The organism is Marinobacter daepoensis DSM 16072 (genome assembly GCF_000421165.1).
Classification (GTDB): domain Bacteria; phylum Pseudomonadota; class Gammaproteobacteria; order Pseudomonadales; family Oleiphilaceae; genus Marinobacter; species Marinobacter daepoensis.
This window is the reverse complement of the sequence record NZ_ATWI01000009.1, coordinates 804,882-861,299: the sequence shown is the minus strand read 5'-3', so window position 1 is coordinate 861,299 and position 56,418 is coordinate 804,882. Positions and strand designations below refer to the sequence as shown.

Annotated in this window: 56 protein-coding genes (2 of these 56 running past the window's edge); 44 read left to right on the top strand and 12 right to left on the bottom strand. The window is 57.6% G+C overall.

Annotation, left to right across the window (positions count from 1 at the left end; genetic code table 11):
• The 11 genes from K325_RS0109515 to flhB form a co-directional block, all read left to right on the top strand.
• On the top strand, positions 1–281 hold the 3' end of the coding sequence (locus K325_RS0109515) for an ATP-binding SpoIIE family protein phosphatase (RefSeq protein WP_029654035.1). Its footprint begins 1,471 nt before the window's first position; only the last 281 of its 1,752 coding nucleotides appear in the window; its start codon lies off the left edge, out of view; its stop codon occupies positions 279–281.
• Positions 278–628, top strand: coding sequence for an Hpt domain-containing protein (locus K325_RS0109510; protein WP_029654034.1), 351 nt, complete (start codon positions 278–280; stop codon positions 626–628). Before K325_RS0109515 ends, K325_RS0109510 begins: the two co-directional genes overlap by 4 nt.
• A gap of 98 nt (positions 629–726) precedes the next feature.
• The gene (locus tag K325_RS0109505; protein ID WP_029654033.1) at positions 727–1,863 is read left to right on the top strand and encodes a flagellar hook-length control protein FliK; all 1,137 of its coding nucleotides are present in this window, start codon (positions 727–729) and stop codon (positions 1,861–1,863) included.
• A gap of 181 nt (positions 1,864–2,044) precedes the next feature.
• Positions 2,045–2,545, top strand: a complete 501-nt coding sequence (locus tag K325_RS0109500; RefSeq protein WP_029654032.1) for a flagellar basal body-associated FliL family protein — start codon at positions 2,045–2,047, stop codon at positions 2,543–2,545.
• A 42-nt stretch (positions 2,546–2,587) separates the two neighbouring features.
• Positions 2,588–3,586 carry a flagellar motor switch protein FliM gene (gene fliM / locus K325_RS0109495; protein ID WP_029654031.1) on the top strand — a complete coding sequence of 333 codons (999 nt, stop codon included), beginning with the start codon at positions 2,588–2,590 and terminating at the stop codon, positions 3,584–3,586.
• Entirely contained in the window at positions 3,579–4,079 is a 501-nt protein-coding gene (gene fliN, locus K325_RS0109490) for a flagellar motor switch protein FliN (RefSeq protein WP_029654030.1), read from the top strand. Before fliM ends, fliN begins: the two co-directional genes overlap by 8 nt.
• Before the next feature lies 1 nt (position 4,080).
• Positions 4,081–4,533, top strand: a complete 453-nt coding sequence (gene fliO, locus K325_RS0109485) for a flagellar biosynthetic protein FliO (RefSeq protein WP_029654029.1) — start codon at positions 4,081–4,083, stop codon at positions 4,531–4,533.
• A gap of 4 nt (positions 4,534–4,537) precedes the next feature.
• Entirely contained in the window at positions 4,538–5,299 is a 762-nt protein-coding gene (fliP, locus tag K325_RS0109480) for a flagellar type III secretion system pore protein FliP (protein WP_029654028.1), read from the top strand.
• Between the two features lie 8 nt (positions 5,300–5,307).
• Complete coding sequence (gene fliQ, locus K325_RS0109475) at positions 5,308–5,577, top strand: flagellar biosynthesis protein FliQ (protein ID WP_029654027.1); 270 nt, start codon at positions 5,308–5,310, stop codon at positions 5,575–5,577.
• 4 nt (positions 5,578–5,581) lie between these two features.
• Complete coding sequence (gene fliR / locus K325_RS0109470; protein WP_029654026.1) at positions 5,582–6,367, top strand: flagellar biosynthetic protein FliR; 786 nt, start codon at positions 5,582–5,584, stop codon at positions 6,365–6,367.
• A 2-nt stretch (positions 6,368–6,369) separates the two neighbouring features.
• Positions 6,370–7,506: a flagellar biosynthesis protein FlhB gene (flhB, locus tag K325_RS0109465; protein ID WP_029654025.1), complete on the top strand. Its 1,137-nt coding sequence runs from the start codon at positions 6,370–6,372 to the stop codon at positions 7,504–7,506.
• A 53-nt stretch (positions 7,507–7,559) separates the two neighbouring features.
• On the opposite strand, the gene K325_RS0109460 is transcribed toward flhB, so the two are convergent.
• A complete protein-coding gene (locus K325_RS0109460; RefSeq protein ID WP_029654024.1) occupies positions 7,560–8,816 on the bottom strand; it encodes a uracil-xanthine permease family protein in 1,257 nt (418 codons plus the stop codon).
• Between the two features lie 2 nt (positions 8,817–8,818).
• Entirely contained in the window at positions 8,819–9,457 is a 639-nt protein-coding gene (gene upp / locus K325_RS0109455; RefSeq protein ID WP_029654023.1) for a uracil phosphoribosyltransferase, read from the bottom strand.
• Positions 9,458–9,681: 224 nt separating this feature from the next.
• Here upp and flhA point away from each other — a divergent pair, with 224 nt between their 5' ends.
• The 16 genes from flhA to K325_RS0109375 all read left to right on the top strand — a co-directional run bounded on the left by flhA (position 9,682) and on the right by K325_RS0109375 (position 27,175).
• Complete coding sequence (gene flhA / locus K325_RS0109450; RefSeq protein WP_029654022.1) at positions 9,682–11,856, top strand: flagellar biosynthesis protein FlhA; 2,175 nt, start codon at positions 9,682–9,684, stop codon at positions 11,854–11,856.
• A gap of 55 nt (positions 11,857–11,911) precedes the next feature.
• Positions 11,912–13,186, top strand: a complete 1,275-nt coding sequence (gene flhF / locus K325_RS0109445) for a flagellar biosynthesis GTPase FlhF (RefSeq protein ID WP_029654021.1) — start codon at positions 11,912–11,914, stop codon at positions 13,184–13,186.
• A gap of 68 nt (positions 13,187–13,254) precedes the next feature.
• A complete protein-coding gene (locus K325_RS0109440) occupies positions 13,255–14,067 on the top strand; it encodes a MinD/ParA family protein (protein WP_029654020.1) in 813 nt (270 codons plus the stop codon).
• Positions 14,068–14,098: 31 nt separating this feature from the next.
• Positions 14,099–14,842 (top strand): RNA polymerase sigma factor FliA, encoded by a 744-nt coding sequence (locus tag K325_RS0109435; RefSeq protein WP_029654019.1) that lies wholly within the window; start codon positions 14,099–14,101, stop codon positions 14,840–14,842.
• Positions 14,843–15,001: 159 nt separating this feature from the next.
• Positions 15,002–15,385 carry a chemotaxis response regulator CheY gene (gene cheY, locus K325_RS0109430; RefSeq protein ID WP_011785448.1) on the top strand — a complete coding sequence of 128 codons (384 nt, stop codon included), beginning with the start codon at positions 15,002–15,004 and terminating at the stop codon, positions 15,383–15,385.
• A 21-nt stretch (positions 15,386–15,406) separates the two neighbouring features.
• A complete protein-coding gene (locus K325_RS0109425) occupies positions 15,407–16,192 on the top strand; it encodes a protein phosphatase CheZ (RefSeq protein WP_029654018.1) in 786 nt (261 codons plus the stop codon).
• 17 nt (positions 16,193–16,209) lie between these two features.
• Positions 16,210–18,294: a chemotaxis protein CheA gene (locus tag K325_RS0109420; protein WP_029654017.1), complete on the top strand. Its 2,085-nt coding sequence runs from the start codon at positions 16,210–16,212 to the stop codon at positions 18,292–18,294.
• Between the two features lie 32 nt (positions 18,295–18,326).
• Entirely contained in the window at positions 18,327–19,457 is a 1,131-nt protein-coding gene (locus K325_RS0109415; RefSeq protein WP_029654016.1) for a protein-glutamate methylesterase/protein-glutamine glutaminase, read from the top strand.
• A complete protein-coding gene (locus K325_RS0109410; RefSeq protein WP_029654015.1) occupies positions 19,457–20,197 on the top strand; it encodes a flagellar motor protein in 741 nt (246 codons plus the stop codon). Before K325_RS0109415 ends, K325_RS0109410 begins: the two co-directional genes overlap by 1 nt.
• A 19-nt stretch (positions 20,198–20,216) precedes the next feature.
• A complete protein-coding gene (gene motD, locus K325_RS0109405) occupies positions 20,217–20,999 on the top strand; it encodes a flagellar motor protein MotD (protein WP_029654014.1) in 783 nt (260 codons plus the stop codon).
• A gap of 190 nt (positions 21,000–21,189) precedes the next feature.
• A complete protein-coding gene (locus K325_RS0109400) occupies positions 21,190–21,978 on the top strand; it encodes a ParA family protein (protein WP_029654013.1) in 789 nt (262 codons plus the stop codon).
• A 1-nt stretch (position 21,979) separates the two neighbouring features.
• Positions 21,980–22,696 carry a chemotaxis protein CheW gene (locus K325_RS0109395; protein WP_029654012.1) on the top strand — a complete coding sequence of 239 codons (717 nt, stop codon included), beginning with the start codon at positions 21,980–21,982 and terminating at the stop codon, positions 22,694–22,696.
• A 129-nt stretch (positions 22,697–22,825) separates the two neighbouring features.
• Complete coding sequence (locus tag K325_RS0109390) at positions 22,826–23,314, top strand: chemotaxis protein CheW (protein WP_011785440.1); 489 nt, start codon at positions 22,826–22,828, stop codon at positions 23,312–23,314.
• A 62-nt stretch (positions 23,315–23,376) separates the two neighbouring features.
• The gene (locus K325_RS0109385) at positions 23,377–23,769 is read left to right on the top strand and encodes a DUF2802 domain-containing protein (protein WP_029654011.1); all 393 of its coding nucleotides are present in this window, start codon (positions 23,377–23,379) and stop codon (positions 23,767–23,769) included.
• Positions 23,770–23,795: 26 nt separating this feature from the next.
• Positions 23,796–26,075 (top strand): ATPase, T2SS/T4P/T4SS family, encoded by a 2,280-nt coding sequence (locus tag K325_RS0109380; protein WP_029654010.1) that lies wholly within the window; start codon positions 23,796–23,798, stop codon positions 26,073–26,075.
• A complete protein-coding gene (locus tag K325_RS0109375) occupies positions 26,072–27,175 on the top strand; it encodes an ATP-binding protein (protein WP_029654009.1) in 1,104 nt (367 codons plus the stop codon). The genes K325_RS0109380 and K325_RS0109375 overlap by 4 nt, the downstream gene beginning before the upstream one ends.
• On the opposite strand, the gene K325_RS0109370 is transcribed toward K325_RS0109375, so the two are convergent.
• Together K325_RS0109370 and fliK are read right to left on the bottom strand one after the other, a co-directional pair.
• Positions 27,161–27,475, bottom strand: a complete 315-nt coding sequence (locus K325_RS0109370; protein ID WP_029654008.1) for an EscU/YscU/HrcU family type III secretion system export apparatus switch protein — start codon at positions 27,473–27,475, stop codon at positions 27,161–27,163. The genes K325_RS0109375 and K325_RS0109370 overlap by 15 nt on opposite strands.
• Positions 27,472–28,725, bottom strand: a complete 1,254-nt coding sequence (gene fliK, locus K325_RS0109365; RefSeq protein ID WP_228128424.1) for a flagellar hook-length control protein FliK — start codon at positions 28,723–28,725, stop codon at positions 27,472–27,474. The genes K325_RS0109370 and fliK overlap by 4 nt, the downstream gene beginning before the upstream one ends.
• A 268-nt stretch (positions 28,726–28,993) precedes the next feature.
• On the opposite strand from fliK, the gene ccmA reads away from it, so the two are divergent.
• From ccmA to ccmI, 9 genes are read left to right on the top strand one after another with little or no spacing between them, the layout of a single operon-like run.
• Complete coding sequence (gene ccmA, locus K325_RS0109360) at positions 28,994–29,632, top strand: cytochrome c biogenesis heme-transporting ATPase CcmA (protein ID WP_029654006.1); 639 nt, start codon at positions 28,994–28,996, stop codon at positions 29,630–29,632.
• Positions 29,622–30,347: a heme exporter protein CcmB gene (gene ccmB / locus K325_RS0109355; protein ID WP_029654005.1), complete on the top strand. Its 726-nt coding sequence runs from the start codon at positions 29,622–29,624 to the stop codon at positions 30,345–30,347. Before ccmA ends, ccmB begins: the two co-directional genes overlap by 11 nt.
• Before the next feature lie 54 nt (positions 30,348–30,401).
• The gene (locus K325_RS0109350) at positions 30,402–31,145 is read left to right on the top strand and encodes a heme ABC transporter permease (RefSeq protein ID WP_029654004.1); all 744 of its coding nucleotides are present in this window, start codon (positions 30,402–30,404) and stop codon (positions 31,143–31,145) included.
• 3 nt (positions 31,146–31,148) lie between these two features.
• Positions 31,149–31,382 carry a heme exporter protein CcmD gene (gene ccmD / locus K325_RS0109345; protein WP_029654003.1) on the top strand — a complete coding sequence of 78 codons (234 nt, stop codon included), beginning with the start codon at positions 31,149–31,151 and terminating at the stop codon, positions 31,380–31,382.
• A gap of 14 nt (positions 31,383–31,396) precedes the next feature.
• Positions 31,397–31,876: a cytochrome c maturation protein CcmE gene (gene ccmE / locus K325_RS0109340; protein ID WP_029654002.1), complete on the top strand. Its 480-nt coding sequence runs from the start codon at positions 31,397–31,399 to the stop codon at positions 31,874–31,876.
• 34 nt (positions 31,877–31,910) lie between these two features.
• On the top strand, positions 31,911–33,908 hold the full coding sequence (locus K325_RS0109335) for a heme lyase CcmF/NrfE family subunit (protein ID WP_029654001.1): 1,998 nt from the start codon (positions 31,911–31,913) through the stop codon (positions 33,906–33,908).
• Positions 33,905–34,441, top strand: a complete 537-nt coding sequence (locus tag K325_RS0109330) for a DsbE family thiol:disulfide interchange protein (RefSeq protein WP_029654000.1) — start codon at positions 33,905–33,907, stop codon at positions 34,439–34,441. Before K325_RS0109335 ends, K325_RS0109330 begins: the two co-directional genes overlap by 4 nt.
• Positions 34,441–34,923 (top strand): cytochrome c-type biogenesis protein, encoded by a 483-nt coding sequence (locus K325_RS0109325; RefSeq protein WP_029653999.1) that lies wholly within the window; start codon positions 34,441–34,443, stop codon positions 34,921–34,923. Before K325_RS0109330 ends, K325_RS0109325 begins: the two co-directional genes overlap by 1 nt.
• A 33-nt stretch (positions 34,924–34,956) precedes the next feature.
• A complete protein-coding gene (gene ccmI / locus K325_RS0109320; protein ID WP_029653998.1) occupies positions 34,957–36,231 on the top strand; it encodes a c-type cytochrome biogenesis protein CcmI in 1,275 nt (424 codons plus the stop codon).
• Positions 36,232–36,274: 43 nt separating this feature from the next.
• On the opposite strand, the gene K325_RS0109315 is transcribed toward ccmI, so the two are convergent.
• From K325_RS0109315 to K325_RS0109290, 6 genes are read right to left on the bottom strand one after another with little or no spacing between them, the layout of a single operon-like run.
• Positions 36,275–38,017 carry a BatD family protein gene (locus K325_RS0109315; protein ID WP_029653997.1) on the bottom strand — a complete coding sequence of 581 codons (1,743 nt, stop codon included), beginning with the start codon at positions 38,015–38,017 and terminating at the stop codon, positions 36,275–36,277.
• Complete coding sequence (locus K325_RS0109310; protein ID WP_029653996.1) at positions 38,011–39,834, bottom strand: VWA domain-containing protein; 1,824 nt, start codon at positions 39,832–39,834, stop codon at positions 38,011–38,013. Before K325_RS0109310 ends, K325_RS0109315 begins: the two co-directional genes overlap by 7 nt.
• Positions 39,827–40,846: a vWA domain-containing protein gene (locus tag K325_RS0109305; RefSeq protein WP_029653995.1), complete on the bottom strand. Its 1,020-nt coding sequence runs from the start codon at positions 40,844–40,846 to the stop codon at positions 39,827–39,829. Before K325_RS0109305 ends, K325_RS0109310 begins: the two co-directional genes overlap by 8 nt.
• Positions 40,843–41,310, bottom strand: a complete 468-nt coding sequence (locus K325_RS0109300; protein ID WP_029653994.1) for a DUF4381 domain-containing protein — start codon at positions 41,308–41,310, stop codon at positions 40,843–40,845. Before K325_RS0109300 ends, K325_RS0109305 begins: the two co-directional genes overlap by 4 nt.
• Positions 41,307–42,242, bottom strand: coding sequence for a DUF58 domain-containing protein (locus K325_RS0109295; RefSeq protein WP_029653993.1), 936 nt, complete (start codon positions 42,240–42,242; stop codon positions 41,307–41,309). Before K325_RS0109295 ends, K325_RS0109300 begins: the two co-directional genes overlap by 4 nt.
• A gap of 31 nt (positions 42,243–42,273) precedes the next feature.
• Entirely contained in the window at positions 42,274–43,236 is a 963-nt protein-coding gene (locus K325_RS0109290) for an AAA family ATPase (protein WP_029653992.1), read from the bottom strand.
• Positions 43,237–43,379: 143 nt separating this feature from the next.
• Between K325_RS0109290 and K325_RS0109285 the strand changes: the two genes are divergently transcribed.
• From K325_RS0109285 to K325_RS0109275, 3 genes are all read left to right on the top strand, one after another.
• Positions 43,380–48,257, top strand: a complete 4,878-nt coding sequence (locus K325_RS0109285; RefSeq protein WP_029653991.1) for an NAD-glutamate dehydrogenase — start codon at positions 43,380–43,382, stop codon at positions 48,255–48,257.
• A 116-nt stretch (positions 48,258–48,373) separates the two neighbouring features.
• The gene (locus K325_RS0109280; RefSeq protein ID WP_029653990.1) at positions 48,374–49,429 is read left to right on the top strand and encodes a class I SAM-dependent methyltransferase; all 1,056 of its coding nucleotides are present in this window, start codon (positions 48,374–48,376) and stop codon (positions 49,427–49,429) included.
• Between the two features lie 194 nt (positions 49,430–49,623).
• Positions 49,624–50,763: a class I SAM-dependent methyltransferase gene (locus K325_RS0109275; RefSeq protein WP_029653989.1), complete on the top strand. Its 1,140-nt coding sequence runs from the start codon at positions 49,624–49,626 to the stop codon at positions 50,761–50,763.
• Here the strand turns inward: K325_RS0109275 and K325_RS0109270 are convergent.
• Positions 50,760–51,377, bottom strand: coding sequence for a riboflavin synthase (locus K325_RS0109270; RefSeq protein WP_029653988.1), 618 nt, complete (start codon positions 51,375–51,377; stop codon positions 50,760–50,762). The genes K325_RS0109275 and K325_RS0109270 overlap by 4 nt on opposite strands.
• 161 nt (positions 51,378–51,538) lie before the next feature.
• On the opposite strand from K325_RS0109270, the gene K325_RS0109265 reads away from it, so the two are divergent.
• Genes K325_RS0109265 through K325_RS0109245 form a run of 5 tightly spaced genes read left to right on the top strand, consistent with a single transcriptional unit; the run spans position 51,539 to position 55,770 of the window.
• Positions 51,539–52,429: a hypothetical protein gene (locus tag K325_RS0109265; protein WP_029653987.1), complete on the top strand. Its 891-nt coding sequence runs from the start codon at positions 51,539–51,541 to the stop codon at positions 52,427–52,429.
• A gap of 60 nt (positions 52,430–52,489) precedes the next feature.
• On the top strand, positions 52,490–53,167 hold the full coding sequence (locus K325_RS0109260; protein ID WP_029653986.1) for a TetR/AcrR family transcriptional regulator: 678 nt from the start codon (positions 52,490–52,492) through the stop codon (positions 53,165–53,167).
• A 58-nt stretch (positions 53,168–53,225) separates the two neighbouring features.
• The gene (locus K325_RS0109255; RefSeq protein WP_029653985.1) at positions 53,226–53,726 is read left to right on the top strand and encodes a L,D-transpeptidase; all 501 of its coding nucleotides are present in this window, start codon (positions 53,226–53,228) and stop codon (positions 53,724–53,726) included.
• A gap of 23 nt (positions 53,727–53,749) precedes the next feature.
• A complete protein-coding gene (locus K325_RS0109250; protein ID WP_029653984.1) occupies positions 53,750–54,994 on the top strand; it encodes a mechanosensitive ion channel family protein in 1,245 nt (414 codons plus the stop codon).
• The gene (locus tag K325_RS0109245) at positions 54,991–55,770 is read left to right on the top strand and encodes an S-methyl-5'-thioinosine phosphorylase (protein WP_029653983.1); all 780 of its coding nucleotides are present in this window, start codon (positions 54,991–54,993) and stop codon (positions 55,768–55,770) included. Before K325_RS0109250 ends, K325_RS0109245 begins: the two co-directional genes overlap by 4 nt.
• Here K325_RS0109245 and K325_RS0109240 read toward each other — a convergent pair.
• A protein-coding gene (locus K325_RS0109240) for a CsiV family protein (RefSeq protein WP_029653982.1) crosses the window boundary here: on the bottom strand, positions 55,760–56,418 show its 3' portion. It continues 121 nt past the right edge of the window; only the last 659 of its 780 coding nucleotides appear in the window; its start codon lies beyond the right edge, outside the window; it ends in the stop codon at positions 55,760–55,762. The genes K325_RS0109245 and K325_RS0109240 overlap by 11 nt on opposite strands.

Sequence of the window (56,418 nt, the reverse complement as noted above, 5' to 3'; positions counted from 1 at the left end):
TAAGTCACCAACCGGGCGAAGGGGGAGGTACACTGACGATTGTCTGTGAAGACAGTGGCGATGGTTTTGATTACGCGGAGTACACCGCTGCCCGGTCAGACGTGCCGATGGCATCGGCGACCGGCTATGCGGGCCGTGGGCTGGCGATCTTGCGACGAATGGCCCGCAAACTCCGTGTGCACAGTCCCGGCAACCGCGTGGAAGTTATCTATGACTGGAGACTTCCTGGCACCGCCACTAGTGGCGGAGCAGCATTGCCGACAAACGAGGATAGCGAATGAACGACAAACCCCATCTTGACGTAGAGGCGCTCGCCGAGCTGCAGGATGTGATGGAGGAGGAGTTTGAGGTGTTGATCCAGACGTACCTCGCAGATTCCCGTTCACGCATCGATAGCCTGAAAGAGGCATTGCTGGCGGGCGACGCCGATCAATTTGCCAAGGCAGCCCACAGTTTCAAGGGAAGTTGTATCAATATCGGAGCTCCGAGACTTGGGGCCCTCTGCTTTGAAGCCGAACAATTGGGTAAACAGTCGAGCCTGGCCCCCGCTTCCGGGGTACTTGAACGCATAGATATTGAGTTTTCCGAAGTGTCCCGGCGGTTGCAAAACTTCGACTCAGAGCCTTGAGGAAGGGTCTGGTATAACATCTTGGCACTGCTTTTGCTGCCTGATGATAAAAGGCTCCGAACGGAGTCTACCGAGATCAAAAGCGGCAAGAGGTTGCCATGCAACAGACCATTTTTCCTCAGTCTCCGGCCAGTGCGGGCCCGCAGGAGGCCGGTGGGGCCAAGTCGTCAAATCGAAAGGATGTGGAGTCCGGAGAAAGCCGTTTTGACGAGTTGTCGAGGGCTGAGCGGAAACGGCTTGAGAATCGGCGCGCAGAGGACCGGGATCAGGCTGAGGCCCTCAGTGACAGGAAAGCCGCTGACAAGGCAGAAGAAAAGAGCGACCGGGTAGCGCGGGAAGCGTCTGCCACGAACGGGAAACCGAAGCCGGTGGCAGGTAAAGAGGAATCAAGCTCATCGGCCCCCACCGGGCGTCAGGGCGGCGCTGTTGAGGAAAGCGCCTCCGAGGTCGACGAAGCCCTTCAGCCCCTGACGTTTGCCAGTCTGCAGTCTCTTTTGAACGGGGGGGCGGAGCACCGGAGCCTGTCCCCCGTGTTCTCACAGGTGCCACCCGGGATTAATTCCGGCCTTCCGGGACAAGCGCAGGGCAACGGCGCGATGTCTCAGGTACCCGGGATTTCCCTGGCGGAGCTGCTTGTCGGCAGCTCAGCGACAGAGACGACTCGCCCTGTTGATCCCGCCAGTCTGCTGGCCACCCCACGCTTTCAGGCGATGATGGAAACCGCCACACAACAGGCTGCCCAGCCCGGAAAGCTGGCGGCTGAGGCCGCCCTTCCATTACGGGGATACGCTACCTCGGTTGATGTGCCGGTTGGTCAGGCCGAATGGGGCGACAAGGTGATGGGCAAACTCAGCTGGTTGACCGCCCGTAACATGTCTGTGGCTGAAATACATCTGACGCCTCCGGATATGGGCCCCATGGAGGTCAAGGTAAGGGTCCAGAACGACCAGGCGAGTGTGACCGTTCACGCCGCTAATCCGGTTGTCCGAGAGCAGTTGGAACTGCACTCCCATCGGCTTCGTGACCTGCTGGGAGAGCAGGGCTTGTCTCTGGGGCAGTTTGATGTCTCTGATCAGGCCGGTCAGCAGTCAGGTGGCGAGAGTGGTGAAGCTGGCGAAGGCGACGGGCGCTCATCACACAGCCCGGCGATGGCCAGCCAGGACCTGGACGGAGATCTGGGAACCACTGGCCAGCTTGATCTGGGCTGGCAGGGTGAGGTGGATATTTTCGCCTGATCCAGGGCAAAGTCCGGCCTATCCCGCCACTCTATGCCGGACATCTTTGCCCATCCCCTCCTGCAACGCTAAACTGCGAGTCTGAACGCCGGGGGTGGTGTATCTGGCCCATCCTTTGCATTACCTCACTGAAAGCACCCGGGAACCCCCTTGGGTGCCGGAAAACTGACAAGCGACGATTATGGCGGAAAATACTGCGACTCAGGCCCCGGCCAAGAAAGGCAAACTGAAACTGATCATCATGCTGGTGGTCATCGTTATTCTTGCGGTGGGGTTATCGGTTGCAGGCACGCTCTGGTTTCTTGGTGACGGCGTGCCGGGCTCCGGTGACGATGAGGCAGCGGCTTCTGAAAGCCCGGCATTTGTTGCCAGCAGTTATACCGACCTGGAGAAGGCCCTGGTCACCACGGTGCAGGCCCAGGGGCGGCAAAGGTATGCGCAGGTCTATTTGTCGCTGGCGGCCAGGGATCCGGCAGCATTGGCTGCGGCAGATACTCATATGCCGTTGATCCGCAGTCAGCTTGTCATGGTGCTGGGCGGCAGCGATTTCATGACGCTGCAAACCCCGGAAGGGCGTGAGGTACTGGCGGAACATATGCTGCAAACGGTCAACCAGCTACTGGAACAGGAAGGTGAGCCTGCCATTGACGGGGTTTTGTTCCGGAATTTTGTGGTTCAGTGAGCGCGATGGCCAGATAAACAACAGTTAGGGGCAGAAACAGGTATGCAGGATTTACTGTCACAGGACGAAATCGATGCGCTCCTTCACGGGGTGGACGACGGTGATATCGATACCTACGAAGAAACCGACGATACCGGCGTAAAAAGCTACGATCTTGCCAGCCAGGATCGGATTGTCCGTGGCCGCATGCCAACTCTTGAGATGATCAACGAGCGCTTTGCCCGTTACACCCGGATCAGCCTCTTCAATCTGTTGCGCCGGAATGCCGACGTTTCCACCGGTGGTGTCCAGATTATGAAGTTTGGCGAATACATTCACACGCTATACGTACCCACCAGCCTTAACCTGTGCAAGGTTCGCCCGTTGCGAGGCACCTCGTTGTTTGTACTTGACGCCAAGCTGGTGTTCAAACTGGTGGATAATTTCTTCGGGGGGGAAGGGCGCCACGCCAAGATTGAAGGCCGTGAATTCACGCCAACGGAAACCCGGATTGTCCAGATGGTTCTGAACCAGGTCTTCCACGACATGAAGGAAGCCTGGCACGCTGTACTGCAAATTGATTTCGACTACCTGAGCTCGGAAGTAAACCCGGCCATGGCGAATATTGTCAGCCCCAGCGAAGTGGTTGTGGTGAGTACTTTTCATATTGAACTTGATGGCGGTGGCGGTGAACTGCACTTCGCATTGCCATATTCGATGATTGAACCTATCCGTGACGTACTGGATGCTGGGGTCCAGAGCGATATTGACGACGTTGACGAACGCTGGGTGAACGCCCTTCAGGAAGACATCAAAGAAGTGAATGTTCCGATTAATACTACCGTGTGTCGTCGTCGGATTTCGTTGCGGGACATTGCCCGTTTGAAGGCCGGAGATGTAATACCGGTCGATGTGCCGGAGCATCTCACGGTAACCGCCAATGGCATTCCGATCTATAAAGCCACGCTGGGCACCCGTGACGGGAAACTGGCGCTTAGAATTCATGACCGGGCCAAGTTGCCCAAAGTGAAGAAGCAACTGAAGGTGGGACGTAATGGCTGAAGACGATAAGAAAGACGCGCAGGAACTCAGCGAAGACGAAAAGTTGGCGGCTGAGTGGGAAGCAGCGATGGAAGAAGCCGGCGACGGAGACGGCTCACCCGAAGATGAGTGGGCTGCCGCAATGGCTGAAGCTGAAGGCGGCGCGGGTGCCGCCGAGGCCGATGATCAGGATGTTCGCACTGCGCCCATGGAAGAGTTTGGTGCAGATCAGAGCGGTCTGGGGGGGGAATCGCCCGACATTGATGTGATCCTCGATATTCCGGTAACCATTTCCATGGAAGTCGGCAACACCCAGATCCCGATAAGGAATCTGCTTCAGCTGAACCAGGGGTCGGTTATCGAGCTGGACCGTTTGGCGGGTGAACCGCTGGATGTGCTGGTGAACGGTACCCTGATTGCTCATGGAGAGGTCGTGATGGTGAATGAAAAATTCGGCATTCGGCTGACCGACGTGATCAGCCCCGGTGAGCGTATCAAGCGGTTGCAGAAGTAACATGAGACGACTCGCGATCTGGTTCATGCTGATGGTATCGGTGCCTCTGAAGGCGGAAGAGTCGGCTGCGGCGGCGAAAGAAGCGGCTGCCACTTCGGCTCGGGCTCCGGATACCCTGGCCACGGTCATGAGCCTGGGCGCGGGTCTGCTGGCGGTGGTTGCCATTATTTACGGGTGTGCCTGGCTGATCCGCAGGATGAGCGGGATGACGGGGATGAATAACAACGCCATCAAGGTTGTCTCAGTTCTGGCGATTGGGGCCCGGGAACGGATTGCGCTGGTTGAAGTGGGGCAGCAACAGATTCTGCTTGGCATTACCCCGACAGCTATTCGGACTCTGCAAGTGTTTGAGGAGCCCGTAGTGGATTCCGTCAGCGCAGGTTCGGGGGACTTTGCCCGGAAACTTCAGTCCATGATCGGAAAGACCTGGTCAGCCCCGGAGAGGAAAGACTGACGTGATGGTTCTGGACACTATCAGGCGCTACCTCCCCTGGCTGTTTCTGTCTGCTGGCGTTTGTGCTCCGGCGCTGGCTCTGGCGGATCTGCCAGGAATTCCCGCGTTTACCGTTGAGCCCGGGGAAAACGGCACCGAAGAATACTCGGTAACCCTGCAGATTCTGGCGTTGATGACAGCGCTCACGTTCCTGCCCGCCATGCTCATGATGATGACCTCGTTCACCCGGATCATTGTCGTGTTTGCCATACTTCGGCAGGCTCTGGGGTTACAGGCAACGCCTTCCAACCAGATCCTCCTGGGGCTGGCCCTGTTTCTGAGTATCTTCATCATGAAGCCGGTACTGGAAGAGGCCAATCGGGTGGGGCTCCAGCCCTATCTGCAGGAAGAGGTGACATCACTGGAAGCGGTGGAACTGGCCAGCCAGCCGTTTAAGAAATTCATGCTAGAGCAGACCCGGGAAGACGACCTGGCTTTGTTCATGCGGATTGCGGACGTTCGGTATGAAACCGCTCAGGACGTCTCGTTCTGGGTGCTTATGCCGGCTTTCGTGACCAGTGAGCTGAAAACGGCATTCCAGATCGGGTTTATACTGTTTATTCCGTTTCTGATCATCGACATGGTTGTAGCCAGTGTCTTGATGGCGATGGGGATGATGATGTTGTCGCCGATCATCATTTCTCTGCCGTTCAAAATCATGCTGTTTGTTCTGGTGGATGGCTGGGCTCTGATTATGGGAACTCTCGCCGCCAGCTACGGAATCTAGGAGGCCATATGACTCCCGAAACGGTGATCGATATTCTGCGGGAAGCGCTCTGGCTGATTGTACTGTTATCGGCGGTGATCATTGGCCCGGGGCTCTTGATTGGTCTGGTGGTCAGTACCTTTCAGGCCGCCACACAGATTAACGAGCAGACCCTCAGCTTTCTGCCTCGCCTTCTGATTACCTTGATCGTGATCATCGCTGCTGGTCCCTGGATGCTGACGACCCTGCTGGATCATGCAAACGGGTTGATCTCCCGTATTCCCTACCTGATTGGCTGAGATCATGGGCCCGGTGGAGTTCAGTGCGGATCTGATAGGCCAGTGGGTTGGGCAGCATATCTGGCCGTTGTTCCGGCTGGCCAGTTTCCTGATGGTGATTCCTGTTTTTGGGACGCAGCTGGTCCCCGCCAGAGTTCGCCTTGGGCTGGCACTGCTCATGACGATTCTGATTACTCCCCTGATCCCTGCGGTGCCTCAGATAGAGGCGCTGAGTGCTGAGGCTGTGGTAATCACCCTGCAACAGATCCTCATCGGTGTGGGCCTTGGTTTTGCGTTGACCGCCCTTTGGCAGTTGTTCGTTATTGCCGGCCAGATGATTGCCATGCAAATGGGGCTTGGGTTTGCGTCTATGGTGGACCCTGCCAATGGTGTAAACGTACCGGTGCTCTCACAGATCTATACCATCACCATCACCTTGCTGTTCCTTGTGATGAATGGCCACCTGGTGGCGTTTGAGGTGTTTATTGAAAGCTTCCATACTCTGCCCATCGGCCTGGAAGGCCTGGGGCAGGGCGGCGTGTGGGCCCTGGCGCACCGGGTCAGCTGGATGTTCGCCTCTGCCATGTTGCTGGCTCTGCCGGCTGTCACGGCAGTGTTGATTGTCAATATTTCGTTCGGGGTGATGACCCGTGCCGCACCCCAGATGAATATTTTTGCGTTGGGTTTTCCCATTGGTCTGATTTTTGGGCTGTTCGCTATCTGGGTATTGCATGCCAACTTCCTGCCACACTTTGATCAGTACACGCGGGAAACCTTTGACTTCATGCGGGCGTTACAGGGGCAGCCTTAGCCATGGCTGAAGAGAACGACAACAGTCAGGAAAAAACCGAAGAACCCACCCCCAGGCGATTGGAAAAAGCCCGGGAGGAGGGGCAGACCGCCCGTTCCAAGGAACTGGCGACCATGGCGGTTCTGCTGGCTGGTGCCGGAGGGTTGCTGCTGTTCGGGGCGTCATTGGGAGGCGCGCTTGAGGGCATCATGCGTGATGCCTTTGTGCTGGAACGCTCAGAGATTTTTGATACCCGACATATGAGCGTTCAGTTGATTATCTCGGCCAAGGAAGCTGCCTGGGCCCTCTCTCCCATCCTGATCCTGCTGGTGATTGCCGCCATCGCGGGTTCTATTGGCATTGGCGGCTTGCTGTTCAGTGCCAAGGCCATTGCGCCCAAGGCCAATCGAATGGACCCGATCAAGGGGCTTGGGCGTATGTTCTCAATACGCTCTCTGATTGAGTTGGTGAAAGCCATTGCCAAAGTCGGGCTGGTCATGGCGGTGGCGATTCTGATTCTCAACCTGCGCACTGACGACCTGCTCAGCATCGCCGAAGAGCCGACCATTCCGGCGATGGAACATGTGTTATGGACCCTGGGCTGGAGCTTCTTTTTTCTGTCTTGCGCCACCATAGCCATTGCGATGATTGACGTACCGTTTCAGATATTTGATCACCAGAAAAAGCTGCGTATGACCAAGCAGGAGGTTAAGGACGAGTACAAGGACACCGAAGGCAAGCCGGAAGTCAAAGGCAAAATCCGCCAGCTGCAGCGGGAGATGGCTCAGCGACGGATGATGCAGGACGTCCCCAAGGCCGATGTGGTGATCACCAACCCCACGCACTACGCCGTTGCACTGAAATACGATCAGCAGTCGATGGGCGCACCAGTTGTTGTCGCCAAAGGTGCCGATGAGGTTGCCTTCAAGATTATGGAGATCGCCCGGGAAAGCAAGGTGGAAGTGCTGCGTACGCCCCCCCTGACGCGGGCGGTCTATCACAATTCCGAGATTGGGGAAGAAATACCTGACGGGCTTTATATGGCCATTGCCCAGGTGCTTGCCTACGTGTTCCAGTTACGTCAGTTCCGCAAGGGCCGGGGGGCCAAACCGGGAATGCCGGACTTCCCGATTCCTCCGGAGATGCGCCGGGATGTCTGAAGCCCTCTGGCCGGACGTACCGGTTTCGAGGGCCTCAGATCGGAGTGCCTGGGTTAGTGGGTGTCGTGTTCGTGAATCCGTTTGCCCCAGGCCTCGCGCTCGCCGGGCAGGATGAGATTCAGAACGATGGCGACCACAGCACAGAGAGCAATGCCTTCCAGTTGACCCAGTACCATGTTGCCGATACCAAACACCAGAGTCACGCCTACAATCACCAGGTTGCGGGACTGAGACAGGTCTACCTGGTGACGAATCAGGGTGTTCAGGCCGACAACGGCGATGGAGCCGAACAGCAGACAAAGGATTCCCCCCATGACCGGCACCGGGATGGTCTGCAACACGGCACCGAATTTGCCCACAAAGGCCAGCACAATGGCCACGCAAGCGGCCCACCACATGACTTTCGGGTTGAAGTTTCGAGTCAGCATGACCGCGCCGGTCACCTCGGAATACGTGGTGTTTGGCGGCCCGCCGAGCAGGGATGCGGCACTGGTTGCCAGGCCATCACCAAGCAGGGTCCGGTGCAGCCCCGGTTTTTCCAGATAGTTTTTCCGGGTAACGTTGCCGATGGCCAGAATGTCACCGATGTGTTCGATGGCTGGCGCGATGGCGACGGGAATCATGAACAGGATAGCGCCCCAGCTGAAGGCTGGGGCGACAAAGTTCGGAACGGCAAACCAGGCGGCCTGCTGAACGGGGGTGGTATCGACGATGCCCGCAAACCAGGAGAGGAGGTAGCCAACAACCACGCCGAACATGATGGGCACTAACCTGAAAAAGCCTTTTGCCCAGACCGACATGGTGATGGTTACGGCCAGCGACGCCATGGCAATCCAGATGGCAGTGTCATAGGGCACCAGCACGGCTTCGCCGTCACCCGTTCTGCCTGAGGCCATGTGGACCGCGACGGAAGCCAGCCCCAGTCCGATTGTCATGATGACCGGTGCGATCACTACCGGGGGCAGCAAACGCGTGATAAATCCGGTGCCGCGCAGGCGCACGGCGCCCGAGAGAAGAATGTAGAGAATACCTGCGGCCATCAGGCCACCCAGTGTTTCCTCAAGGCCGAAACGTCCTTTGGCCGCAAGCACAGGGGCGATAAACGCAAACGAGGATGCCAGAAAGATAGGGATCTGTCCGCCAGTGACGATGTGGAAAATCAGGGTGCCGAGCCCGGCGGTGAACAACGCGACATTGGGGTCGAGGCCGGTAATCAGTGGCATCAGTACCAGAGCGCCAAAGGCGACCAAGAGCATCTGAGAGCCGGTGATGGCCTGTTTCCACAGGGGATCGTTGGTAGATTCCTGCATGCTCAGACGTCCTTCTGCTTGGTGCCGAAGATCTTGTCTCCCGCATCGCCAAGGCCGGGGAGGATGTAGCCTTTGTCGTTCAGGCACTCATCCAGCGATGCCGTGTAGATGGAAACGTCCGGGTGCTTCTCAAGAACCTTGTCCACGCCCTCTGGCGCGGCTACCAGCACCAGCGCCCGGATTTCTGTGCTGCCCGCTTTTTTGAGCAGGTCGATGGTGGAAATCATGGAGCCGCCTGTGGCCAGCATAGGATCAATGATCAAAGCCATACGCTGGTCCAGTTCACCAACCAGTTTTTCCAGATAGGTCTCGGCCTCCAGAGTGTCTTCGTTGCGAATCTGGCCGACAACACTGACCCGGGCGACCGGGATCAGGCTTAGCACGCCGTCCAGCATTCCCAGCCCTGCCCGCAGGATAGGGACAATGGTGATTTTTTTGCCGTGTATCTGCTCCACCGACACCGGGCCGGCCCAGCCTTCGATGGTTTTTTCCTGAAGACTGAAATCCTTGGTGGCCTCGTAGGTCAGCAGCGCGCCAACTTCCTGTGCCAGTTCCCGGAAGTTCTTGGTGCTGATGTCGGCGCGGCGCATGAGGCCCAGCTTATGGCGGATCAGGGGGTGCTTCACTTCGTGGATCGGCATGGGGGGTCACCTGTGTGTTTGGAGTTCTTGCTTGAATTGTGTTATCGCAAATGGCGAAAAGGATACCGTATCTCGCGCTCTGCGTCAGGCGTTGTAAGTGTGTTCTGCGTCAACTCTTGCCGGGCTGGTACGGTTCTTGCGGTGACTCCGCTAAGGCAACAGCAGGCGTCAGATTTCCGACCCTGACCTCACCTGCAACCCCAGATACGTGGAGACATTCCGGCATGGACCGAGCACTCGTCCTTAATAACGTCAAATCCCTGACGCGGGGGAACCTGGGTATCCCGCTGATGCTGATGGGATTGCTGGGCATGATGATTCTGCCGATGCCCGCGTTTCTCCTTGATGTGTTTTTTACCTTCAATATCACGCTTTCCATCGTCATTCTTCTGGTGTGTGTCTATGCACTCCGGCCGATGGAATTTGCGTCATTTCCTACGGTGTTGCTGGTGGCGACCTTGCTGCGCCTTGGGCTGAACGTCGCGTCCACCCGGATTGTTCTGCTTAATGGCCACGAAGGTGGGGATGCCGCCGGTAAGGTGATTGAGTCCTTTGGGGCGGTGTTGATCGGCGGAAACTACGCTGTGGGGCTGGTGGTGTTCGCCATTCTGATGATTATTAACTTTCTGGTGGTTACCAAGGGTGCCGGCCGGGTATCTGAGGTCAGCGCCCGTTTTACCCTGGATGCCATGCCAGGCAAGCAGATGGCTATTGATGCCGACCTGAACGCCGGCCTGATCAATCAGGATGAGGCCAAAGCCAGACGCTCTGAAATTGCCCAGGAGGCCGATTTCTACGGGTCTATGGACGGCGCCTCGAAGTTTGTCAAAGGCGATGCCGTCGCCGGTTTGCTGATTCTCGCCATTAACATCATTGGCGGCATCGCGATTGGCATGTTGCAGCATGGCCTGGACTTCGGGCTTGCAATGGAGCGCTACGCGCTGCTGACCATTGGTGATGGCCTGGTGGCCCAGATTCCTTCTCTGCTGTTGTCGACGTCGGCGGCAATCATGGTGACCCGTGTGACGTCCAGCCAGGACATGGGCGGGCAGATCATTCAGCAAATGTTCAGCGCTCCCAAGGCATTGGGAATCGCTGCCGGCATTCTGCTCCTTCTTGGGGTGATTCCAGGCATGCCTCACGTGGCGTTTCTGGGGCTTGGCTTGCTGGCGGCCGGGGCCGCCTGGCTGATCTGGAAGAAACAACGGCAGACGGTTGAGGATTCCGGCAATTTTGTGGGGCGTAGCGGCCTGGCGGGTGGGGCGGTTCGTCCGGGCGCCGACATTGCACCGGATCGGTCTGGCGGCGAGGGCCAGGCCTTGCCGGCGCCGGGAGAAACCCGGGAGCTGGGCTGGGACGATGTTGCCACGGTGGACATTGTCGGGCTGGAGGTGGGTTACCGGCTGATCCCGCTGGTGGATAAATCTCAGGGTGGCCAGTTGCTGAGCCGGATCAAAGGGGTGCGCAAGAAGTTGTCTCAGGACCTTGGTTTTCTGATGCCTTCTGTGCACATCCGCGACAACCTGGATCTGATGCCAAACGTTTACCGGATTACCCTCATGGGGGTCACTATTGCTGAGGCTGAAATTCATCCGGAGCGTGAGCTGGCCATTGATCCGGGGCAGGTGTTTGGAAAAGTGGAAGGGATTGCCGGCAAAGACCCAGCCTTTGGGCTGGATGCCATCTGGATTGAGGTTGACCGAAAAGATCAGGCCCAGACTCTGGGGTACACGGTGGTTGATGCCAGTACGGTCGTTGCCACCCACCTGAATCAGATCCTGCAGTCTCATGCGCATGAGCTGATCGGCCATGAAGAGGCTCAGAAGTGGCTGGATCAGCTGGAGAAGATTTCACCCAAGCTGGCCGAGGAGCTGGTTCCCACCACGATTTCCATCAGCATCTTGCTGAAAGTGTTGCAGAATCTCCTGAAAGAAGAAGTCCCTGTCCGGGATATGCGCTCCATCGCTGAGGCCATCGTGAATGTGCATCCTAAGAGTCAGGACCCGAAAATCCTGACCACGGTGGCCCGTCAGGCGTTGCGAAGGATGATTGTTCAGAGCATCTGTGGAAATGATTCGGAAATTCCTGTCATTACGCTGGACCCAGACCTGGAACAGTTATTGCTAAAGTCTGTCCAGCAGAGTCAACAATCCGGCGGTCAGGATGACATTGGCCTGGTGCTTGAACCGAATATGGTTGAAAAGCTGCAACGCTCTCTGCAAGACAGCGTGCAGCGGCAGGAGATGCTCGGCAAGCCCGCTATTCTGCTGGTCTCCGGGCCTTTGCGTCCGGTGCTGGCAAAGTTTGCGAGCTATGGGGTGGAGCGTTTGCACGTGCTCTCGTACCAGGAAATCCCGGACAACAAACAGATCACGATAGTCGCCTCCGTCGGACAATAATTCGTCGGAGCATCTCGGAGAGCCTCAGGGCTTGCCGGTGGGAGGAAGCAGCATCATGAAAGTGAAACGGTTTTTTGCGAAGTCCATGGCTGAAGCCCTGAAACAGGTCAGCCATGAAATGGGGCCTGATGCCGTGATTCTGTCTAATCGCCGGGTGGAAGGGGGTGTCGAAATTGTGACGGCGCTCGATTACGACGAAAATATGGCGCGGCAGCGGCTGGGAGAGAAGGCCGCCGAAGCCACAAACGGCTCTCGCCTGGCGGAGATGCAGGCGGAACAGCATCTCCGGCTTGAAGATGAATTGAACCGGTCTCGCAGCCGCATCCGCGAGGTCAGGGAACAAAGGGCCAATGGCCTTTCGTATTGCCAAAGTACGGCACCTGCAACTGAGGTGTCTGACGTTCAGGTGGCCCCGGCGAACGCGTCCGCTGGTTATGCGGATGAGCTGGCCAGCATGCGGGCAGAAATCAGCTCTCTGAGAGATCTTGTCAGTGCGGGATCAGCGTCAGCCTCCCGGGATGTTGGGAACAATGCCGTTCAGCAGCGCCTGGCTGAGCGCTTGCAGGAGTTCGGGCTGAGCGCAGAGTTGGCGGGATCTTTGTCTCGGCAGCACCGGTCGGGGCGGCTTGAGGATGGCTGGAAGCGATCCTTGAAAATGCTGGCAACCGGTGTTCGAACGGCCCGGGAGGACTGGTTGGATGCTGGTGGCGTGTACGCTCTGGTTGGCCCCACGGGTTCCGGAAAGACCACGACCATTGGCAAGCTGGCCGCTCGCTATGTTCTGGAGCACGGGCCGGACTCTCTGGCGCTGGTCACCACAGACAGGTATCGGGTGGCTGCCCATGAACAGCTTTTTGTGTTCGGGCGTATACTGAATGTGCCAGTGAGGGTTGTGGACGAAAGTCATTCTCTGGATGACATCCTGGATGAGCTGTCTGACCGACATCTGGTTCTGATTGATACGGCCGGCCTGACCAGTGCAGACCGGGGCTATCAGGAGCAGCTGGCAGAGCTGGCCCGAAGCCATCATGCGATTCGCACGCATCTGGTGGTGTCGGCAACCAGTCAGCCGCGTATTATGAAATCCGTGTGGCATTGCTATAAGATGGCAAACCTTGCAGGCTGCATCATGACCAAGATTGATGAGGCCCTGACTCTGGGTGAGGCGCTGGGATTTGTGATGGAAACCAGCCTTCCGGTGTCCTGGTATACCGACGGCCAGAAGATACCGGAGGACCTTCACAGAGCAGAAGCCATCCCGTTGGTGCGCCAGGGGGTAGACAGGCTCAAAGGGTTGCAGAATGCTCAGGCCGTCGCCGAGGGCGCCTGACTCTGCCGGCATTATGAACACGTGGCATGCGTGCCCGTATAAGAACGTAGTAAGAGACTGATAACAGTATGAGCAGACCACATCCGGTTCAGGTGATTGCGGTTTCCGGCGGCAAAGGCGGCGTCGGCAAGAGCAATGTTTCGGTCAATCTCGGTATTGCTCTGGCCCAGAAGGGGCGCCGGGTGGTATTGCTGGACGCAGATCTTGGGCTGGCCAATATTGATGTATTGCTGGGGATCACTGCAAACCGGAATCTTCAGGACGTGTTGAACGGTGAGTGTGATCTGAAGGATGTGCTGGTGAATGGGCCTGGAGGCATCAAAATTGTGCCAGCGTCATCCGGTACCCAGAGAATGACCCAGCTCAGCGCCATGGAGCATGCTGGTCTGATCAACGCGTTCAGTGAACTGGGTGATCAGATCGACGTTCTGATTGTGGATACTGCAGCAGGTATTTCCGAGTCTGTTGTCAGTTTTCTGAGAGCATCGCAGGAGTTACTGCTGGTGGTCTGTGATGAGCCAACGTCGATTACTGACGCCTATGCGCTGATCAAACTCATGAACCGGGACTACGGTACCAACCGGTTCCGGATTCTGGCAAATCAGGTTCGGAACGAGCAGGAAGGCCGCCATCTGTTTGAAAAACTGACCCGGGTCACCGAGCGTTTTCTGGATGTCGCACTACAATACGTAGGTATCGTGCCTTACGACGAGGCCGTCAAGAAAGCCGTTCAGCGTCAGAAGGCGGTGTTGGATGCCTATCCGAGAGCCAAGGCATCTCTGGCCATTCGTGCCCTGGCTGAAAAGGTCGATAGCTGGCCATTGCCGTCCACCCCCCGGGGCCACCTTGAGTTTTTCGTGGAGCGGCTCGTCGAAGTCTGATCTGAATCCAGCCCCACAAGAAACCGGATGCATGACATTGGCGAAAAATCTGGGAATATACCATCAGGCCGGTGCGAGGAGTCCTTCAGCACTGATTGAAGAGCACGCTCCGCTGGTCAAGAAAATCGCCCTTCACCTTATGGCCCGACTCCCTGCGTCGGTGCAGCTTGATGATCTGATGCAGGCCGGAATGATTGGCCTGCTTGAGGCTGCCCAGCGCTACTCCTCCGGGAAAGGGGCCACCTTCGAAACCTACGCTGGTATTCGCATTCGCGGCGCCATGGTGGATGAAATCCGCAAAGGGGACTGGGTCCCCAGGTCTGTTCACCGCAATGCCCGGAAAATCTCCGGCGCGATCAAAGTGGTGGAGGACCGCACGGGCCGGGAGGCCCAGGACGCGGAGGTCGCGGATGAGCTGGGTATCAGCCTGAGTGAATACCATGCCTCACTGGCGGACGCCAACAGTGGCCGGCTTTTCAGTCTTGATGAACTCAATGAATCGGGAGAGTTGCCGTTAGAAGAAGCAGAAGCCAGCGATAATCCGTTGGATGGGGTTGCTTCCGGCGCGTTTCAGAAAAGTCTGGCTGAGGCCATTGAACAGCTGCCCGAGCGTGAGCAACTGGTGCTGAGCCTGTATTACCAGGAAGAGCTTAACCTTAAGGAAATCGGCGCTGTCCTGGGCGTCAGCGAGAGCCGGGTAAGCCAGATTCACAGCCAGGCTGCCTTGCGGCTCCGCAGTCGGCTGGCCGATTGGCGTGATGCGGTTCCGGCCTGACCCGGTGGAGAGATATTTCTCTGTTCGCAGGCTGTGTAGCTTTTGGTAACCGGCGCTTTACAACGCGCCCAAACATCACACAATAAGCGGTTATGAAAGCGGCCTGCTAGACTCTCAAAAGGCTGAATGAATTCCGGGTGTTACTGACTGGAGGTCCCATTGGACAAAAATATGAAAATTCTCATTGTGGATGATTTTTCCACAATGCGACGCATCATCAAGAACCTGCTGCGGGATCTTGGTTTCACCAACACGGATGAAGCAGACGACGGCAACACCGCGTTGCCGATGCTCCGAAGCGGCAAGTACGACTTCCTGGTGACGGACTGGAACATGCCCGGAATGTCCGGATTTGATCTGCTGAAAGCGGTTCGGGCCGATGAGAACCTTAAGAACCTTCCTGTCCTTATGGTGACGGCGGAAGCCAAGCGGGACCAGATCGTTGCGGCGGCTCAGGCCGGGGTGAACGGTTACGTGGTTAAGCCGTTTACAGCGGCGGTCCTGAAGGAAAAGATCGAGAAGATATTCGAACGAATCCAGTAACCAGAGGTCGGATGGCTCGCCATGAGTGATACCAAAAAGAACCATCAGGGCCTTGATCCGGACGTGGCAGAGAAGCTGCAGAAGCAGGCCGCCGACTTGGCGGATACTGTTAACGCCGGCAATTATGCAAAGGCGATGACCCTGATCAATGATCTGAGTGAGGTTCGCGATCAGAGTCTGTACCGGGAAGTGGGGCGCCTGACCCGCAGTCTCCACGAGGCAATCCGGAATTTCCAGATAGACCCGCGCAGCGCTGAGCAGAAAGAAGCGCTGTCGAAGATGAGTGATGCCTCTGACCGGCTGGCTTACGTTGTGCAGATGACCGGGCAGGCGGCCAACCGGACCATGGATCTGGTTGAGGAAAGTATGCCAGTGGCCCATGCCATGCGTGATGAAGCCGTTGCTCTCCGGGACGAATGGCAGAGACTGCGCCGTCGGGAAATGGAGCCGGCCGAATTTCGCGAGCTGTATGGACGGATCGATACGTTTTTTGCCGGCCTGACGACCGATTCCGACAATCTGTACCAGAACCTGTCAGAAATTCTCCTGGCTCAGGATTTTCAGGACCTGACCGGACAGGTCATCCAGAAGGTGACGGCGCTGGTGAAGGAAGTAGAAGACAACTTGCTCAGTCTGGTGGTTATGGCCAGTCACGTGGATCAGCTGACCGGGACGGTGCACCAGATTGAAGAAATGGAAGAGTCGGCCGAAAAAGGGGTAGGGCCACAAATCAAGGCCGATGAGCGGGACGATGTAGTTTCGGGACAGGACGACGTGGATGATCTGCTGTCCAGTCTTGGATTCTGATAATAAGAGGGTAACGCATGGCGTTAGATGCTGATGAAGAGATCCTGCAGGACTTCCTGGTAGAAGCTGGCGAGATACTCGAAAAGTTGTCGGAGCAGCTGGTGGATCTGGAGCAGCATCCCGAGGACAGCGATCTGCTTAACGCCATATTTCGTGGCTTTCATACCGTTAAAGGCGGGGCCGGCTTTCTTCAGCTGGATGCCTTGGTGAATTGTTGTCACTCCGCAGAAAACGTGTTTGATATTCTGCGTAATCATAAACGTCAGGTGACTTCCGAACTGATGGACGTGGTGCTGGAAGCCCTTGACCACGTAAATGCGATGTTTGAGGAAGTGCGTAACCGGGAAGAGCCTACCCCGGCTCCCGAGGCACTGATCGACGCCCTGAATCAGCTGGCCCGGCCAGAATCCGATGAAGCTCCGGTCGAAGAGACGCAAGAAACGTCAGGGCCCGGGGCTGTCGGGCCTGGTGAGTCGGATCAGGGCGACATCACCGATGAAGAGTTTGAGAAGCTGCTCGATGCACTCGCCGATGCCCCCTCCGATGGAGAGACTTCGGAACCCTCTGAGGAAAGCGCTCTCCCCCCAGATTCCTCAGGCAATGATGAGATTACTGACGACGAGTTTGAGGCGTTACTTGATCAGCTTCATGGCAAGGGACAGTTTTCCGGGGCAGCGGTTGCAGATGATGAGCCTTCTGCGAGGGCCAGTGATGCTGGCAGTGTGGAGTCTGCAAGCGGCGACCTGATCTCCGATGACGAATTCGAAAACCTGCTGGACGAGCTCCACGGTAAAGGCGCTGGCCCAAGTGCGGCTATAGCCGGCGCGGCTCCCAAGCCAGAGCCTGCCACCAAGCCTGAACCCGGGAAAGCGGAACGCCGGGGCGAAATCAAAGCGGCCGCCAAGCCTTCGTCAGCGCCCGCCCGTGACGCCGCGCCAGTCGCTGAAACGACGGTTCGAGTAGACACCAAGCGCCTGGACGACATCATGAATATGGTGGGCGAGCTGGTGCTGGTGCGTAACCGCCTGCAGCGACTTGGTTCGGAGAGTGAAGATGAGCATATGCACAAAGCCGTGGCCAACCTCGATGTGGTCACAACCGACCTGCAGGCTGCAGTCATGCAGACCCGGATGCAGCCCATCAAAAAGGTTTTTGGCCGCTTCCCCCGGGTAGTGCGGGATCTCGCTCGCAGCCTCAGCAAAGAGATCAACCTGGTGATGCACGGCGAAGACACCGACCTGGATAAGAACCTGGTTGAGGCGCTTGCAGATCCGCTTGTGCATCTGGTCAGAAACTCGGTGGATCATGGTGTCGAGGCGCCGGATGTTCGTGAAAGGTCGGGTAAGCCCCGGGCCGGAACCGTGACCTTGTCGGCCGAGCAGGAGGGGGACCACATTCTGTTGTCGATCGTAGACGACGGTGCCGGCATGGACCCGAATGTATTGCGGCGAAAGGCTGTGGAGAAAGGGCTGTACGATCAGGATGCTGCCGATCGGCTGACGGACAATGAGTGCTTTAACCTGATCTTCGCGGCTGGTTTTTCTACCAAAGAGCAGATTTCTGATGTGTCCGGCCGTGGCGTCGGCATGGATGTGGTGAAAACCAAAATTGGCCAGCTCAACGGCCAGATCAACATTATGTCTGAGCAGGGCAAGGGCACCAGCATCATCATCAAGGTGCCTCTGACGCTGGCGATCATGCCAACATTGATGATCATGCTGGGCGACCAGTCGTTTGCGTTGCCGTTGGTGAACGTGGTGGAGATTTTTCATCTGGATCTGACCAAGACCAACGTTGTGGATGGAAAAGAGTGCATTGTGGTGCGCGATAAGGTGTTCCCCTTGTTCCACATCAAGCGTTGGCTGGTAAGGGGGGCTGCGGGACAGGCCGAACCCGATAACGCCCATGTGGTGATTGTGGCCATGGGGACCCGGCAGGTTGGTTTTGTGGTGGATCAGTTGATTGGCCAGGAAGAGGTTGTCATCAAACCGCTTGGCCGCGCCCTGCAGGGCACGCCGGGAATGGCGGGCGCCACGATTACCGGTGATGGTCGTATCGCTCTAATTATTGACGTACCAAGTCTGCTGCAGCATTACGGCTGATTGGCGGTTCCGGGATTGTTTAGGAGAAACGGATGACAGTGTCTGTCCTGGTCGTGGATGATTCGGGCTTCTTTCGAAAGCGACTGACGGAGATTCTGACGGCTTCGGGCCAGATCAAGGTGGTCGGTGTTGCCACGAACGGGCGTGAAGGCGTTGAGCTGGCCGAGTCGCTTATGCCAGACGTTATTACCATGGATTATGAGATGCCGGTGATGGACGGCATCTCAGCGGTGCGTGAGATCATGCGTAAACGCCCGACGCCAGTGCTCATGTTTTCATCCCTGACGTACGAAGGTGCCAGAGTAACGCTTGATGCGCTGGAAGCCGGAGCGGTGGATTTCCTGCCCAAGAATTTTGAGGAGATTGCGCGGGACACCAGTCAGCTTCAGAAAATCCTGATCCAGCGGGTTCTTGACGTTGCGGGCAGTCGCCCGGGGTCTCGCCCGGCCACTACCAGTCCAAAACCCGCCGTGGCAGCGCCGGAATCTCGTCGACCGTTGGCTACCCGGGGGAGTCACACTGCCTCGCCAGCGCATCGGCCAGAGCCTTTAGCCAGAGAACCGGTTCGCAAACCCAGAAAAACCGAGGCAAGACACTACAGTGTTGTTGGGATCGGGACTTCCACTGGCGGTCCGGTTGCCCTTCAGAAGGTGCTGACCGCGTTGCCGGCGACGTTTCCCTCCCCCATTGTTCTGGTGCAGCACATGCCTGCCAGCTTTACTCCCGCGTTTGCCGAGCGTCTGAATCGCCTGTGTCGTATTGAAGTACGTCAGGCCCAGGATGGAGACGTACTTCGTCCCGGGCTTGCGTTGCTGGCGCCGGGGGGCAAGCAGATGATGGTTGAAAGTCGGGGCGGGCAGGCCAGGGTCAGAATTCTGCCCGGAGACGATCGCCTCAACTACAAACCAAGCGTGGATGTGACCTTCGGTTCGCTGGCCCGGAGCTACCCGGGTAAAACACTGGGCCTGATCCTGACCGGCATGGGAGCCGACGGCAAGGAAGGTTGCCGGATGATGAAGCAGACCGGTTCGGTTGTCTGGTCTCAGGATGAAAAAACGTCGGTCATATACGGCATGCCCATGGCCGTGGCCAAGGCCGGGCTGAGCGATGAAGTCCTTGCGCTGGATGAGATCGGAGCCCGACTGGTTGAGGGCGTTCGCTGATGGATATCCTGAGTCTGCTCGGAATCATTCTGGCGTTCGTTGCCATTCTTGGTGGCAACTTGCTGGAAGGAGGCGCTGCCAGCTCACTGTTCAATGCCCCCGCCGGGCTGATTGTGGTTGGTGGGACGCTGGCGGCGACCATTCTGCAAACCTCATGGCCGATGCTCAAACGAGCGGTCAGCCAGGTTCGTTGGGTTTTCGTTCCCCCCTATATTTCTCTGGAAGACGGTATCGGCAAAGTGATTGACTGGAGTGTCAAGGCCCGTAAACAGGGCCTGCTGGGGCTCGAAGGGCTGGCAGAGCGAGAGCCTGAGCCTTTTGCGCGTAAGGGGCTTCAGTTGCTGGTTGACGGTGCCGAACCGGACGCGATTCGCGGCATCATGGAGGTGGATCTGGAAACCCGTGAACAACGGGATCTGGAGTCGGCAAAGGTGTATGAGGCCATGGGCGGGTATTCGCCTACCATTGGCATCATTGGCGCGGTCATGGGGCTGATACAGGTTATGACCAACCTTGAAGATCCGCAGTCACTGGGTGGCGGGATTGCCACGGCTTTTGTGGCGACCATATACGGTGTTGCCCTGGCTAACCTGTTGTTTTTCCCTATCGCTAATAAGTTGCGGGGAATTGTCCGGGAGCGCACCCGCTACGAAGACATGATGATTGATGGTCTCATTGCCATCGCGGAGGGCGAGAATCCTAAATCCATTGAGCTGAGGCTGCGGGGCTTCCTGCAGTAGCAGCGGACCAGGGCTATCTATGCGTCGTCGCAGACCCCCCCAGGATGATCTACACAATAAGGAGCGCTGGCTGATTTCCTACGCGGACTTCATCACTTTGCTGTTCGCTTTTTTTGTGGTGATGTATTCCGTGTCGTCTGTGAATGAGGGCAAGTACAAAGTGCTCTCGGACACCTTTACGGGCGTGTTTAATGCCCCCCAGCGCTCGTTGCAGCCGGTCAGTGTTGGTGACCAGCCGGCACGTTTGCCGCAGCAACCTCAGGAAAACATCATTCCGCCGCCAGTCACCCGTGCCCCGGGGTCGCCCGAACTGGATGCCGAGGAGCGAGCCCAGGCGTTGCGTACGATGGCGAATCAGTTGGCGATGGAGTTCGATGAACTGATCAGCCAGGGCGTGGTCAGTCTGGAAACCAGCAACGAGTGGCTCGAACTGAACCTGCCCAACAGCATGCTGTTCAGCAGCGGCGATGCTGAACCTCACTACGATTCCTTTGAGGTTATCAACAAGATTGCCAGGGTTCTCAGAGGGCGAGATAACGCCGTCAAAGTTGAGGGATTCACTGACAATCAGCCCATACGCACCAGCCGTTTTCCGTCTAATTGGGAGTTGTCGACGGCCCGTGCTGCTGCGGTTGCCCGAATGCTGACGATGGAAGGTGTCGAGCCAGAGCGCCTGGCTGCGGTAGGGTATGGTGAATTCCAGCCTGTTGCCCGTAACGACACTGAGGAAGGGCGCCGCCGTAACCGGAGGGTGGTATTGCTGATATCCCGGGATGCCAGCATCCGGGGAGCGGTGCGCTGACTCTCGTCAGGTAAGGGTGAGTATGTCGGAGCTGGCACATTTCCTGTATTACCTGGCGTTCGTGGTTCGAATCGGCAAGGGCTTGCCGCAATTCCATTGATTCGGCTTTCAAGTTACCGGTTTTCTTGCCGATAAGATGAACATAGGCTGGCATGGTGTGCCGGCCGATGTCGTAACTGGAGTACAAAGTGTGCGTATCTGGGCTGTAGCCAATCAGAAAGGTGGTGTGGGCAAGACAACCTCGGTGGTTGCTTTGGGCGGGCTTCTCGCTCAGCGAGGCAAGCGGGTGCTTGTGGTTGACCTCGACCCACACGGATCTCTGACCAGCTGGTTTGGTTATGATCCGGATACCATTGCCCACAGTGTGTTTGATCTGTTTCAGCATCAGGGCAAGGTGCCCGATGGATTACCGGCACAACTGATCACCGAGACGGCCTGCCCGGGCCTGTCGCTCCTGCCAGCGAGCACGGCCTTGGCCACTCTGGAGCGGCGTATGGTTGGTGTTGAGGGTATGGGGTTGATTGTATCCCGTGCCCTGGCACAGCTTTGGGACGATTTTGACTATGTAATTCTCGACAATACACCGTCTCTGGGTGTGTTGATGGTAAATGCGCTGGCAGCCGCTCAGTTTCTTGTTATCCCGGTACAAACCGAATTCCTGGCGATCAAGGGGCTGGAGAGGATGCTCCATACGCTGCAGATGATCATGCGGTCACAAAAAAACGAGCTGCCCTATCTGATTGTTCCTACCTTGTATGACCGGCGAACCCAGGCGTCGGTGAAAAGCCTCAATCTGCTGCGTAAGACATACCAGGATAATCTATGGCGGTTTGCCGTGCCGGTGGACACCAAGTTTCGGGATGCCAGTCAGGCAGGGGTTATCCCCTCACAGCTGGACGCTCAGACTCACGGCGTCCGCGCTTATGAGCACCTGCTGGATGAACTCCTGAAACGAACCGGCTCGTTGACGGAGCGTTAGCATGGCTGACAGAAAAATGACGCAGTTGGCCGCGCCGGAGGCGGCCATCGCCAGTTATCTTGACGACTTGCTGCAGACCGCAACCAGCAGTGCCCGGGAAGATGAGCCGGTGATTCAGGAGCCAGCTTCGGTTGCAGAGCCCGTAGTCGTGGCAACTCCTGAACCTGTCCGGGTCGTTGCTGAGCCGGCCCTGACGCCTGAGCCCGAACCGACAGGGGGGCCGGATAAGTATGAGGCAGAGCCTCCGGCCCGGCCAGACTGGTCTGGAGAGCCTTTTGAATGCCTGATTTTTACCGTGGCAGGGCTGCAGTTGGCGGTACCATTGGTTCTGTTGGGAGCCGTCCATCGCATTGAAGAAGAGATACGTTCCCTACCGGGAAGTCCCCGGTGGTACATGGGGATCCGGCCGGACCGGGATCATAATCTGCGGGTCGTGGATACTGCAGAATGGATTATGGCGGGCCGGGTGCCGGAGGGTGTCCGGGACAACTACCGTTTCGTGATCCGCCTGGACAATAGTGAGTGGGGGCTGGCCTGTGATGAAGTTGCCCAGTCCTTTACGTTAAAGCCGGAAGAGGTGAAATGGCGCACAGCGCGGAGCAAACGCCCCTGGCTGGCGGGGACGGTGGTTGACCATATGTGTGCGCTCATTGACGTACGCACGATGGCTCATTTGCTGGCGCGGGCTGAACAGGAACACCACCTGGATCTTAGCTGAGCGATTCCGTTACGGAATGAAACCGAGCCAGGCTGGCACGGTTTGTGCCCTTAACTATAGTATTGGGCACTGATGATGTTTTTTTGACGATCAGGTTGCCCGCCGGGCAGCCGAGAAGGAGAGAGTGCTATGGCATCCCCGAGCGGACAGCAAAATCAGGCCCAGGACGATCAGGTACTGCAGTACGTGACCTTCCGCCTGGACGATGAAACCTATGGCATCAATGTGATGCAGATTCAGGAGGTTTTGCGTTATACGGAGATCGCGCCGGTTCCGGGAGCCCCGGATTATGTGCTCGGCATCATCAACCTGCGGGGTAATGTGGTCACGGTGATTGATACCCGTCGCCGCTTCGGACTGGCGGATGCGGAAGTTACCGATGCCACCCGGATCGTTGTGATGGAATCCTCAAGCCAGGTTATGGGGATTCTGGTGGATTCGGTGGCCGAGGTGGTTTACCTGAAGGCCAGTGAGATTGAAACCGCACCGAACGTGGGTAACGAGGAAAGCGCCAAGTTTATCCAGGGCGTGTGCAACAAGAACGGCGAGCTGATCATCCTCGTCGAATTTGACAAGATGCTGTCAGACCACGAGTGGGCTGAAATCGCGTCGCTGTAACCGGCTTTATTCAGCGCAGTGATGGACGCTTTCGGTGGTCAACCACAACGGAGACGTCCATTATGAGTTCCAGCATTCCTTCCTGGCTCCCCTGGGGCCTGACTGCCACGGCGATTATTCTGGTCCTGGTTCAGGGCGTTATTCATGGTCGACGCATCCGGGCGTTACAGGCCACACTGAAACAGCGTTGTGATACTCTGGGGCGGGAGCTCCATGCGACCACCAGCGGTAGCCTTGGGGTTGGGCAGCGACTGGTGGCCTGTGAGCGCCAGCTCCATGACCTGAAAAATACCCTTGATGAAATGCGCCAGAATGATCCTCTCCGGGTTTCCTACGACGAAGCCGCCCGGCTGGTTGATCTTGGGGCCGATATCGACGATCTTATGAACACCTGCGGAATTTCCCGTCCGGAGGCTGAGCTGGTCTCTGCACTCAAGAGGCGACAGGCAGCCTGATCCGGCCTTCACACGGATGCTGCTGAATGAAGACTCTCTATCAGAGGGCCCGTGAGGCCCTCACGGTTGTTTCCCGCGCCGATTTCGTTGCCGGTGCCGATCTGATTCCTTCCATAACCGGCCACTCCATTCCACGAGAAGAAACCGTAGGTCATCTGCTGGGCCTGATGCCTGAGATTGAGCCAGACCAGGTGGTTATGCACATTGGCGGTGGGTCCGGATATATGACGGCGGTGCTGGCCCGGTTGGCCCAGCGGGTTATCTACGTTGACCGGAATCCCGCTCTGGTCGACAAAGCGCGGGATCGATTTTTTGACCGTGGCTGCCACAACGTGGATGTAGTGCAGGCTTCGGCTGAGCAAGGCCTGGAGGTTGATGCACCGGTTGATCTGATTCTGTGTACCACTTTCATTGCTACCCCCAGCGCGCTTTTGCCCTGTCTGTCTGAGGGCGGGGCGCTGGTTTGTCTGGAGGGGCGGGCTGGCCCTGTGCCCAGTGTTGCCCTGTTCCGCCGCAAAGGCGATAAGCTGGAGCGTGAGCGAACACTGGGCTGGGTAGACTTCAATCGTAATTCCGAACAGATCCTGATTGACCTTGGTCTGGTGACCGACACCGTACTCAAGGAAGCCCGGGAGGAGGCGGCCGGTGGCAATGAGCGGGTTCTGGATGTGTTGCGCCGAAAGCTTAACCTGGAAGAAAGCGAGCTCTATCGGTCGCTAGCCCGGCAACGGGGGATGACGTTTACGGAAGGTGATGATGTGCTCGGCCACTTGAACACCGATCTTTTCCGGCGATTCTCCCGCACGTTTCTCGATCTGGCTCGTGTTATACCTGTTTCCGAAGAAGACACAACACTGACGGTAGTCACCGACGACCCGGATGCCCGGACCGATCAATTGGAACGGCTGACGCCGAAGCACCGCATTGTATGCCTGCTGGTCACGCCGACGGATTTCAGGCGGATCTGGTCAGCGCTGGACCTGACGGTAAAAGGCAGTCGGTTTGTGGCTGAACAGGGTGTTTCGGTAGGAAATGCGGTGGCTCCCGGGACTGCCGGTAACGATGTGCTGGGCCGGGATAACGGCAAGCACATCAGTCCCTATCTGGTATCGGTTTATGAGGCCATCCTGCTGGATGCCGTCAGCGAAAAGGCCAGTGATATTCATATCGAGCAATATGAGAATCGTGTCCGTATCCGCCTGAGGGTGGATGGCGACCTGCATGACCTGCCGCAATACCAGTTGTCTGCCCGGGAGATCCGGGGAGTCATCAATGTCATCAAGTTGCGTTCCGAGCTGAACATTGCCGAACACCGGCTACCCCAGGGCGGGAGGTCGCGCCTGCAGCTCGGTGATACTGCTTACGATCTGCGAATCCAGACTCAGCCGTCGCTGCATGGCGAGAATGCCATTATCCGCTTGTTGCCGCAGACCGGTCGGGCGATGACCATTGAGGAACTGGGAATGTCGCCAATGATTGGAGCCCGTTATCAGCGTCTGCTTGATAATCCGGCCGGGCTCGTGCTCGTTGTCGGCCCGACGGGCTCTGGTAAGTCAACCACGCTTTACGCAGGGCTACAGACCCTGGCAGATGATGGCCGGCGCAAAGTCATTACCGTTGAAGACCCCATTGAATACTCCATCGACAACATCCAGCAGACCCGGGTGCGCACCGAGATTGGTTTCAGTTTTGCCGATGCGATGCGTGCCTTTGTTCGCGAAGACCCCGACGTTATCCTGGTGGGTGAAATCCGTGACCAGGAGACGGCGCTGGAAGCGATTCGGGCGTCACAGACCGGTCATGTCGTGCTATCGACGCTGCACTGTAACGATGCGGTTGATTCTCTGCAGAGACTGTATGACCTCGGGATACACCCCAATTCTATTGCGGGTGAGTTGCTGGCGGTCGTTGCCCAGCGCCTGGCCAAGCGTATCTGCGAGCACTGTCGTAAGCCAGCGCAGCCGGACGAAGCCATTATGGCCGAAGTGTTTCCGGGTGGGCCACCTGCGGGCTTCCGCTGCTTTGAGGGTGAGGGGTGTAACAAGTGCGGCGGGCGTGGGACTCAGGGCCGGGTAGCGATCGTAGAGTATATGGAAGTAGATGCCGATATCCGCAACGCCATATCCAGCCAGCCGCCGATTGGAGAGCTGAGATGGCGGGCTCTGGATGGGGGGCTGGTCACAATGCGTGACAGCGCACTGGATCACGTTCTTGAGGGTATTATACCGTTGTCGGAACTGCCAAGAATCCTGCCCAGGGAGCGAATGGCGCCCGAAGTACGCGGCGGACGGAGGACAAACGGATGACGGAGTCCAGATCGACTACCAGACGAGTCCAGCGTGAGCCCGCAGAAGTGCTCTACCGGGAAGAACTGGACAAACTGATGTCCATGGACCCGGGGCCAACACCGCCAGGGTGGAGGCTGTCGCCCAGAGGGGTGGAGAAGTTTTTGTTGGGCGATGAAAAGCTGGGCATTGAGCGGAAGTTTGTCGCTGACCGTTCCATGGTCGTCCGAGTTATCATTTCCTTGTGTACGTCCAGGGGGTGCTTGCTGGTTGGTGAGCCCGGGACTGCTAAATCCTGGCTCTCTGAACTGTTGGCTGCGGCGGTGTCAGGCGTTTCAACTCTGACTCTGCAGGGCGGTGCAATCAGCGAGGTGGGTCAATTACTCTACAGTTGGAATGAGGCGTTGCTGCGCAGCGAGGGGCCGAGCCGGAAAGCGTTGGTGCCCACCCCGCTGTTGCGGGGAATGATGGAAGGGCGCCTGGTGCGATTTGAAGAGATCGCACGTTGCCCTCAGGCTCTGCAGGATGCTCTGTTGTCTGTGCTTTCTGACCGGGTGGTCATTATTCCGGAGCTGTCCGGGGACGACGGAGTGATTCTGGCCCGGGAAGGCTTCAACCTGGTGGCAACGTCCAACAGCCTTGATGAAGGCGTGCACCGGATGAGCGCGGCGCTTAAGCGGCGGATGGATTTCGAGGAAATTCGCCCGATACCTCATCTGGATGATGAGATCGACGTGGTCATGCGGGAGGTTGCCAAAGCCAATCAACGCGCGGGCATTGAGCCCGCCGTGGATCCGTTGGTCGTTGAAATTCTGGTAACCATGTTCCACGAGCTGCGTAATGGCCAGACACTGGACGGCCGAAGCACTGATCGGCTCGCGGGCGCAGCACTGTCAACGGCGGAAGCGGTCTCTGTCGCCCACGCTGCCAGTCTGAATGCCTGGTACTACGGTGGCGGCGCAATGACGATAGAGCACATGATGCATCATGTGATCGGTTCTGCTCTGAAGGACCAGCCCGACGACCGTCGGCGCCTGAGACATTACTTTGATACCACCGTGGCCTCGCGGGAAGGGGATGGCTGGCGGCAGGTTCAGGCGTTACGGTCACTCATTTACTGAGCCGGGATCGACATCTGGCCGGGCATCTCCGGGGGTCCGGCCGCGAATGTGGAATGCAAAGGCGAGGATCTCGGCGATGACCCGGTAGAGCGTTTCCGGGATTTCTTCGTTCAGCGACAGCCGAGCCAGTATCCCCGCGAGTTCGGCGTTCTCGTACAGGGGCACGTTGTTGTCGCGGGCGATCCGTATGATTTCTTCGGCAAGCTCCCAGGTGCCTGTTGCAGAAATGATCGGTGCCCGCTCTCCGTCATACTTGAGCGCCACAGCGGCTGGGGCTGTGTTCTGTGTGTTTTCGGTCATGCCTTGGTATCCACGAGGCGATGTTCCAGTCGGGTTTGAGACTGCTGTGGGCTGCCTTTTCGGCAATCCAGCTCTGCCACATCGAGCCCGAGATCACTGAAACTCTGACGCAACAGCGGCAATTCCTGATGCACGGCTCTCAGGGTAGACTGCTTTTCGGCCCAGATCAGCGCGCTTACCGAGGGCGGTCGGAAGCTGACATCGAAATGCAGCGGGCCTGCATCATCCAGATCCATGGACAACGACAATCTCCATTCGCTGGCACTGGCACGCCCGGGCCCCGGCGCGCTCTCCTTGTGCTGATCATATTGTTCGAGGCGAATCTGCGCCAAGCGAGGTTCTTGTTGATGGGTAAGCCACGGTAGTTCCACCAGAAGGGTGTTGACTGGCATACCGGGCTCTGCGCCAGCCCGGGCGTTCAGGGTCTGGCTGTGCAATTGATTCACGGTAATGCGATTCAACATGCCTGCCAGGAGCCGAAGAGTATGGCCGACGGTCGACGGTTCGCCTGTGCTCTGGTGAGCGGCAGGTGCCTGCGGGGCGGGAAACTGTAACGGCGACTGTAACAGCTCCGGGCTGGAGAGGGGCGTCAATCGGTTGAAATGCTCGGGCCCCTGGTTCTGGCTGGTTAACAGGGCCGAGATCGTTCGGGCCAGAACCTGCTTCAGGTCGGGTTGAGCCTCAGCCAATGAGTTGCTCTGGAGCAGTCTGGCCTCGGAGAACAGGCCGCTATCAGATAACCACTGCCGCACTTGATGTGCCATGGTTGCCGTCTTGCCGTCCCCGGGCACCAGCTTCTCTGTGGACGCAAGCCGGTTGGCCAGATTCTGGATCGCGTTCTGAGCCTCTGGGGGCAAGGGTTGCACGGGGGTTGTTGAGGGAAGCTGTCCGGGCAGAGGGGCTGGCTTCAACCCCTGATGAAGTGCACTGAATAGCTGTGAGAGCCCGCTCTGCAGATTGTGTTGCCAAGGGAGGTGCTGAGCCAGTGCCCTGGCAATCAGGCTTTCTTGCCCGGGTGCCAGTTTGCCGATCAGTTGCAGCGTACTGCCGGCCCTCATGACTTTGATCAGGTCACCAATAGCAAGATCCGGAGGGCGATTGCCCAGGGCCACCCTCAGAGATTGCCCGCGCAGCTCGATCAGTGCCTCGTGACTACCGTTTTGCTGGCGTAGGATGTCGGCCACCTTTGCCAGTACAGTTTCCCTGTCCGCAATCTGAAGGCGCGCGAGTTGTTCCCTGGCGGTCTGCATGGTGCCAGGCTCCTGAGCTGTTTCGGCACCGGTGCGGCCAGAGCTCCGGGGGGCCGGGCCGTGGGCAGGTTCTGGTGCTATAGGGGGGTGTCCGCCGTTAAGTTTCATTGTTGTCGATTTGATGTCGGGCAAGAGTATTCCGCTGGCGCATTCGTTATAATACGCCGCGCTGGCAGTAAATGCCCTGATTTCATGTTGGCACCCGTGTGACCTTCATTTCATGCACCTGATGCCCGTTGTGCATCCATCGCTCTGAAACGGAGCCCTGATGTCCGAGCCGTTACTACAGGCGATCGATCTTGAGTGTGAGCGGGACGAGCGTCTGTTGTTCCAGAATCTGTCCTTTTCCATACTGCCCGGTACGCTTACCCGTGTCGAGGGGCCGAACGGTACGGGGAAAACAACGTTGCTTCGTATTCTTGCCGGGTTGAACGATGCCTGGTCAGGGCAATTGCTCTGGTGTGGCCAACCGAGAATGGCCCAGCGCGAATCTTTCCTCCGGAATACGCTTTATCTGGGGCATCGCCCTGGCATAAAACCCTTGCTAACGCCCATGGAAAACCTGAGAGCCCTGATGGCCGGCCGGCGCGAGATTGCCGATGGAGCTCTGGCCCGGGCGCTTGAGGGTACAGGGTTGTCCGGATTTGAGCATGTCCCCTGCCGCAACCTCTCTGCAGGCCAACAGCGGCGTGTGGCCCTGGCAAGGTTACTGGTTGCTGATGAGCCTTTGTGGTTGCTTGATGAGGTTTTTACCGCGATTGATGCGGATGGCGTCAGGGCCATTGAAGCACTGCTTCAGCAGCGTGCAGAAGAGGGAGGGGCAGTGCTGGTCACCACGCACCACGATCTGGATTTGCCTGGCATGCAGCGGATTACGCTGGGAACGGGAGGACAATATGAACGCTGACGCGCGTCCTTCTGTGAAGCCGGTGTCCAGTGCAGTTGGTCCTCTTGGGGCCATGGGGGCCGTTTTTGCCAGAGATGTCCGGGTAGCCTTCCGGCAACGGCAGGATCTGCTCAACCCCCTGTTGTTTTTCATCATGGTCGTAACCCTTTTTCCCCTGGGAGTCAGCCCGGAAGTGGCATTCCTGAAGCAGTCCGGGGCCGGTATTCTATGGGTTGCTGCACTATTGTCGGTCCTGCTGTCTCTGGACCATTTGTTTCGTCATGATTTTGATGATGGAACGCTGGAACAACTGGTGCTTCAGCCTCAGCCATTGTTTTTGCTGATACTGGCGAAAACAGCGGCCCATTGGGTGCTGACCGGGTTACCGCTGGTGCTTCTGGCGCCGGTTTTGGGGGTGATGGTTCACCTTGACGGGAACTCTATTGCAATTCTGTGTCTAACGCTGCTGATCGGTACCCCGGTGTTGAGCATGATTGGCGCTATCGGGGCCGCATTGACACTGGGATTGCGCTCGGCGGGTGTGCTCTTGTCACTGCTGATCATTCCGCTGTACATTCCCGTGCTGATTTTTGGTACCGGAACGGTAGCGGCAGCAGCAGAGGGCGCGCCTGTAGCCGGGTATCTGGCCCTTATGGGGGCATTTCTGGTGTTGGCTGTAACGCTGGCGCCATTTGCTTCGGCAGCAGCTTTGAGAATCAGCCTGTCAAACAGCTGACAGGTTCATTGATTTCCATAAACAACAGTCAACACTGAAGATGGTGACCAACTGATGTGGCAATTTTTTCACAAACTGGGTTCCCCAAAATGGTTCTTCGGGATTGCGACCCGGTTTATGCCCTGGTTGCTGGCGGCCGGGGCCATTCTGCTGATGGCTGGCGTGGTCTGGGGCCTGGCCTTTGCGCCCAAGGATTATCTCCAGGGTAACAGTTACCGGATCATCTTTATTCATGTCCCCACGGCATTTCTGGCGCAGTCCATCTATATCATGATGGCGTTTGCTGCGGTTGTGACACTGGTCTGGCGCATGAAACTGGCCGATGTTTTTGTCAAATCCGTGGCGCCGGTGGGTTTGATCTTTACCTTCCTGTCGTTGTTTACCGGGGCGGTCTGGGGCAAGCCAACCTGGGGAACCTGGTGGGTATGGGATGCCCGGCTGACCTCCATGCTGATCCTGCTCTTTCTCTACGGCGGTGCCATTGCGCTGGACCGTGCGATCAATGATGAAAAGTCCGCCGCCCGTGCGGTGGCCGTTCTGGTGCTGGTGGGTGTTGTGAATATTCCGATCATCCAGTATTCCGTGGAGTGGTGGAATACGCTGCATCAGCCTTCAACGTTCAAGCTCACAGAAAAACCTTCCATGCCCGCTGAAATGTGGGTGCCGTTGTTGCTATCGGTGCTCGGTCTGTATTGCCTGTTTGGCTGGCTGGCCTGTGTGCGAATGAAAACAGAAATTCTGATGCGGGAGCAGAAAACCCGCTGGGTAAGAGAGCTGATTATGGCGGAGAGAGGCTGACCCATGGCATTTGAATCCTTCTCAGCATTTATCGCCATGGAAGGCCATGGTCCTTACGTTTGGACCTGCTATGCGGTATTCGCGGTGCTTCTGATTGGTCTGATGGTGCAGTCTTATCGGCATCACCGGGCGGTCACGTCGGCGTGCAAGCGGCGTTATCAGCAGCAGAAGAGTACCGTTGGCAACCGGCCTAAGCCGGCAGCTACGTTCACCCGTGTTGAAGTTTCCCAAGACTAAAGGGCAGGTAATTCATGCATCCGATCCGAAAAAAACGACTGACCATAGTGCTCTTTCTGGTGGCCGGTATTGCTATTGCTGTTGGGCTCACCACCTACGCGCTGAGGCAGAACATCAATCTGTTTTATGATCCTACCGAAATCGCCGCCGGTAACGCGCCAGTCGATGTTCGGATCCGCGCCGGTGGCATGGTTGAGGAAGGCAGTGTGGCGAGGGATGCTGACAGCCTGCTGGTTAGCTTCCGGGTAACGGATTTCTCCGCATCGGTGCCGGTGCAGTACGAGGGTATCCTGCCGGACCTGTTTGCAGAAGGGCAGGGCGTGGTGGCCATGGGGCGTTTGAATGATCAGGGCGTGTTTGTGGCGGACCAGGTACTGGCCAAACACGACGAGAATTACATGCCGCCGGAAGTCGCTGAAGCGCTGGAGCGCTCATCAAAAGGGCAGCATAAGTCGGCCGATGTCGAAAAAGCTGCAGAAACGACCGCGTACTGAGCGCTCAATTCATCTCTGACGTTGGAGAAACCCGATGTACCCGGAACTCGGACAGCTTGCACTGATTCTTTCCTTGCTGCTGGCAGTACTTCTCTCCGTTGTGCCGCTGGCGGGCGCTCTGACCGGGCGTGACAGTCTGCAGGCGTTTGCCAGGCCGCTGGCAACGGGCATGTTTGTCTTCACAGCCCTGGCCTTTGTGATTTTGACCCACGCGTTTCTGGTGGATGATTTCTCGGTGGCTTATGTTGCGAATAACAGCAACAGTATGCTGCCGTGGTACTACAAAATGAGTGCGGTGTGGGGTGGGCATGAGGGCTCACTGTTGATGTGGATCCTGATGCTCATTGGCTGGACCCTCGCGGTGGCTATCTTCAGCAGAAATTTGCCCTCGGTGATGATTTCTCAGGTGCTGTCTGTGCTTGGAATGGTCTCGGTGGGCTTTCTGCTGTTCATTATTCTGACCTCCAACCCATTTGACCGCCTGCTGCCGAACGTGCCAGCAGATGGGCAGGACCTTAACCCGTTGCTTCAGGACATTGGCCTGATCATGCATCCACCGATGCTGTACATGGGGTACGTTGGCTTTTCTGTGGCTTTTGCCTTTGCCATCGCTGCATTGATCAATGGGCGGTTGGATGCGGCCTGGGCCCGCTGGTCCCGCCCCTGGACCACGGTTGCCTGGTCGTTCCTGACTCTTGGTATCGCCCTTGGGAGCTGGTGGGCCTACTACGAGCTTGGCTGGGGTGGCTGGTGGTTCTGGGACCCGGTTGAGAACGCGTCTCTGCTGCCCTGGCTTTCTGGTACTGCCCTGATGCACTCCCTGGCGGTGACCGAAAAGCGTGGCGTATTCAAAAGCTGGACCGTACTGCTGGCGATTGTGACGTTTGCACTCAGCCTGCTCGGGACATTCCTGGTGCGTTCTGGTGTTCTGACATCGGTTCACGCTTTTGCGTCGGATCCTGAGCGTGGCAGCTTCTTGCTGGCGTTGCTGGCTATCACCATCCTGGCCAGCCTGACGTTGTATGCGTTCCGGGCGCCAGTTGTACACGTAAGGTCTCGCTATGGTTCGTTGTCCCGGGAAATCTTCCTGTTGCTGAACAACGTTCTGCTTGTCTCTGCAACGCTATTGGTGGCGATTGGCACGCTGTATCCGTTGGTGCTGGATTATCTGGATCTCGGGAAGTTGTCCATTGGTGAGCCGTTCTTCAACACCACCTTTAGCCCGCTCGCGGTTGCAACGGGTCTGCTTCTTGGAGCAGGGATTTTCTCTCGCTGGAAAAAAACAGATGGCGGATGGCTTGCCCGAAAACTGCTCTGGCCGTTGGCGGTGAGCCTGATTGCAAGCGCCCTGGTGATGATCGGTTATGGCGGATTTGCGCCCTGGGCGTTCCTGGGTGTGTTCGCAGCTATGTGGGTGACCGTGGCGACGTTCTGGGATCTGTGGGACAAGTCTTCGTCCAGAAAGGGCCGTTTGCACGGCCTGAAACGCCAGTCCCGCAGTTACTGGGGCATGGTTCTCGGGCACCTGGGGCTGGCCATGGTGATGGCGGGTGCAACGGTGGTGTCCAACTACGGTATTGAACGGGACGTGCGCATGCAGCCCGGGGATCGCGCTATGGTTGGAGATTACGAGATCGTCTTCACCGACATTGGCGAGCGCCGTGGCCCGAACTTTACAGCGCAATACGGCAGTTTTGACGTGTATCTCGACGGCAAACTGGTGACCGACCTGCATCCGGAAAAGCGGCAGTACCCCGTGGGGATGAGTGTCATGACCGAGGCGGATATTGATGCCGGATTGTTCCGGGACGTGTTTGTGGCGGTCGGAGAGCGGGTCAGTGACGAGGCCTGGGCGATTCGTCTCCAGTACAAACCTTTGGTGCGCTGGTTGTGGCTTGGGTCTTTGGTGATGGCGATTGGCGGCTTCCTGGCGATTGCCGACAAACGGTACCGGATTCGCGCCCGTGACGAGGCGGGCTGGAAAAATGAGGTGCAGGTCGCCACAGGTCACCCGGCTGAGGTGTCGTCATGAAACGTATTTTCCTGTTTCTGCCACTGCTGATTGCTCTGGGGGTTGGCATCTTTCTGTTCGCCGGGTTAGGGAAGGACCCCACGAAACTCGAGTCGGTGCTGATTGGCAAGCCGGTCCCCGACTTCCGCCTGGAGTCCCTGGAAGATGCCGACACCTCGCTTACTCCGTCTGTGTTTCAGGGCGAGGTGTCATTGCTGAACGTGTGGGCGGAATGGTGCCCCGCATGCTGGGACGAGCACGGCTATCTGATGTTCCTGGCGAAAGAGCAGGGCATTCGCATTGTGGGTCTGAACTATAAGGACCAGCGTGAGACGGCTTTCCGGTTCCTGAACCGACTGGGCAATCCCTACGAAACCATCATTTTCGATCCGAAGGGAACTCTGGGATTTGATCTTGGTGTGTATGGAGCGCCGGAAACCTTTGTGATTGATGCCAATGGTGTGGTGCGCTACCGCCATGTGGGCGTGGTTAACCAGGCAGTCTGGGATGATGTGCTGAAGCCTGAGGTTCAGAAAGCGCGGAGGGAAAGCTGATGCGTTGGTTAGCCGGAGTCTTTGCGCTGTGCATGGCGCTGTCGGGACTGGTCCGGGCTGAGGTGGCTGAAGTCTACGATTTCGATACCCGGGCCGAGGAACAGCGCTATCAGCAACTGATTTCCGAATTGCGTTGCCCGAAATGCCAGAACCAGAACATCGCCGATTCCAATGCGCCTATCTCCAAAGACATGCGGGATGAGGTCTACCGCATGATGCAGGGGGGCTCCTCCAACGACGAAATTGTCGGGGCCCTGGTAGACCGTTTCGGAGAGTTTGTTCAGTACAAACCGCCGGTCGACAACCGAACCATCCTGCTTTGGGCATTTCCGGCCATTGCCACAATTGGTGGCTTTCTGATTGTTGTTGGTGTTGTGTGGCGTGCCCGGGGAAGAGATGACGAGCCGCCTTTAAGTTCGGAAGACCGGGCGCGGGCCGAGCAGATCCTGGCCAGCAACGGTGACAAGACCGAACGCCCATAACTCCCATTCATCCCGAGATGTGACGATATTTCCATGACCGATACTTTCTGGATTGCCGGGACCGTACTTATTCTGGCCGCCCTGGCATTTGTGCTTTATCCCGTGTTTTTCCATAAACCTAAAGCTCGCCTTGAAACGGATTTCCGTAACCATAACCTTCTGGCTTACCGCACACGGCTCAAAGAGTTGGACGATGAGCATGAGGCGGGCATTCACAACGATGAGAGCTACCAGCAGCTGAAAGAGGAACTGGCTGGCTCAATGCTTGACGATGTGCCAGAGGAGAATGTTGCTCAACGGCGCCTGCCCGGACGCCGAAGCGCAGTTGTCGTCGCCCTTTTGGCCATTCTGGTACTACCGATTGGCACCTATTTTGGCTACCAGGAATGGGGTTCCATGGATCAGGTGGAACAGTTTATTGCCATGCAGGAGATGAATGCAGCTCAGGGCGATCAGGCTGCTCGTATGGCGGAACTGGCGGACCAGCTACGGGACCGGCTGGAGCAAAGTCCGGACAACGCAGATGGCTGGGCCATGCTGGGCCAGACCTACATGCGTATTGAGCGTTACGATGATGCCGCAAACGCCTACCGGCGGTTGGCAGAAGTGGTGTCTGTGGAGCCTGACGCCAGTGCAGTAGCATTAGGCTTGGCTGCCCAGGCGGCATACTTTGGCAGCGAAGGAGAAATGACCCCGGAGGTTACAGCGGCGATTAATGCAGCGCGTGAACTGAACCCCGATGAGGTCAATGCACTGGGCCTGATGGGTATTAATGCTTTCGGGCAGCAGAATTACCGGGAAGCGATAGAGTACTGGAAGCGCATCACTGAAGTTGCACCGGATCATCCGCAGCTCGCGTCCATCCGGGGAGGCATCGACGAGGCCTATCGGAGACTGGGTGAGACACCGCCAGAGCAGGTTTCTGCGGCTCCGGAGCTGGCCTCGGGCCCGGGCGTTTCCCTGAGAGTTTCTCTGGACGCTGGATTGCAGCAGGCCGTTAAGGATGACACCGTGCTGTTTATCTTTGCCCGGCCAGCGGCGGCTGCTGGCGGAGCACCGGTTGCTGTCGCCAGAATGACCGCTGCTGATCTGCCTGCGGAGATCCGGCTGGACGATCGGTACGCGATGTCTCCGGAGTCTGCGATATCAGCTCAGCAGGACGTGGTGGTTGTTGCCCGGTTGAGCCGCACCGGGAGCGTGATGCCCCAGCCTGGAGACTGGGAGGGCCGGGTTGAAACTACGGTGTTACCTCCGGCCGAGGCAGGAGCACCCATCGAGCTGGTCATCAATCAGGAATTGACCAACTGATGACTCCCGGAAGCCCGTCGCCTCGACGGGCTTTTTGCTTTCTTCAAGAGGTTAACGAGGACGGGTACAGGGGCGGAAGCTCCTGTGATCGCGTCTGATTCTTCCCCGAGGTTTCCCGCAACGCTTGCAGTGCCTTCACCAGGTCGGTGCGCTCGCGCGCGTGTTCGCCATGCTGTTGCCCCGAGTAGAGTGTTGCCTGGAAGCGCTCAAAGGCATCGTTCAGAGGCTGGTTTCCGGCAAATCTCAGCAGATCGTGTACCGATCCGAAGTCCCGCTCCGGAAATTTCAGCCGTGCCCACCGAAGCAGGGCCCGCGATGTTTGCCCGGAGCCTTCGTTGATTGCATTTTTCAGTGCCTCAAATGCCTGTCGTTCATTTGAATCGTCAGCCGCAGGGTGTGACTCCTGCTTGCCAGACGGTGCTTGTCGAGCCCGCCACCAAAGCCCCAGAGTGATCAGCCAGAGTGCCGCAAAGATACCGGTTGCCCAGAGCCACCGGCTGTCTCCGGAGCCGGTGCCCTGGGCTGTGTCCACGTTGGCTGTCGGTTCACTGGCTGGCCCTTCCGCCGGGGTTGAGGTTTCGGGGGACGAGGCAGCGGCCGGCAACGCGCTGTTACCTGAGACCGTGTAATGTCGTGCTGGCAGAACGGCCTCCTCCAGAGTGTTGGTCTCGGTGTTCCACCAGGGAATACGAATTGCCGGGACGATCACGTCACCGGTCTGAACGGGGACCAGTGCTGCGGTCTGTTGCAGTGCGGATCTCAGTCCGCTGGGTGTGGTTTCGGTATTACGTATTGGTTGCTCCGGGTAGCTTCGGATGGCGCCTGGCATGTCTTGTACAATGGGGGGCAGAGCTTCAGAGGGAAGCCCGTCTGCCTCCAGGGTGATCTTGTGATTCAGGTTGCTGCCAGCGATCAGTTCTTGTCCTGATGGCAGGCCCTCGTCGCTCAAAGTGACCTTGGAGGCTGGCAGCCACGCCTGGTCCATCGGGTACTCTGCCGGCACGGCTTTGACGGGGACATCGTAAAGCTGTTGTTGGTCGCGCAGAAAACGCAACTGGCCGGAAGCGTCCCTGGACTGGCCATCAAACCGGATTGGCGCCAGTGACAATGTGCCTGGTGTCTGGGGGAAAATAGCGTAACGCCGCTCGACTACCCGGTACCTTATGCCATCGCGATAGCGGGTGGATTCTTTTTGCTGGCCAAGTGATTCAATAATGGCATCCGGGTGTTCCGGCTCGGAGAGCTCACCCCGGATGAGGTTGCCGGAGAAAAAGAGCCGTACGGTCAGAACCAGTTGCTCCTGGACGTACACTTCAGCTTTGTCAGCAGAAAGCTCGATGAAGCTGGTTCGGGACGCTGCCTGATCCGGAGGTGTGCCAGCAACGACCTCAATCTCCAGCGGGTCCGAGACGGCGTCCTTGAACGTCAGAGAGGGAAGGCTCAGAGTACCGGTGCGGGAAGGCGCCAATTGATAGGTCCAGGTAATCTCACCAACCATTTCGGTGTTAACCGTTTGAACGCTGTAGTGCTGATTTCGTGCCAGGATTTCAAAGTCGGGCTCGACTTTTTCGATATCCGGCGATGGCAGTTGGGAGAGGTCGAAGCTGAACAGGTTGGTCAGGTTGATGTCCAGCTTCATCGAGCCCTTGACGGTCAGTGTCAGGACTTCGCCTTCGTAAAGCCGGGTCCGGTCTGGCTCCACGGTCAGCTTTCCGGCTGCGTGGGTGGCGGCTGAAGCGAGCATGAGCAAAGCGATGAACGCTGCAGCGAGAACGCGCGTTACCATGGTGTGTCGCCCTCATCGGGAGTTGTCTGTCGTTGTTGGTGCTGTTGCAGGAATTTGCGTTGCAACAGGCCGCCGGGATTATCCGGAATGCGGCGTAGCCATTGTTCCTGGCCCTGGCTCAGGGGTTGTTCCGAAATCTCGGCGGGCGCCTGGGCTTGTCCGGCCTGGCTGTCTGGGGCGGCGGGCTCGGTTTGTCCCTGAGAAGCTGATGTCTCCTGATCACTGTTCTCTGACGAGGGGTCACCGGGATTGTCTTGCGACTCCGGTTCTTGCTGGGAGGATTCCTGCTGGTCACCGGACGACTGGCTTTGGCTCTCGTTTTTCGACGCCTGCCCGGAACCTTCCTGGCTCTCTTCCCCGGGATTCTCTGATGGGGAGGGCTGTTCCGAGTCCTGCTCGTTGTCTGGTTGGCTCTGACCGTCGCCACTCTGGTTCTGTGATTCTTGTTGCTGGTTCAGAAGCTCCTGTACAAGCTTCTGATTGAAGCTGGCGTCCTCAAAAGACGGGTCTTCGTTCAGCGCCTGCTGGTAGGCTTCAATCGCGTCTTCCAGCTTGCCAGCATGGGCGAGGGCATTGCCTCGGTTGTAGTGACCGATGGCGCCGGGCTGATCTGCGTAGACTTCTGCTGCTTCGGCGAATTGGCCATCGCGGTAGAGCGCGGATCCGCGCCATCCAGGCTGCTCCAGAATCTCCGCAGCCTTCCCGGGATCGTGTTGGATGAGGCCTGGCCCACGCTGGTCTTCCCGTTGCCACAGGCTCTCCCATTCCATTGCCTGAGCGGGTTGGGGAGCTCCGGCAAGTGGGATGAGAAGCACCACTACGGCTGCAAAGGCCCCGCGACGCCAACCTGCAAGCAGCAACGGCAATACGGCCCATAAAAGCCAGTAGCCATCGTCCTGCCAGCGATTGGTTGCCAGGTCGTCTTCCGCAGTTTGCCAGTCATCGGAGTCGGACGGTTGCAGTGCCAGAGCCTGGATATCCCGGTTATCCAGGGTCAGCTCATGGCTTTTACCGCCGCTGTCACGGGCCAGATCGGCCAGCCGATCCGGTCTGGCTCGACTAATCACAATTTTTCCCTGATCACGAATGAATCCGCGCTTCGCCAGAGGGATGGGGCCGCCTTCCCGGGTGCCGACTACCAATGTGTTCAGTGGGTAGGAGGTCTCCGCCAGTTGTTGTTGAATGCCGCTCCTTTGTTGTTCTGGGACTGCGTCGGAGATCAACACCATCCGCCCCTGCCCGGGGGCGCCCTGTTGCAGCAGGTTGATGGCCTGACTGACGGCCAGATCGGCCCGGTTCCCCTGTGCGGGCATGATGGTTGGCTCCAGAACACTGAGCATCGCTTCAATGGTTCGGGTATCGCCGGTGAGCGGTGTGACGGTGTGAGCATCGCCGGAATAGACTACCAGCGCGGTCAGCCCACCCTGACGCTGATCCAGAATATCCCGGACTTTCCGTTTGGCCTGAGTCAGGCGGTCAGGTTCAACATCCGTGGCAAGCATCGACAGAGAGAGGTCCAGCAGGATGACCAGACTGTCCTGAGGTTGCTTGAGGGGCGTCGGGGCTTGCCGCCAGCTTGGTCCGGCAAGCGCGATGGACAGGCAGGCCAGGGCCAGATACAGCGGGATCAGTGGCGAGCGGGCCAGGCCACTTGTGCTTTCATCCCGACCGCGCATCAAGGGCTGTAGCAGGTGGGAGGGAATGTACCGTGCCCATCCGGATGACCCGTTCCGGAGCCTGTGCCGCATGGCAAACAGTGCCGGAATGGCGAGCAAGAGCAACAGCCAGAGTGGACGCATGAAATGGAAGTCAGCCATGGCCGGCCTCCGGCGTCTGATCGCGTCTGGGTTGGCTGGAACGTAACCGCAGGAACATCAACAGCAGCCAGATCATGGCTGTCGCCCCTGCTGGCCAGGCGTAGAGTTCGGTCACAGGGCGGTAGAACTGCCCGTCCTGCTCGATGGGTTCGAGTTGGTTAATGCTGTCGTAGATCATTTCCAGTTCCGGAAGGCTTCGGGCCCGGAAGTACTGCCCGCCGGTTTGCTCTGCCATCTGGGTTAGCAGCGCTTCGTCAAGATCCCGGGAGGGATTGATTCGCCGAGACCCCAGAAAACCGCGTTGAATCATGGAGTCGGCACCGATGCCGATGGTATACAGCCGAACGCCTGCGGCCTGGGCAATCTCGGTGGCTTTCTCGGGGCTGACTTCGCCCGCTGTGTTTGCGCCATCGGTGAGTAAGATGACGACCCGTTGATCCTGCGGGCGTTCGCGAAGGCGTTTAACAGAAAGCCCGATGGCGTCTCCGATTGCGGTGGCACGACCGGCCATGCCCAGCCCGGCTTCGAACAGCAGCGTGCGAACGGTGTCACGGTCAAAGGTCAGGGGGGCCTGTACGTAGGGTTCGGTGCCGAACAGGATCAGGCCAAGGCGGTCACCCTCGCGTTGATCAATAAAGTCGTCCAATACCCGTTTAACGGCCTGAAGGCGATTGATGCTTTGTCCCTGAAACACCATGTCCTGCTCATCCATGCTGGGGGATATATCGACGACCAGCATCAGGTCACGGCCTGTGACTGGCATCTGTATTTCTTCGCCTACGTACTGTGGGCGGGCGAGGGACAGGATCAGGCAAAGCCAGCCTGCAAGGATCAGGAACTGACGCCACCGGGGCACCGATTGTCCCTGGGTGGTGACGCCCGGCATGTCGGATAACCAATGCCCCACGGGGATGACGGGGGCGTCCACGGGTTCGCTTTTCCGGTTACTTCTGACGAATACCAGGGGCAGCAGCACCAGCAAGAGTATCCAGGGGTAAGCCAGGCTGATCATGAGACAGCCTCCATCCAGGCTCGGGCAAAGTCCAGAGCCTGGTCTGGCTGGACGCTGGGCCGGGGCTGCCAGGCACTGGCCACCATGCCTTCAACCACTGGCCGGGAGGCAATGCGGTCCCGGGGGGTAGTTTCCAGCAGGAATTCGATCCATTGCTGGCCCGTCAGTGCTTCCGGATGTCGATCAGGGAAGGCCTGACGTGCGGTTCGTTTTAACAAGGCATTAATTCCGGCAAACCATTCTGGGGTGGGTGCGGCTGACTGCTTCAGACGCTGAAGTTCGTGCCGCGAGGTCCGCTTCCAAAGATGTTTTCGATGCTGGCGAACAGCGAACCAGGAGGCTGCGAGCACGCAGAGCACAACGGCCAGCGCCAAGAGCCACCAACCGGGGGCCGGTGGCCACCAGCCTCCGGTAGCAGGTAGCTGGATATCCCGGAGTTGTGCGAGTGGGTCCTGTGGGGTCATCCGATCCGACCTCCCGGGCCCAACAGCAGGCGCAGAGCGGCCGCCGGGTCCTCGTTCGTGGCCAGAGTCGCCGATCGTACTCCGCAGGCACGGAAACACTCCGAGAGGTGGCGCTCATGGGTATCTATTTTTTCTTGCCAGGATCGCTGGAATTGGGCGCTGGATGCATCAAACCAGATCGGCCCGCTGGGGCCCGCCACGGCAAACCTGCCGGATGAGGGCAGAGACTGTTCCAGAGGGTCCTGAATTCGAATGGCACTGACGGTGTTATGCCGGCCTATGGCGCCCAGAAGGGTTGTGGTCTGCTCTGACAGATTCATGAAGTCACTGATGATAAAAATTCGGGACCCTGTGTGCGCCACCCGCCGGGCTTCAGCCAGAGCTACGTCTAGCCCCGGGCCGTGGGCAGACGGGATGGGGGGGGATGTGTCCGGGTGCTGATGGCTGGCCAGGTGGTCGAGTAGCCGGAGGACTGATTTCCGGCGCCTGGCAGGCCGCACGACGGCCAGATCCTCGTCGTTGAACACCAGGCCGCCCACCTGATCTCCGGCCCATAAAGCCAACCATGCCAGCAGCGCGGTCACCTGGGCGCTTCTGACCTGCTTGTAGGCGCCGGTACTGGCAAAGAACATGGTTGGACCAAGGTCGGTGATGAGAAGGACCGGTCGTTCCCGTTCTTCCTCGTAGAGCTTGGTGTGGGGGGACTGGCGCCTTGCCGTTACCCGCCAGTCGATGCTACGGATGTCATCGCCTGGCTGATACTGACGTACTTCTGAAAACGTCATCCCCCGGCCGCGTTGCCGCGATTGCCGCAATCCGGCCTGCCGTGACCGGATGGGCTTTGCCGATGGCAGCTTCAGAGCCCGTGCATCTGCCTGCAGGCGGACGAGCTCCTGCAGACTGATCATGGTGACTGGACGGGAGTTTTCCATAGTGGGGTTACCGGCTCCTGTAGACAACACCTCAGGCGGTTACCGGAACCCGGTCGATCAGCCGTTGAAGGACAGAATCTGCCGTCATGCCTTCAGCTTCAGCTTCAAAGGTCAGCAGAATCCGATGGCGAAGCACATCATAGGCCATGGTCTGAACATCGTCCGGAGTCACGTAGTCCCGGCCGTCAAGCCAGGCCATTGCCCGCGCGCAACGGTCAAGGGCAATGGTGCCGCGCGGGCTGGCGCCGAAGGCGGTCCAGCGGGCGAGTTCCGGATCGAGCGTGGCGGCATCACGGGTGGCCAGAATCAAAGCCAGCAGGTACTGCTCCACGGGTTCCGCCATGTAAATGTCGGAGACGGCCTGACGGGCTTCCATGACTTGTGCCTGGGTTAGACGAATGTCTACGTTCGGGATTCCCTGACGGTAGTCATTGCGGGCAAGGTGCAGAATCTGACGCTCAGCATCGGCAGACGGGTAGTCGATCATCACATGCATCAGGAAGCGATCAAGCTGTGCTTCCGGGAGCGGGTAGGTGCCTTCCTGTTCGATCGGGTTCTGGGTGGCCATCACCATGAACAGCTTCGGCAGGGGAAAGGTTTTCAGGCCGACACTGATCTGGTGCTCGCCCATGGCTTCGAGCAGGGCGGATTGCACTTTGGCGGGTGCCCGGTTGATTTCGTCAGCCAGCACCAGGTTATGAAAAATCGGACCGCGCTGGAATTCAAAGGTGCCGGTCTCTGCGCGGTAGATTTCGCTGCCTGTGATATCCGACGGCAGTAGATCCGGAGTGAACTGAATCCGGTGGAAGTCGCCCTCGAGATGCTCGGCAAGCGCTTTTACGGCGGTGGTTTTTGCAAGGCCCGGAGCTCCTTCAACCAGAAGGTGCCCGTCGGCCAGCAGGGCGATCAGAAGTCGGTCGACCAGTTTTTCCTGGCCAATGATGCGCTTGGCCAATTGTGCTCTGAGATCACCGAACGTTTGTTGTAACGACATGAAAATGACAGCTCTTGGTTTTTGATGTCTTGCGTAGGTAGTTGCCGCAGTTTTGGTGTCTGGCCAGCAAAAATCAAGGGTTTGACTATGCTTATGTGACGATACTGTGATTACGTTTCTTTCACACAAACCAGAGGTCGGATATGAATGCGCTGACAATCGCCAGCAAGGATCAGTTTTTTGAACAGTTGGCCGATGCGTTCTCGGAAAAGATAGCGAAAACGGAAGCGAAGAAGATCGCCGATTTTGCGCGACAGCATTATGCTCATATTCCTCTGGAGGAGTTGGTCAGTCGACGCTTCTCTGATACCTACGGCGCCATTCTTGCCGCCTGGCAGTTCCTGCAGAAAAGGAGCGCCGATGAAACGCCGGTGTCGGTCTTTAACCCGGATCTTGAGAGTGATGGCTGGCAATCCACCCACTCCGTGATTTTCATACTTCACCCTAACATTCCTTTCCTGATTGATTCGTTGCGTATGGCCATCAATCAGCGGGAAATTGGTACCCATTCTATCCAGCATTCCATTCTGCGCGTTGATCGCGACAGCGCCGGAAAACTGAAGAAGCTGCATACCACCAAGAAAAGTGCGGCGGCCAGCTACGAGGCATTCATTGTACTTGAAATTGACCGGCACAGTGACCCGGAAGACCTTCGGGATCTGGAGCAGACCCTGCAGCAGGTGCTGCACGAAGTTCGCATAGCGGTGGGTGACTTTCCGGTAGTGAAGGACAAGGTCAGTGAAATTGCCAAAGAGCTGGATGCAACGACCGCAGGTATCAGTGAGGAAGGTAAAGAAGAGGCTCGGGCATTTCTGAGCTGGTTGGTGGAAGATCACTTCACGTTCCTCGGCTACGATGAATACGACTTTGTAAAAGACAAGCAGGGGATGGCAGTGCGCCGGGTCGAGAACTCGGAGTTGGGAATTCTCAGGGTGAACAACGAGCGTCCTGACCGGGTTCGGATCAATGAACTGCCCCAGCGTACCCGCAACGAAATGACGCGTTCGGACGACATTTTTATCTTTGCCAAATCGGCTCAGCGTTCCCGTGTGCATCGCCCGGCTTATCCTGACTACATCGCGGTAAAGAAATTCAACAGCAAGGGTGAAGTGGTTGGGGAGCGTCGTTTCCTCGGTCTTTATACGGCCCGGGTATATAACGAGCGGCCCGACGAGATTCCGTTGCTGCGTCGTAAATTTCAGGCGGTGATGAAACGGTCAGGTTTTCTGACCGACGATTATGCCGGAAAAGAGCTGGAGCAGATTCTGACTCTTTATCCCCGGGATGAGCTGTTCCAGATTGAAACCGACGAGCTGTTGCGGGTGGTGAAGAGCATTCTCTACATTCAGGAACGCCGTCGCATCGAATTGTTTATGCGGGAGGACGTATACGGCCAGTTTGTCACCTGCCTCGCGTTTTTTCCGAGAGATATTTACAACACGGAGTTGCGCCTGAAGGTTGAACAGGTGCTGCTGGATCGTTTGGATGCCGAGGATATTGAATTCGTTACTCATTTCTCGGAGTCGGTGCTGGCCAGAGTGCAGTTCACCATCCGTGTTCCACAGGTGGAAAATCGCCAACTTCCGCTGGCGGAGATTCGTGACAAGGTCATCGAACTGGCCCAGTCCTGGCGTGACGGGCTCTACGACGCCCTGAGCGAAGCCTATGGTGAAGAGCAGGGCAATGAGTTCTATCGGGTCTGGGCCGGTGGCTTTCCCGCCAGCTATACCGATATGTTCTCGCCCCGGCGTGCTGCGATCGACCTGGAGCACATCACCGCTTCCGCCCGCAACGACGACCTGGCGATGAGTTTTTATCGGGCGCTCGAGGAAGAAGAAAGCGTCTTGCATTTCAAGCTCTTCTACCCCGACGAACCACTGCCATTGTCTGATGTCATGCCGATTTTTGACAATCTGGGCTTCCGGGTGATCGGTGAGCACCCCTTCGAGGTGATTGACCGCACGGGTAAAACCGTGTGGATTCACGATTTTACGCTGCAGTCCCATAGCGGCAATGTGGTCGATATTCACCGGATAAGGCCGATCTTTGAAGAGCTGTTCCGGCGGGTCTGGCACGGTGAGGCGGAAAATGACGCCTTTAACCGGCTGTTGCTGTCCTCTTACATGAGCTGGCGGGAAATAGCCCTGCTGCGGACCTTTGCCCGCTACATGCGCCAGATTCGGTTCTCCAACAGTCAGACTTTCATATCCAATACGCTGGTTAACCACGTGAATCTGACGCGGATTCTGCTGGAGTATTTTGAGGCCCGTTTCAATCCGGAGCGTTCCAAGAGCCGGGGCAAAAGTGAAGCGGCGCAGCAAAAACTGGAGATTGAGTTCAATTCGGGGCTTGATGAGGTTGAGAACCTCAGTGAAGACCGGGTACTTCGGCTGTATCTTGAGTTGATGCAGGCCACTCTGCGAACCAACTATTACCAGCCTGACGGCGATGGCCAGCCCAAGCCCTATATCAGTGTGAAGTTCGACCCTTCCCGGATCCCGGACATGCCGCTGCCCCTGCCGATGTTTGAGATATTTGTGTACTCGCCAAGGGTGGAAGGTGTCCATCTCCGTGGTGGCAAGGTGGCCCGTGGGGGACTGCGCTGGTCCGACCGGTTTGAAGACTACCGCACAGAAATCCTGGGGCTGGTAAAGGCCCAGCAGGTGAAAAATGCGGTGATTGTGCCCGTTGGGGCAAAGGGGGGATTTGTTGCTAAACGCCTGCCAGACCCTTCCGATCGAGAGGCTTTCCAGGCTGAGGGTGTTGCGGCGTACAAGACCTTCATCCGGGGGCTGCTGGATATTACGGATAACCTTGTAGACGCTGGTATTCAGCCACCGGAACGGGTGGTTCGGCACGACGAGGACGACCACTACCTCGTGGTTGCCGCCGACAAAGGGACCGCCACGTTCTCTGATATTGCCAATGGCCTGGCTGCAGAATATGGCTTCTGGATGGGCGATGCCTTTGCCTCTGGCGGCAGTAATGGCTATGACCACAAGAAAATGGGGATCACTGCCCGGGGGGCCTGGGTCTCCGTGGAGCGCCACTTCAGAGAGATGGGGATTAATCCCGCGGTGGATGAGTTCACTGCGATCGGGATTGGTGACATGGGGGGCGATGTGTTTGGTAATGGCCTGCTTTGCTCCGAGAAAACCCGGCTGGTGGCAGCCTTCAACCATATCCATATTTTTATCGACCCGAACCCTGATTCCGAGCGAAGCTATAAAGAGCGCAAGCGGCTGTTTGAACTACCCCGTTCAGCCTGGACAGACTATGACACCAAGCTGATCTCCAAAGGCGGCGGGGTGTTCAGCCGGAACGCAAAATCCATTCCGGTAAGCCCCGAAATGAAGAAACTGTTGGGGGTTAAGGCCGACCGTGTACCTCCGAATATGCTGATCAGTCATATCCTTAAGGCCAAGGTGGACCTGCTCTGGGTTGGTGGCATTGGTACATACGTAAAAGGCAGTGATGAGAGTCATTCGGATGTTGGTGACAAGGCCAACGACGGTTTGCGGATCAATGGCGGTGAACTCGGCTGCAGGGTAGTGGGTGAAGGTGGCAACCTGGGCTTCACTCAGATGGGCCGGATTGAATACGCCCTTGGGGGTGGCAGGCTGAACACTGATTTCATCGACAACTCGGGCGGCGTGGACTGCTCCGACCATGAAGTCAATATGAAAATCCTGCTGAACCGCGCCGTGGCGATGGGCGATCTGACCGGTAAGCAGCGTAATGTCATGCTTGAAGAGATGACGGATGACGTTGCTTCACTGGTTTTGAAGAACAACTACCGTCAAACCCAGGCAATCAGTATCGCCAGTGAGGATGCCGCCACGCGACTGGAGGAATACCGGCGGCTGATGAATACCTTTGAAAGCGAAGGTAAGCTCAATCGGGCGCTGGAGTTTCTGCCTGACGATGAGACTTTGTCCGAGCGCAAGCTGGACAAGAAAGGCCTGACCCGTCCTGAGCTTTCGGTTCTGATTTCCTATGTGAAAGGGGATCTGAAGCAGGTACTGATCGACAGCAATCTGCCAGATAACCCCCTGCTGGCTGGCGAAATGTACAAGGTGTTCCCGCGGGAGTTGACCAAGCATTTCTCCAAAGAGTTGGGTGAACACCAGTTGCGGCGTGAAATCATTGCCACCCAGATCGCCAATGACATGGTGAACCACATGGGCATTACCTTTGTGGAGCGGCTGAACCAATCTACCGGAGCCGATCCGGCTTCCATTGCTCTGGCCTGGATCATAGCGCGGGATGTCTTCCGCATTGATAGCTGGTGGGACAAGATTGAAGCTCTGGATTATCACATCTCTGCGGACCTGCAGATGGAGCTTATGCAGGACCTGATGAGACTGATGCGCCGGACGGTGCGCTGGTTGTTGCGTAACCGCCGGGCAGAGCTGAACATACAGAGTCACATGGAGCGCTTTGCTGACAGCGTCTGGGCCATCACCTCCAACCTGCCCGACTATCTGGGAGAGCAGGCTCGTGTGAGCTGGGGAGAGCGTCATGATCGGCTGGTGGAGGCCGGTTTGCCCAAAGAGTTGGCGTCGGTTCTGGCCGGCACAGGTTACTTGTATTCCTCTCTGGGAATTATCGAGGCTCAGGAATCAGCGGGTATGCCGCTGAAGACGGTGGCCAACCTCTACTATGATCTGGGAGATCGACTCGACCTGACCTGGTTTGCCAACTCCATCGCAGACCTTACGCCAAGTTCTCACTGGCAGGCGTTGGCGCGGGAGAGCTTCAGGGAAGACCTGGACTGGCAGCAGCGGGCGCTGACCACGGGTGTTCTGAAAATGGCTGAAAGCCCCGAGAAAGTGTCGGACTGTGTGCAGGTGTGGGAGCAGCGCCATCAACCCATGATTGAGCGCTGGAGTACCATGCTGGCTGAGCTCAAATGTGTTCGTGAACCGGAATATGCGATGTTCTCTGTTGCGCTCCGGGAGTTGCTCGACCTGGCGCAAAGTACGATGCACCAGCATCGGGACGAGGATACCGTTCACTGACGGATTGGTCATGCCGTTGATTTCCAGCTGTGCTTCAGTTGGGAATCAACGGCAGACTCGGTGCTTGTTTCCGGTTAGCATACGCGGTTCATGATTCTGGTTATGGTCCGCTACACATGTCTGCAATGCCCAATACCCATGAAGTCCTGCTCCGAAACGCTCAACTGCTTGGCGGCAGGGTAGCGCTGCTGGGGCTCACCGATGATTCATTACTACCCCGGCTTACTGCAAGCGGTCTGATAGTGACCGATCAGGCCAGTGTGTCTGAATCGTTTGCTCCAAACCGCGGCTGGGACTTCTGTTTCGGCTATGACGTCGCATCAGATCACGCGGCGAGCTTTGAAACCGTGGTTGTTTTCCTGCCCAAGGCCCGGGCTGAGCTGGAATTTCGTCTTGCCCTGGCCCGTTATCTGGCGAGGCCCGGGGCCATGTTGCTGGTCATTGGCGAAAAGAAAGAAGGCATTGCCGGTGGTGTGAAGCAATTTGCCGCTGTGGCAGGGTCGGTTATGAAAGTGGACAGTGCTCGACACTGTCAGGTTTGGTCTGGCACAAACAGCCAGCCTTTGTCTGCGTTCAGCGTGTCTGAGTGGCTGACCTGGACGGACCTCGCATGTGCAGGGATTCCCTTGAGCATTGCCGGTTTGCCCGGTGTTTTCAGTCTGGGGCGTCTGGATGATGGTACCCGGATGTTGCTTGAGACTCTGGCTGAATCACCGCTTGGGGTTGAGCGGGTGCTGGATTTTGCGTGTGGTGCCGGTGTTATTGGCGCCTGGCTCCATAAGTTTTGCCAGGCGGCGGGCGCGAGGCCGATCCGGGTGGATGGCTCCGACGTTCAGGCCCAGGCAGTTTACTGTGCTCGTCAAACCTACGCGCGGGCAGGCTGCCAGGGCGACATCCATGCGGCCAATGGTCTGGCGACGGTTGAAGGCGACTGGCCAGCGGTGATCAGCAACCCTCCGTTTCACACCGGAGTAAAAACCGACACGTCCATGACCGAGCAGTTTCTCGCTCAGGTCGCCTCACATCTTGCACCTGGTGGTGAGCTGAGGCTCGTTGCGAACAGCTTCCTGCCATATGAGGCCCTGATGGAGCGTTACATCGGGCCGGTTGAGAGGCTGGCTCAGGATCGGCGGTTTACGGTGTATCGCGCGATTTTGAAGAAGCGGCGATAAATTGAAGGCAGAAAAAAGCCCCTGGGGTAAGGGGCAAAAGATCTTGTCCGGAAAAATGCGACCATCCAGCCCGGTCAGGCTGGGGTATAACCGGAAAGGGTGTTCGGCGTGAACCCCACTAACTTAGGTTTAATTTCTAGAATAAACAGCCTAAAAGCGTTTATTTTTCTCAAAGCTGCGAACGGAAGCCCAAAATGACAGGTGCCATATTTCAGGCTTCAGTAGGGGAGCTTGCGCTGGTGAGACCCGGTGGCTCGCCGGGTCTCAGGGCGTGGGATGCGGCCGATGAGCTATTGCTGGATGCAGCGGCAACACGGCTTCAGCCGGAGAGTAGGGTGCTTGTGGTGGATGACCAGTTTGGCGCGCTGACGTTGGGGCTGGCCGGGCACGATGTTTGTACTCTGGCAGACAGTGCCGTTCTGCCAAACTCGCTCGCAGCCAATGTGGCGCGAAACCCGGGGCTGTCCGTGAATCTGTCGGTGATGAACTGGCGATCCGTGCCGTCGGGGCCTTTCGATCTTGTTGTACTGAGGATTCCCCGGCAGGCGGCGTACCTGGCGTGGATTCTGCGCTGGATAAACGGTGTCCTCGCGGACGGCGGGCAGATACTGGCTGGTGGTATGATCAAGCATTTGCCAGACCGAAGCGTCGAGGTTTTCTCTGAGGCTGTGGTCACCGACGAGGTGCTGCCTGCCCGTAAAAAGGCGAGGGTGGTTGTCTGTCGCGGTGGTTCGGCGTTAGTACGGGAGTGGCCTGATCAATGGAAAGGCTACCGGCTGGAGGGAGCGCTTTCCTGTCGGGTAGAGGCATTACCCGCAGTCTTCGCCCGAGACAGGCTCGATATAGGGACCCGCGAATTGTTGCCGCTGATTCCGGAGGCGGTTGCCCGCGTTCCTGAGAGGGGGCGTATTCTGGATCTGGCGTGTGGTAACGGGGTGTTAGGGCTGTCTGCTCTGGCCAGAAGGCCAGAATTGGAGGTGCACTTCAGCGACGTTTCCAGTCAGGCGATTGCCAGTGTTGAGCGTAATCTGTCGTCTTTGCCGGGCTCTCCGGCGGTGCAACTCTGGCATCAGGATGGAGTAGCCGACGAGGCGCCTGATTATGATCTCATTCTGCTGAACCCGCCGTTTCATGAAGGGGGGGTGGTGGGTGACCACATTGCTCTCAGGTTGTTCCGGGACGCCGCCCGGCACCTGGCGCCGGGCGGGCGGGTATTGATGGTGGGGAACCGGCACCTCGGTTACCATCGATCCTTGAAAAAGTACTTCCGGAATGTGTCGCAGAAAGTCGCCAGCCCCAGGTTTGTGGTGTTTGAGGCTTCCCGGGAGCCTTAAAGGGCAGCCGGGCGGTCGTAACCCAGTCGCGCCAGAGTATCTACAATCGTTTGGGTCTGACTGTCTATCTCAATGTTGACGCTTTGCCCGGCCACGGCGTTGCCAAACGTGGTGGCGCGCAGTGTCTCGGGAATCAGGTGGACATTGAAGCGGGTGCCCGCGACCTCTCCGATGGTCAGGCTGGCTCCGTTAATCGCAATGTACCCCTTTGGGAAAATGTATCGGGCCCAGGCATCCGGGAGCTCGAACCAGAGGGTCACGTTGTTCTCCGGGCGCAGTATCTCCACGATGGTCGCGGTGGTGTGAATGTGGCCGCTCAGCAGGTGGCCGCCAATTTCATCGCCAATGCGGGCGGCTCGTTCAAAGTTTATGTCATCGCCGGGTTGCAGAGTTCCCAGCGTTGTCAGGCGGAGTGTCTCCTGCATGGCATCAAAGTACAGGTGGTTGCCTTGCTGGCGAGTGACGGTCAGGCAGGTGCCGTTGATGGCCACTGAGGCGCCGATGGTTACGCCTTGTACCTGTTCCTCCGGGAACTCGATAACGAAGGTGCTCAGGCCAGGTTCCGACACAACTTCCCGGACTTTCGCCATACCCTGAATAATACCGGTAAACATAAATGTTCTCCTGAAACCCGTTCGTTCGCGCAAGCATACCGTTGCCGTGGGGTGTTGCCAAGAATTCCCGGAACGGAACGGGCCCGGATTTATTCCCGCGATTCAAGAACCAGACATACAGGCCGATACCCGGTGAAAGAACGTAAATAACAGTGGCCCCCATGTCGGAAAATCATGCAGTAGACAATACAGGCGCGCCTGCCACCTCGGGAGCGGTACTAAGGCCTGGGAGGGCGGCAGACCCGGTCCCGGTGGCACCCGAATCGGCGATCAACGCCGCTCAGCGCACGGCTGCCTTGCAAGCGGAAGCGGAAGAGGATGGTCGTCAGGATGATTCAGGCCACGAGGCGCAGCCGGGCGCACTGGAGGACGGCGAGGATTCATCTTCGGGCTCGCAGGATATTGAGCAGGCGCTGGCGGATTCCCGGCAGCGTAAGCTGAGACTGATGCTGCGGCAGTGCGATCGGGTGTTGTTGATGGATTTCAATCTCCTGGCGATGTCGGACTGGCCGGACAATTACCAGATGGCGGCGGCGCGTCGAAGCCGGGATCTCTGGGTATTCAGTGCCTTGCTGGCTGCCAGTCTGTTCCTGAGCGGGCTGACCGGATTTGTGCCGGCCTGGATGGCCGGAGGTGGTTTTGGGGCGTTCGTGATTATTCTCCTGTTTGGTGTTCCTTTTGTGCGTCGTATCTATACTTCCCGGCCTTCATATATGGACCTGGTTATCCGGCGCCAACGAATGCTGCGGGATGCCCGAAAACATGCCCAGCACCTGGAAGGTAAGGATGGGCTGATCTGGCAGTGCGCCCGCATGGCGGAATTTAACCCCGTGTTGCGTAATACCCGATTCAGTGAGTTGCTGCAGTTGTCAGAGCAGCGGGTACTGCCGCGCTATCTCACCCGTCGCGAGCACGTGCGGCTGTATCTGATTTATTTGCTGGAGGCCGAGAAGGCATACGGTAAGGCTCAGCAGGCATTTTTCGAGGGCAATCAGGATGCGATAGACCGGGGCTGGCAAGCAGTGGCGGCTGTCCCGGCAGACCGGGCTTGACATAATTGGTCTTCAAACGTATGTTTCAAACAGACGTTTGCTAGAGGCTATGACAACAAAATGGCTCAGTCCGATACTGTTGACCGCATTCTTGATGCCGCTGAGGAGCTGTTTGCCGAGCGTGGTTTCTCGGAAACATCCCTTCGTATGATAACCAGTAAGGCTAAGGTAAATCTGGCCGCTGTCAATTATCACTTTGGCTCAAAAAATGCCTTGATCCATGCGGTGTTTGCCCGGTTTCTGACGCCATTTTCGGCGACGCTGGAGACCGCCTTTGATGAACTTGAAGAGCGTTGCGAGGGCAAGCCGCCAACGCTTAACCAGACTCTGTGGGCGCTGACCGAAAGTGCTGTGCGCATGCCGCAGCGAAACGAGAAGGGAATCTCCATCTTCATGCGTTTGCTGGGGCTTGCCTATACGCAGTCTCAGGGGCACCTCAGAAAGTTTCTTGAGGAAGAGTACAGTGAGCCTTTCGGGCGATTCATGCGGCTCCTGAAAGATGCGACTCCAGAGCTGTCGTCCGTTGACCGATACTGGCGTATCCAGTTCATGTTGGGTGCCACAGCCTTCACCATGTCCAGCAGCGATGCTCTGATCGACATCCTTGAGAACAAACTTGGGGTTGAGACGACAGTGCAGGAAATTGCGTCTCGCCTGGTTCCTTTCCTGGCAGCCGGTATGAAGGCCCCGGATAAAATGTTGGTTAGTCTCTCAGGTTCTGGCGTTTCTGTTGCCTGAACTCCCCTGCCTCGGGTAGGCTTCCCTGTGGTTTGTAACCGGAGGGAAGCTTTTTCCAATGCCCGATTCTATGCCCCCCGGGGTTATTCTGTCTGTTGATATTGCCAGTCAAAGCCTGACACTCACCAATCAGGGTGGGGAGATTGTTGCCCGCTATCCGGTTTCCACTGGCCTTAACGGGCCCGGTCAAGCGGATGGCAGTGGCTGTACCCCGCTCGGTGATCATTACGTTCGTGCCCGAATTGGCGCTGGCGAACCTGTAAATACGGTATTTCGTGGGCGCCGCCCGACGGGCGAGGTATACAGTCCTGGGCTGGCGGAAGCTTATCCGGAGCGCGACTGGATTCTGACTCGTATTCTGTGGCTTTGCGGTTGTGAGTGGGGGCAGAATCGTGGTCCGGGCGTGGACACCTTTCGTCGTTATATCTATATCCACGGCACACCAGACAGTGAGCCTATGGGGGTGGCCCGGTCCCATGGCTGCATCCGGATGCGTAATGCCGATATTGTTGAACTGTTTGATCGGGTCCCTGCCGGAACCCACGTTCGGATTTCTTAACCTGAAAATATCTGAGGAACAGGATGATCGCTGAACTCTTGAATGTGCTGAATGGCTGGATCGAGCGTTTTGGTCTTTTGTCCGATGGCTGGCGTGCCGGTGTTCTGGTTTTTCTGCTGGTTCTGGGTACGGCGACGGTTGCTTACATGGTCAGTCATCTTGTCGCTGCGTTGGAGAAAAAGTTCGCCGCGACCAGTAATATCTGGGATGACGCCATCCTTCATGCATCGCGCCGGCCTTTGGTGGCGTTTGTCTGGCTGCAGGGCATCTACTGGGCGGCGGAGGTCGCTCACCATTTCTCCGAAGCCGAGATCTTCAAGGCGAACGGCACGCTGTTACAGATCGGGTTTGTCTGGGTGGTTGTCTGGGTTTTCCTTGGTCTGATCAAGCAGCTGGAAAAAATTCTGACCTCGCCGATCAAAATGCGGAAACCGATGGACTACACCACGGTTAACGCAATCAGCAAGCTCTCCAGGGCTGTGGTCATCATCACTGCGGTGCTCACCGCGCTCCAGACGCTTGGGTTCAGCATTTCCGGTGTACTGGCTTTCGGTGGCGTGGGCGGTATTGCGGTTGGCTTTGCCGCCAAAGACTTGCTGGCAAACTTTTTCGGTGGGTTCATCATTCACCTCGACCGGCCGTTCAAGGTCGGGGACTGGGTACGCTCTCCCGACCGCAATATTGAAGGAACCGTGGAGCATATCGGCTGGCGCCTGACGACGATCCGCACCTTTGACAAACGCCCGCTCTACGTTCCGAATGCGGCATTCACCAGTATTGCTGTGGAAAACCCTTCCCGCATGACGAATCGTCGTATCAGCGAAACCATCGGCATCCGGTATGCTGACGTCCATTCCATGAGAACGATTGTGGACGAGATTCGGGACATGCTGAGTAACCATGAGGAGATTGACGCCAAGCAGACTCTGATCGTCAACTTTCTGGCATTCAACGCATCCTCTCTCGATATCATGGTGTATACCTTCACTAAAACCACCCAGTGGGTGCGCTTCCATGAAGTCAAAGAAGATGTTCTGCTGAAAATCAGCGACATTATTGAAAATCACGGTGCCGAGGTGGCCTTCCCGACGCGCACATTGCATTTGCCGGATGGCGTTCGGGTGGATGACCCGGCGCCTCCTGGCAGCGAACAGCCGGCGGCCAAAGCGGCGGCAGGGCAGTCGTCATCGCGCTCTGGAAAGCCTGCCAGCCGCGATCAGGGCCGTGGATACGGAGACGCCAATTCAGAGTCCGGAGACGGGGAATGACAGAGCAGAGTGGAAAATCGCCGGTAGGTATCATCGGCGGAACCGGGCTTACCAGCCTGAGTGATCTCAGGATTACCGGCGAAGAGTCGGTGACGACGGCGTGGGGAGAGCCTTCTTCCAGCTTGTTGCGTGGCCAGTTAGGAGATCAGTCGGTGGTTTTCCTTTCAAGGCATGGGAATCCCCATCGTATCCCGCCGCATCAGGTGAACTACCGGGCAAACATTCAGGCTCTGCACGATGCCGGAGCCCGGGTGGTGGTGGGTGTGAATGCCGTGGGTGGTATTCACGGAGACATGGGGCCTGCTCATATTGTGGTTCCGGACCAGCTGATCGATTACACCTGGGGGCGTGAGAGTACGTTCTTTGAGGGAGATCTGGCGGAGGTGACGCACATCGATTTTACCTGGCCGTACGATCAGGAGGCCCGGGAGGTGCTGATTGAATCTGCCCGTCTGGCCGGAGTGCCATTTTCGGCATTTGGAGTTTATGGTGCGACTCAGGGCCCGCGGCTGGAAACGGCGGCCGAGATTCGGCGGATGGAGCGGGATGGGTGTGACATTGTGGGTATGACGGGGATGCCCGAAGCGGTTCTGGCGGCGGAAAGGGGGTTGCGGTATGTCAGCCTTGGGCTGGTGGTGAACTGGGCTGCAGGAAAGACCGACCACATCATTACCATGGCCGAAATTGAGGAAGCTATTGCTCAGGGCATGTCTGGTGTGAAGCAGATTCTGGAAGGGTCGATGGAGAAGTTGGGGCGGCTTTCGCCTACCCCTTGATTTTCCTGAAAAATACCAGGACGCCGATGGTGGGGGAATCGATGAAGTGGATTTCCTCGCTGCGCATCCGGCGGGTTTCACGAATCCAGGTTACAAGCTCTACTGGTGCCTGGCGAGTGGTGTAAGCCGGCGCGGTTTGGTCAGCCATGGATTCTCGGTCTTCAGGGTTGGCGCTGCTTGCAGTTCCGTCAGAAAAAACCGGAGCGGAGTTTTCTGCGCGTTCCGAGGCTGGTGTCGCCGGCAGGGTGTCTGCCTCCTCGCTTATGGCCCAGTGGTTAAGCTCAACATTGACGTGGAGGTAACGCTGCCGGTCAATCGTGATCTGGCCCTCAATGGCTCGCTGCCCGGCTTCGGTCAGCCACTCTCCAACAGCAACTCGCAGCGGTTCGCCTTTACGGTTTGGGGGGAAGGTCTGATACCAGCCGGCACTCGCCAGTACTTTGTAGTGGCCGCTACGCTCAAGACGGTTGGCGCCTTCGCCTAAATGCAAGTTGTTGCGGGAGACCAGGTTCAGGTCGGTCTGACGTGCCCCGGATTCAGATTCAACCCAGAGCCTCTTGCTCTGAGTGTTGGTGGGCTCCACCGGCTTGCCTGCCATGTTTTCTTCGATGCTTGCCGGGTCCACAAGGCGTTGCAGAATCACCAGCT

Excerpts from the sequence above, each read along its gene's own strand:
- K325_RS0109385 (WP_029654011.1), top strand. The coding sequence starts at position 23,377 with ATGAGTTCCAGCATTCCTTCCTGGCTCCCCTGGGGCCTGACTGCCACG.
- K325_RS0109435 (WP_029654019.1), top strand. The coding sequence starts at position 14,099 with ATGACATTGGCGAAAAATCTGGGAATATACCATCAGGCCGGTGCGAGG.
- K325_RS0109260 (WP_029653986.1), top strand. The coding sequence starts at position 52,490 with ATGGCTCAGTCCGATACTGTTGACCGCATTCTTGATGCCGCTGAGGAG.
- K325_RS0109505 (WP_029654033.1), top strand. The coding sequence starts at position 727 with ATGCAACAGACCATTTTTCCTCAGTCTCCGGCCAGTGCGGGCCCGCAG.
- upp (WP_029654023.1), bottom strand. The coding sequence starts at position 9,457 with ATGCCGATCCACGAAGTGAAGCACCCCCTGATCCGCCATAAGCTGGGC.
- K325_RS0109325 (WP_029653999.1), top strand. The coding sequence starts at position 34,441 with ATGCGTTGGTTAGCCGGAGTCTTTGCGCTGTGCATGGCGCTGTCGGGA.
- K325_RS0109330 (WP_029654000.1), top strand. The coding sequence starts at position 33,905 with ATGAAACGTATTTTCCTGTTTCTGCCACTGCTGATTGCTCTGGGGGTT.
- K325_RS0109420 (WP_029654017.1), top strand. The coding sequence starts at position 16,210 with ATGGCGTTAGATGCTGATGAAGAGATCCTGCAGGACTTCCTGGTAGAA.
- K325_RS0109280 (WP_029653990.1), top strand. The coding sequence starts at position 48,374 with ATGTCTGCAATGCCCAATACCCATGAAGTCCTGCTCCGAAACGCTCAA.
- K325_RS0109265 (WP_029653987.1), top strand. The coding sequence starts at position 51,539 with ATGTCGGAAAATCATGCAGTAGACAATACAGGCGCGCCTGCCACCTCG.
- K325_RS0109395 (WP_029654012.1), top strand. The coding sequence starts at position 21,980 with ATGGCTGACAGAAAAATGACGCAGTTGGCCGCGCCGGAGGCGGCCATC.
- fliP (WP_029654028.1), top strand. The coding sequence starts at position 4,538 with ATGGTTCTGGACACTATCAGGCGCTACCTCCCCTGGCTGTTTCTGTCT.
- fliM (WP_029654031.1), top strand. The coding sequence starts at position 2,588 with ATGCAGGATTTACTGTCACAGGACGAAATCGATGCGCTCCTTCACGGG.
- K325_RS0109425 (WP_029654018.1), top strand. The coding sequence starts at position 15,407 with ATGAGTGATACCAAAAAGAACCATCAGGGCCTTGATCCGGACGTGGCA.
- K325_RS0109370 (WP_029654008.1), bottom strand. The coding sequence starts at position 27,475 with ATGACCGAAAACACACAGAACACAGCCCCAGCCGCTGTGGCGCTCAAG.
- K325_RS0109270 (WP_029653988.1), bottom strand. The coding sequence starts at position 51,377 with ATGTTTACCGGTATTATTCAGGGTATGGCGAAAGTCCGGGAAGTTGTG.
- K325_RS0109295 (WP_029653993.1), bottom strand. The coding sequence starts at position 42,242 with ATGGAAAACTCCCGTCCAGTCACCATGATCAGTCTGCAGGAGCTCGTC.
- ccmD (WP_029654003.1), top strand. The coding sequence starts at position 31,149 with ATGGCATTTGAATCCTTCTCAGCATTTATCGCCATGGAAGGCCATGGT.
- motD (WP_029654014.1), top strand. The coding sequence starts at position 20,217 with ATGCGTCGTCGCAGACCCCCCCAGGATGATCTACACAATAAGGAGCGC.
- K325_RS0109300 (WP_029653994.1), bottom strand. The coding sequence starts at position 41,310 with ATGACCCCACAGGACCCACTCGCACAACTCCGGGATATCCAGCTACCT.
- fliR (WP_029654026.1), top strand. The coding sequence starts at position 5,582 with ATGGGCCCGGTGGAGTTCAGTGCGGATCTGATAGGCCAGTGGGTTGGG.
- K325_RS0109390 (WP_011785440.1), top strand. The coding sequence starts at position 22,826 with ATGGCATCCCCGAGCGGACAGCAAAATCAGGCCCAGGACGATCAGGTA.
- ccmI (WP_029653998.1), top strand. The coding sequence starts at position 34,957 with ATGACCGATACTTTCTGGATTGCCGGGACCGTACTTATTCTGGCCGCC.
- flhF (WP_029654021.1), top strand. The coding sequence starts at position 11,912 with ATGAAAGTGAAACGGTTTTTTGCGAAGTCCATGGCTGAAGCCCTGAAA.
- K325_RS0109380 (WP_029654010.1), top strand. The coding sequence starts at position 23,796 with ATGAAGACTCTCTATCAGAGGGCCCGTGAGGCCCTCACGGTTGTTTCC.
- K325_RS0109305 (WP_029653995.1), bottom strand. The coding sequence starts at position 40,846 with ATGATCAGCCTGGCTTACCCCTGGATACTCTTGCTGGTGCTGCTGCCC.
- fliQ (WP_029654027.1), top strand. The coding sequence starts at position 5,308 with ATGACTCCCGAAACGGTGATCGATATTCTGCGGGAAGCGCTCTGGCTG.
- K325_RS0109290 (WP_029653992.1), bottom strand. The coding sequence starts at position 43,236 with ATGTCGTTACAACAAACGTTCGGTGATCTCAGAGCACAATTGGCCAAG.
- K325_RS0109250 (WP_029653984.1), top strand. The coding sequence starts at position 53,750 with ATGATCGCTGAACTCTTGAATGTGCTGAATGGCTGGATCGAGCGTTTT.
- K325_RS0109500 (WP_029654032.1), top strand. The coding sequence starts at position 2,045 with ATGGCGGAAAATACTGCGACTCAGGCCCCGGCCAAGAAAGGCAAACTG.
- K325_RS0109415 (WP_029654016.1), top strand. The coding sequence starts at position 18,327 with ATGACAGTGTCTGTCCTGGTCGTGGATGATTCGGGCTTCTTTCGAAAG.
- K325_RS0109410 (WP_029654015.1), top strand. The coding sequence starts at position 19,457 with ATGGATATCCTGAGTCTGCTCGGAATCATTCTGGCGTTCGTTGCCATT.
- ccmB (WP_029654005.1), top strand. The coding sequence starts at position 29,622 with ATGAACGCTGACGCGCGTCCTTCTGTGAAGCCGGTGTCCAGTGCAGTT.
- K325_RS0109510 (WP_029654034.1), top strand. The coding sequence starts at position 278 with ATGAACGACAAACCCCATCTTGACGTAGAGGCGCTCGCCGAGCTGCAG.
- K325_RS0109285 (WP_029653991.1), top strand. The coding sequence starts at position 43,380 with ATGAATGCGCTGACAATCGCCAGCAAGGATCAGTTTTTTGAACAGTTG.
- K325_RS0109315 (WP_029653997.1), bottom strand. The coding sequence starts at position 38,017 with ATGGTAACGCGCGTTCTCGCTGCAGCGTTCATCGCTTTGCTCATGCTC.
- fliK (WP_228128424.1), bottom strand. The coding sequence starts at position 28,725 with ATGCAGACCGCCAGGGAACAACTCGCGCGCCTTCAGATTGCGGACAGG.
- fliN (WP_029654030.1), top strand. The coding sequence starts at position 3,579 with ATGGCTGAAGACGATAAGAAAGACGCGCAGGAACTCAGCGAAGACGAA.
- flhB (WP_029654025.1), top strand. The coding sequence starts at position 6,370 with ATGGCTGAAGAGAACGACAACAGTCAGGAAAAAACCGAAGAACCCACC.
- K325_RS0109440 (WP_029654020.1), top strand. The coding sequence starts at position 13,255 with ATGAGCAGACCACATCCGGTTCAGGTGATTGCGGTTTCCGGCGGCAAA.
- fliO (WP_029654029.1), top strand. The coding sequence starts at position 4,081 with ATGAGACGACTCGCGATCTGGTTCATGCTGATGGTATCGGTGCCTCTG.
- K325_RS0109275 (WP_029653989.1), top strand. The coding sequence starts at position 49,624 with ATGACAGGTGCCATATTTCAGGCTTCAGTAGGGGAGCTTGCGCTGGTG.
- flhA (WP_029654022.1), top strand. The coding sequence starts at position 9,682 with ATGGACCGAGCACTCGTCCTTAATAACGTCAAATCCCTGACGCGGGGG.
- ccmA (WP_029654006.1), top strand. The coding sequence starts at position 28,994 with ATGTCCGAGCCGTTACTACAGGCGATCGATCTTGAGTGTGAGCGGGAC.
- K325_RS0109460 (WP_029654024.1), bottom strand. The coding sequence starts at position 8,816 with ATGCAGGAATCTACCAACGATCCCCTGTGGAAACAGGCCATCACCGGC.
- ccmE (WP_029654002.1), top strand. The coding sequence starts at position 31,397 with ATGCATCCGATCCGAAAAAAACGACTGACCATAGTGCTCTTTCTGGTG.
- K325_RS0109255 (WP_029653985.1), top strand. The coding sequence starts at position 53,226 with ATGCCCGATTCTATGCCCCCCGGGGTTATTCTGTCTGTTGATATTGCC.
- K325_RS0109335 (WP_029654001.1), top strand. The coding sequence starts at position 31,911 with ATGTACCCGGAACTCGGACAGCTTGCACTGATTCTTTCCTTGCTGCTG.
- K325_RS0109310 (WP_029653996.1), bottom strand. The coding sequence starts at position 39,834 with ATGGCTGACTTCCATTTCATGCGTCCACTCTGGCTGTTGCTCTTGCTC.
- K325_RS0109245 (WP_029653983.1), top strand. The coding sequence starts at position 54,991 with ATGACAGAGCAGAGTGGAAAATCGCCGGTAGGTATCATCGGCGGAACC.
- K325_RS0109375 (WP_029654009.1), top strand. The coding sequence starts at position 26,072 with ATGACGGAGTCCAGATCGACTACCAGACGAGTCCAGCGTGAGCCCGCA.
- K325_RS0109350 (WP_029654004.1), top strand. The coding sequence starts at position 30,402 with ATGTGGCAATTTTTTCACAAACTGGGTTCCCCAAAATGGTTCTTCGGG.